Annotated in this window: 56 protein-coding genes, 3 tRNA genes and 1 pseudogene (2 of these 60 running past the window's edge); 36 read left to right on the forward strand and 24 right to left on the reverse strand. The window is 70.1% G+C overall.

The window, feature by feature from the left end:
- The 5 genes from K6T25_RS03485 to K6T25_RS03505 form a co-directional block, all read right to left on the reverse strand.
- Positions 1-544 carry the 5' portion of an NCS2 family permease gene (locus K6T25_RS03485; RefSeq protein WP_222916524.1) on the reverse strand. 863 nt of this gene lie to the left of the window's left edge, so 544 of the gene's 1,407 nt are visible here — the first part of the coding sequence; it begins with the start codon at positions 542-544; its stop codon lies off the left edge, out of view.
- Positions 545-717: 173 nt separating this feature from the next.
- Positions 718-1,431, reverse strand: a complete 714-nt coding sequence (locus tag K6T25_RS03490) for a phosphoribosyltransferase family protein (RefSeq protein WP_222916526.1) — start codon at positions 1,429-1,431, stop codon at positions 718-720.
- A 202-nt stretch (positions 1,432-1,633) separates the two neighbouring features.
- The gene (gene pyrE, locus K6T25_RS03495; RefSeq protein ID WP_222916528.1) at positions 1,634-2,179 is read right to left on the reverse strand and encodes an orotate phosphoribosyltransferase; all 546 of its coding nucleotides are present in this window, start codon (positions 2,177-2,179) and stop codon (positions 1,634-1,636) included.
- 114 nt (positions 2,180-2,293) lie between these two features.
- A complete protein-coding gene (locus K6T25_RS03500) occupies positions 2,294-2,806 on the reverse strand; it encodes a hypothetical protein (protein WP_222916530.1) in 513 nt (170 codons plus the stop codon).
- A 180-nt stretch (positions 2,807-2,986) separates the two neighbouring features.
- Positions 2,987-3,535 (reverse strand): CDP-2,3-bis-(O-geranylgeranyl)-sn-glycerol synthase, encoded by a 549-nt coding sequence (locus K6T25_RS03505; RefSeq protein ID WP_222916532.1) that lies wholly within the window; start codon positions 3,533-3,535, stop codon positions 2,987-2,989.
- Positions 3,536-3,692: 157 nt separating this feature from the next.
- Between K6T25_RS03505 and K6T25_RS03510 the strand changes: the two genes are divergently transcribed.
- The 4 genes from K6T25_RS03510 to K6T25_RS03525 all read left to right on the forward strand — a co-directional run bounded on the left by K6T25_RS03510 (position 3,693) and on the right by K6T25_RS03525 (position 7,208).
- Positions 3,693-4,532 carry a proline dehydrogenase family protein gene (locus K6T25_RS03510; RefSeq protein WP_222916534.1) on the forward strand — a complete coding sequence of 280 codons (840 nt, stop codon included), beginning with the start codon at positions 3,693-3,695 and terminating at the stop codon, positions 4,530-4,532.
- 108 nt (positions 4,533-4,640) lie between these two features.
- Positions 4,641-5,285 carry a DUF502 domain-containing protein gene (locus K6T25_RS03515; protein ID WP_222916536.1) on the forward strand — a complete coding sequence of 215 codons (645 nt, stop codon included), beginning with the start codon at positions 4,641-4,643 and terminating at the stop codon, positions 5,283-5,285.
- A 100-nt stretch (positions 5,286-5,385) separates the two neighbouring features.
- Positions 5,386-5,862, forward strand: a complete 477-nt coding sequence (locus tag K6T25_RS03520) for a PaaI family thioesterase (RefSeq protein WP_222916538.1) — start codon at positions 5,386-5,388, stop codon at positions 5,860-5,862.
- A gap of 50 nt (positions 5,863-5,912) precedes the next feature.
- Positions 5,913-7,208: a potassium channel family protein gene (locus K6T25_RS03525; protein ID WP_222916540.1), complete on the forward strand. Its 1,296-nt coding sequence runs from the start codon at positions 5,913-5,915 to the stop codon at positions 7,206-7,208.
- A gap of 7 nt (positions 7,209-7,215) precedes the next feature.
- Here K6T25_RS03525 and K6T25_RS03530 read toward each other — a convergent pair whose 3' ends face one another.
- The 3 genes from K6T25_RS03530 to K6T25_RS03540 all read right to left on the reverse strand — a co-directional run bounded on the left by K6T25_RS03530 (position 7,216) and on the right by K6T25_RS03540 (position 9,497).
- The gene (locus K6T25_RS03530; protein WP_222916542.1) at positions 7,216-7,638 is read right to left on the reverse strand and encodes a hypothetical protein; all 423 of its coding nucleotides are present in this window, start codon (positions 7,636-7,638) and stop codon (positions 7,216-7,218) included.
- 58 nt (positions 7,639-7,696) lie between these two features.
- Positions 7,697-8,035, reverse strand: a complete 339-nt coding sequence (locus K6T25_RS03535) for a DUF7536 family protein (RefSeq protein ID WP_222916544.1) — start codon at positions 8,033-8,035, stop codon at positions 7,697-7,699.
- A gap of 100 nt (positions 8,036-8,135) precedes the next feature.
- On the reverse strand, positions 8,136-9,497 hold the full coding sequence (locus K6T25_RS03540; protein ID WP_225917794.1) for an MFS transporter: 1,362 nt from the start codon (positions 9,495-9,497) through the stop codon (positions 8,136-8,138).
- A gap of 165 nt (positions 9,498-9,662) precedes the next feature.
- On the opposite strand from K6T25_RS03540, the gene K6T25_RS03545 reads away from it, so the two are divergent.
- Entirely contained in the window at positions 9,663-11,009 is a 1,347-nt protein-coding gene (locus K6T25_RS03545) for an alkaline phosphatase family protein (protein WP_222916546.1), read from the forward strand.
- A gap of 18 nt (positions 11,010-11,027) precedes the next feature.
- Here K6T25_RS03545 and K6T25_RS03550 read toward each other — a convergent pair whose 3' ends face one another.
- The gene (locus K6T25_RS03550) at positions 11,028-11,654 is read right to left on the reverse strand and encodes an FAD-dependent oxidoreductase (protein WP_222916548.1); all 627 of its coding nucleotides are present in this window, start codon (positions 11,652-11,654) and stop codon (positions 11,028-11,030) included.
- Positions 11,655-11,948: 294 nt separating this feature from the next.
- On the opposite strand from K6T25_RS03550, the gene K6T25_RS03555 reads away from it, so the two are divergent.
- Positions 11,949-13,715 (forward strand): 2-oxoacid:acceptor oxidoreductase subunit alpha, encoded by a 1,767-nt coding sequence (locus K6T25_RS03555; protein ID WP_222916550.1) that lies wholly within the window; start codon positions 11,949-11,951, stop codon positions 13,713-13,715.
- A complete protein-coding gene (locus K6T25_RS03560) occupies positions 13,712-14,578 on the forward strand; it encodes a 2-oxoacid:ferredoxin oxidoreductase subunit beta (RefSeq protein ID WP_222916552.1) in 867 nt (288 codons plus the stop codon). Before K6T25_RS03555 ends, K6T25_RS03560 begins: the two co-directional genes overlap by 4 nt.
- A 757-nt stretch (positions 14,579-15,335) precedes the next feature.
- Here K6T25_RS03560 and K6T25_RS03565 read toward each other — a convergent pair.
- The gene (locus tag K6T25_RS03565; protein WP_345778242.1) at positions 15,336-15,896 is read right to left on the reverse strand and encodes a helix-turn-helix domain-containing protein; all 561 of its coding nucleotides are present in this window, start codon (positions 15,894-15,896) and stop codon (positions 15,336-15,338) included.
- 313 nt (positions 15,897-16,209) lie between these two features.
- Between K6T25_RS03565 and K6T25_RS03570 the strand changes: the two genes are divergently transcribed.
- Positions 16,210-16,389: a hypothetical protein gene (locus tag K6T25_RS03570; protein WP_222916554.1), complete on the forward strand. Its 180-nt coding sequence runs from the start codon at positions 16,210-16,212 to the stop codon at positions 16,387-16,389.
- 454 nt (positions 16,390-16,843) lie between these two features.
- Here the strand turns inward: K6T25_RS03570 and K6T25_RS03575 are convergent.
- Positions 16,844-17,509: pseudogene (locus K6T25_RS03575) on the reverse strand (polyprenyl synthetase family protein); the annotation flags it as partial.
- A gap of 183 nt (positions 17,510-17,692) precedes the next feature.
- On the opposite strand from K6T25_RS03575, the gene K6T25_RS03580 reads away from it, so the two are divergent.
- Positions 17,693-18,067 (forward strand): CBS domain-containing protein, encoded by a 375-nt coding sequence (locus tag K6T25_RS03580; protein WP_222916557.1) that lies wholly within the window; start codon positions 17,693-17,695, stop codon positions 18,065-18,067.
- A 155-nt stretch (positions 18,068-18,222) separates the two neighbouring features.
- Here the strand turns inward: K6T25_RS03580 and K6T25_RS03585 are convergent, their stop codons facing one another.
- The 3 genes from K6T25_RS03585 to K6T25_RS03595 all read right to left on the reverse strand — a co-directional run bounded on the left by K6T25_RS03585 (position 18,223) and on the right by K6T25_RS03595 (position 21,363).
- Positions 18,223-19,176, reverse strand: coding sequence for an electron transfer flavoprotein subunit alpha/FixB family protein (locus K6T25_RS03585; RefSeq protein ID WP_222916559.1), 954 nt, complete (start codon positions 19,174-19,176; stop codon positions 18,223-18,225).
- Complete coding sequence (locus tag K6T25_RS03590; RefSeq protein ID WP_222916561.1) at positions 19,173-19,964, reverse strand: electron transfer flavoprotein subunit beta/FixA family protein; 792 nt, start codon at positions 19,962-19,964, stop codon at positions 19,173-19,175. Before K6T25_RS03590 ends, K6T25_RS03585 begins: the two co-directional genes overlap by 4 nt.
- A gap of 88 nt (positions 19,965-20,052) precedes the next feature.
- On the reverse strand, positions 20,053-21,363 hold the full coding sequence (locus K6T25_RS03595; protein ID WP_222916563.1) for a helix-turn-helix transcriptional regulator: 1,311 nt from the start codon (positions 21,361-21,363) through the stop codon (positions 20,053-20,055).
- A gap of 272 nt (positions 21,364-21,635) precedes the next feature.
- Here K6T25_RS03595 and K6T25_RS03600 point away from each other — a divergent pair, with 272 nt between their 5' ends.
- Complete coding sequence (locus K6T25_RS03600; protein ID WP_222916564.1) at positions 21,636-22,979, forward strand: DUF7094 domain-containing protein; 1,344 nt, start codon at positions 21,636-21,638, stop codon at positions 22,977-22,979.
- Between the two features lie 75 nt (positions 22,980-23,054).
- Positions 23,055-23,609: a type IV pilin gene (locus tag K6T25_RS03605; protein WP_225917796.1), complete on the forward strand. Its 555-nt coding sequence runs from the start codon at positions 23,055-23,057 to the stop codon at positions 23,607-23,609.
- 24 nt (positions 23,610-23,633) lie between these two features.
- Here K6T25_RS03605 and K6T25_RS03610 read toward each other — a convergent pair whose 3' ends face one another.
- Complete coding sequence (locus K6T25_RS03610) at positions 23,634-24,299, reverse strand: methyltransferase domain-containing protein (RefSeq protein ID WP_222916565.1); 666 nt, start codon at positions 24,297-24,299, stop codon at positions 23,634-23,636.
- Between the two features lie 120 nt (positions 24,300-24,419).
- Here K6T25_RS03610 and K6T25_RS03615 point away from each other — a divergent pair, with 120 nt between their 5' ends.
- A complete protein-coding gene (locus K6T25_RS03615) occupies positions 24,420-25,205 on the forward strand; it encodes a creatininase family protein (protein WP_222916566.1) in 786 nt (261 codons plus the stop codon).
- A 79-nt stretch (positions 25,206-25,284) separates the two neighbouring features.
- Here the strand turns inward: K6T25_RS03615 and K6T25_RS03620 are convergent, their stop codons facing one another.
- Together K6T25_RS03620 and K6T25_RS03625 are read right to left on the reverse strand one after the other, a co-directional pair.
- The gene (locus K6T25_RS03620; RefSeq protein ID WP_222916567.1) at positions 25,285-25,728 is read right to left on the reverse strand and encodes a DUF5790 family protein; all 444 of its coding nucleotides are present in this window, start codon (positions 25,726-25,728) and stop codon (positions 25,285-25,287) included.
- A gap of 131 nt (positions 25,729-25,859) precedes the next feature.
- Complete coding sequence (locus K6T25_RS03625; RefSeq protein WP_222916568.1) at positions 25,860-26,210, reverse strand: dihydroneopterin aldolase family protein; 351 nt, start codon at positions 26,208-26,210, stop codon at positions 25,860-25,862.
- 161 nt (positions 26,211-26,371) lie between these two features.
- Here K6T25_RS03625 and azf point away from each other — a divergent pair, with 161 nt between their 5' ends.
- Complete coding sequence (gene azf / locus K6T25_RS03630; protein WP_222916569.1) at positions 26,372-27,175, forward strand: NAD-dependent glucose-6-phosphate dehydrogenase Azf; 804 nt, start codon at positions 26,372-26,374, stop codon at positions 27,173-27,175.
- A 49-nt stretch (positions 27,176-27,224) separates the two neighbouring features.
- Here azf and K6T25_RS03635 read toward each other — a convergent pair whose 3' ends face one another.
- Both K6T25_RS03635 and K6T25_RS03640 read right to left on the reverse strand, forming a co-directional pair.
- Positions 27,225-27,902, reverse strand: a complete 678-nt coding sequence (locus K6T25_RS03635; RefSeq protein ID WP_222916570.1) for a DUF309 domain-containing protein — start codon at positions 27,900-27,902, stop codon at positions 27,225-27,227.
- 219 nt (positions 27,903-28,121) lie between these two features.
- A tRNA-Arg gene (locus K6T25_RS03640) sits at positions 28,122-28,194 on the reverse strand.
- Positions 28,195-28,324: 130 nt separating this feature from the next.
- Between K6T25_RS03640 and K6T25_RS03645 the strand changes: the two genes are divergently transcribed.
- From K6T25_RS03645 to K6T25_RS03660, 4 genes are all read left to right on the forward strand, one after another.
- Positions 28,325-28,828, forward strand: a complete 504-nt coding sequence (locus tag K6T25_RS03645; protein ID WP_222916572.1) for a hypothetical protein — start codon at positions 28,325-28,327, stop codon at positions 28,826-28,828.
- Positions 28,829-29,010: 182 nt separating this feature from the next.
- Positions 29,011-30,465 (forward strand): single-stranded DNA binding protein, encoded by a 1,455-nt coding sequence (locus K6T25_RS03650; protein WP_222916574.1) that lies wholly within the window; start codon positions 29,011-29,013, stop codon positions 30,463-30,465.
- A gap of 97 nt (positions 30,466-30,562) precedes the next feature.
- The gene (locus K6T25_RS03655; protein ID WP_222916576.1) at positions 30,563-30,997 is read left to right on the forward strand and encodes a histone; all 435 of its coding nucleotides are present in this window, start codon (positions 30,563-30,565) and stop codon (positions 30,995-30,997) included.
- A gap of 2 nt (positions 30,998-30,999) precedes the next feature.
- Positions 31,000-32,007 (forward strand): histone deacetylase family protein, encoded by a 1,008-nt coding sequence (locus K6T25_RS03660; protein ID WP_222916578.1) that lies wholly within the window; start codon positions 31,000-31,002, stop codon positions 32,005-32,007.
- Positions 32,008-32,049: 42 nt separating this feature from the next.
- On the opposite strand, the gene cca is transcribed toward K6T25_RS03660, so the two are convergent.
- Entirely contained in the window at positions 32,050-33,504 is a 1,455-nt protein-coding gene (gene cca, locus K6T25_RS03665) for a CCA tRNA nucleotidyltransferase (protein ID WP_222916580.1), read from the reverse strand.
- Positions 33,505-33,662: 158 nt separating this feature from the next.
- Here cca and K6T25_RS03670 point away from each other — a divergent pair.
- The 3 genes from K6T25_RS03670 (at position 33,663) to K6T25_RS03680 (ending at position 35,106) form a co-directional block, all read left to right on the forward strand.
- Positions 33,663-33,765 (forward strand) — tRNA-Asn (locus K6T25_RS03670).
- Positions 33,766-33,869: 104 nt separating this feature from the next.
- Positions 33,870-33,973: transfer RNA gene (locus K6T25_RS03675), tRNA-Ile, on the forward strand.
- Between the two features lie 164 nt (positions 33,974-34,137).
- Positions 34,138-35,106, forward strand: a complete 969-nt coding sequence (locus K6T25_RS03680) for a C-terminal binding protein (RefSeq protein WP_222916582.1) — start codon at positions 34,138-34,140, stop codon at positions 35,104-35,106.
- An 18-nt stretch (positions 35,107-35,124) separates the two neighbouring features.
- Here K6T25_RS03680 and K6T25_RS03685 read toward each other — a convergent pair whose 3' ends face one another.
- Positions 35,125-35,961: a DUF6663 family protein gene (locus K6T25_RS03685; RefSeq protein WP_225917797.1), complete on the reverse strand. Its 837-nt coding sequence runs from the start codon at positions 35,959-35,961 to the stop codon at positions 35,125-35,127.
- An 85-nt stretch (positions 35,962-36,046) separates the two neighbouring features.
- Between K6T25_RS03685 and K6T25_RS03690 the strand changes: the two genes are divergently transcribed.
- From K6T25_RS03690 to K6T25_RS03710, 5 genes are all read left to right on the forward strand, one after another.
- The gene (locus tag K6T25_RS03690) at positions 36,047-36,556 is read left to right on the forward strand and encodes a phosphate-starvation-inducible PsiE family protein (protein WP_225917798.1); all 510 of its coding nucleotides are present in this window, start codon (positions 36,047-36,049) and stop codon (positions 36,554-36,556) included.
- Between the two features lie 70 nt (positions 36,557-36,626).
- On the forward strand, positions 36,627-37,382 hold the full coding sequence (locus K6T25_RS03695; RefSeq protein ID WP_222916586.1) for a metallophosphoesterase: 756 nt from the start codon (positions 36,627-36,629) through the stop codon (positions 37,380-37,382).
- A gap of 126 nt (positions 37,383-37,508) precedes the next feature.
- Positions 37,509-38,711 carry a thiamine pyrophosphate-dependent enzyme gene (locus K6T25_RS03700; RefSeq protein ID WP_222916588.1) on the forward strand — a complete coding sequence of 401 codons (1,203 nt, stop codon included), beginning with the start codon at positions 37,509-37,511 and terminating at the stop codon, positions 38,709-38,711.
- A 100-nt stretch (positions 38,712-38,811) separates the two neighbouring features.
- Positions 38,812-40,359, forward strand: coding sequence for a TrkH family potassium uptake protein (locus K6T25_RS03705; RefSeq protein ID WP_222916590.1), 1,548 nt, complete (start codon positions 38,812-38,814; stop codon positions 40,357-40,359).
- A gap of 124 nt (positions 40,360-40,483) precedes the next feature.
- A complete protein-coding gene (locus tag K6T25_RS03710) occupies positions 40,484-42,172 on the forward strand; it encodes a potassium channel family protein (protein WP_222916592.1) in 1,689 nt (562 codons plus the stop codon).
- Between the two features lie 24 nt (positions 42,173-42,196).
- On the opposite strand, the gene K6T25_RS03715 is transcribed toward K6T25_RS03710, so the two are convergent.
- Complete coding sequence (locus K6T25_RS03715) at positions 42,197-43,519, reverse strand: NAD(P)/FAD-dependent oxidoreductase (RefSeq protein WP_222916594.1); 1,323 nt, start codon at positions 43,517-43,519, stop codon at positions 42,197-42,199.
- Positions 43,520-43,757: 238 nt separating this feature from the next.
- Between K6T25_RS03715 and K6T25_RS03720 the strand changes: the two genes are divergently transcribed.
- The 5 genes from K6T25_RS03720 to K6T25_RS03740 all read left to right on the forward strand — a co-directional run bounded on the left by K6T25_RS03720 (position 43,758) and on the right by K6T25_RS03740 (position 48,598).
- Positions 43,758-44,957, forward strand: a complete 1,200-nt coding sequence (locus tag K6T25_RS03720) for a threonine synthase (RefSeq protein ID WP_222916596.1) — start codon at positions 43,758-43,760, stop codon at positions 44,955-44,957.
- Positions 44,958-45,045: 88 nt separating this feature from the next.
- Entirely contained in the window at positions 45,046-45,807 is a 762-nt protein-coding gene (locus K6T25_RS03725; protein ID WP_222916598.1) for a metal-dependent transcriptional regulator, read from the forward strand.
- On the forward strand, positions 45,804-46,505 hold the full coding sequence (locus tag K6T25_RS03730; RefSeq protein WP_222916600.1) for a TMEM165/GDT1 family protein: 702 nt from the start codon (positions 45,804-45,806) through the stop codon (positions 46,503-46,505). Before K6T25_RS03725 ends, K6T25_RS03730 begins: the two co-directional genes overlap by 4 nt.
- A gap of 76 nt (positions 46,506-46,581) precedes the next feature.
- Positions 46,582-47,268, forward strand: a complete 687-nt coding sequence (locus K6T25_RS03735) for a LysE family transporter (RefSeq protein ID WP_222916602.1) — start codon at positions 46,582-46,584, stop codon at positions 47,266-47,268.
- A 283-nt stretch (positions 47,269-47,551) separates the two neighbouring features.
- Positions 47,552-48,598 (forward strand): NAD(P)-dependent glycerol-1-phosphate dehydrogenase, encoded by a 1,047-nt coding sequence (locus K6T25_RS03740; protein ID WP_222916604.1) that lies wholly within the window; start codon positions 47,552-47,554, stop codon positions 48,596-48,598.
- A 50-nt stretch (positions 48,599-48,648) separates the two neighbouring features.
- On the opposite strand, the gene K6T25_RS03745 is transcribed toward K6T25_RS03740, so the two are convergent.
- Together K6T25_RS03745 and K6T25_RS03750 are read right to left on the reverse strand one after the other, a co-directional pair.
- Complete coding sequence (locus K6T25_RS03745) at positions 48,649-49,428, reverse strand: M48 family metallopeptidase (RefSeq protein ID WP_222916606.1); 780 nt, start codon at positions 49,426-49,428, stop codon at positions 48,649-48,651.
- Positions 49,429-49,476: 48 nt separating this feature from the next.
- Positions 49,477-49,992, reverse strand: a complete 516-nt coding sequence (locus K6T25_RS03750; protein ID WP_222916608.1) for an NUDIX domain-containing protein — start codon at positions 49,990-49,992, stop codon at positions 49,477-49,479.
- A gap of 109 nt (positions 49,993-50,101) precedes the next feature.
- On the opposite strand from K6T25_RS03750, the gene K6T25_RS03755 reads away from it, so the two are divergent.
- The 6 genes from K6T25_RS03755 to K6T25_RS03780 form a co-directional block, all read left to right on the forward strand.
- The gene (locus tag K6T25_RS03755) at positions 50,102-50,743 is read left to right on the forward strand and encodes a DUF420 domain-containing protein (RefSeq protein WP_222916610.1); all 642 of its coding nucleotides are present in this window, start codon (positions 50,102-50,104) and stop codon (positions 50,741-50,743) included.
- 93 nt (positions 50,744-50,836) lie between these two features.
- Complete coding sequence (locus K6T25_RS03760; protein WP_225917799.1) at positions 50,837-52,183, forward strand: M28 family peptidase; 1,347 nt, start codon at positions 50,837-50,839, stop codon at positions 52,181-52,183.
- Positions 52,184-52,275: 92 nt separating this feature from the next.
- Positions 52,276-53,001, forward strand: coding sequence for an NAD(+)/NADH kinase (locus K6T25_RS03765; RefSeq protein ID WP_222916612.1), 726 nt, complete (start codon positions 52,276-52,278; stop codon positions 52,999-53,001).
- A gap of 139 nt (positions 53,002-53,140) precedes the next feature.
- Entirely contained in the window at positions 53,141-53,593 is a 453-nt protein-coding gene (locus K6T25_RS03770) for a DUF7313 family protein (protein ID WP_222916614.1), read from the forward strand.
- A gap of 100 nt (positions 53,594-53,693) precedes the next feature.
- Positions 53,694-54,707, forward strand: coding sequence for an NAD-dependent epimerase/dehydratase family protein (locus K6T25_RS03775; protein ID WP_222916616.1), 1,014 nt, complete (start codon positions 53,694-53,696; stop codon positions 54,705-54,707).
- 95 nt (positions 54,708-54,802) lie between these two features.
- Positions 54,803-55,176 carry the start of an NAD-dependent epimerase/dehydratase family protein gene (locus K6T25_RS03780; RefSeq protein ID WP_222916618.1) on the forward strand. 619 nt of this gene lie beyond the right edge of the window, so 374 of the gene's 993 nt are visible here — the first part of the coding sequence; its start codon is at positions 54,803-54,805; its stop codon lies off the right edge, out of view.

Consider the following 55,176-nt stretch of genomic DNA (forward strand, 5'->3'; position numbering starts at 1 on the left):
TCACGAGCGTCGCGGGGTCGTCCACGACGATGCGCATCGCGTCCAGTCCGATGATGGCGAGGAACAGGCCGATACCGGTGCCGACCGCGAGCTTCACCGGCGTCGGGAAGACGTTGATGACGTACTCGCGGGCGCCGACGGCGGTGAGGACGATGAAGAGGAGCCCCTCGACGACGACGGCCGCCAGCGCCGTCTCCCACGGAACGCCGAGCGCGCCGACGACGGTGAACGCGAAGAAGGCGTTGAGCCCGAGACCGGGCGCCTGCCCGAAGGGACGTTTCGCGTACAGCGCCATGATCAGTGTCGCCACCGCGGCGGCGATGAGCGTCACCACCGCGACCATCTGCAGCGTCTGTGCGTACGAGACGCCGTCGAGGATGATTCCCGGCTTCTCGCCCTCGATTCCGACGAGGATGCTCGGGTTCACGAAGACGATGTAACTCATCGTCAGGAACGTGGATATTCCGGCCACGACCTCGGTCCGGAGATCCGTCCCGAGCTCGTCGAACTCGAAGTACTCCGCCAACTGCTGTTGCAGCCCCATGTCGCCACACTTGTGCATACTTCACTTAACGATTCGGCTTTAAGTCGCCAATATATGCACAAATATGGATATTCTCTGACGAGAACGCGTCACACTGTCGAGGGGTTGGCCGCGACGACGATTCGGCTGTGATCTACTCCTGAGGGCGAGACGACGCTCGCGAACGGTCCGCCCTACTCGAACCGCGTCAAGGCCCCGACCGGGGCGTCGGTGATCTCGGCGGCCCGTTCGGTTCCCTCGTCGCCGACGGCGATGAGCGTGAACACGCCCGTCACCTCGGCGTCGGCCTGCAGGGCGATGTCGAGCAGGAGCTCCTGCGTCTCGCCCGACCGAATGAGGTCGTCGACGACGAGCACGGACTCGCCGGCGTCGATGGCGCCCGCCGGGAGGTAGTACGTCAGCTCGATGCCGCTTGCGAGGCGCTGGCGCGACTCGATGAACTCCTCGACGGCCGTCTCTTTCGACTTCTTCGCGTAGGCGACGCGGGCGTCGAAGTGACTCGCCATGGCGGCACCCAGTGTGATCCCGTCGGTCGCGGCCGTGAGCACCACGTCGGGCGTCTCGAAGTCGAACGACTCGGCGGCGACGGGCGCCACCAGATCGAGGAACGGCTGGTCGAAGACGACCCCCGAGTTGTCGACGTATCCCTCGTCGTCGAAGCCGATGCGGGCCTCCAGTTCGGCGGCGAGCGTCTCGCGACCGATGCCGCCGACGACCTCCTGAGCGCGCTCGGAACCGGGGAGGACGTGTCCGTTGACGTACCGGTTCAGATCGCCCGCGGGCAGGCCGGTCACCTCCGCGAGCTCGTCGTACGTTCGCGTCTCCTTCAGCGTCCGCAACACGGCGACCGCCTGCAACTGCAGGGCGGCCTTCTCGGCCCTGTTCATAGATCTATGCTCGTTCGTGCAAGTATGAACACTTCGGATTCGATCACGAATCGATTCCGCAGAGTTGCGTATGTATGGTCACTCATTTCGCGTTCGAGGACGCCAGCCGGTTACCGAGATAGGAAGGTGCGATTCCAGGGGGAGGCAGTCAGCAGAACCGACACGACAGGACCGGATCCGGAGAAACGGGGTCGACGAGCCGCTACTCGTCCTCGAGGAGCCGGGTCGCCGTCAGCAACGACTCCAGCTCCACGTCGTGTTCGGCGAGGAGTTCCGCAGCCCCCTCCTCGCGGTCGACGACGACGAGCACCTTGTTCACCGTAGCACCCGCCTCGCGCAGCGCCTCGACGGCGTCGAGCGCGGACTGGCCGGTCGTGGCGATGTCCTCCAGGACGACGACCTCCTCGCCCTCGTCGAAGGTGCCCTCGATACGGTTTCCGGTGCCGTACTCCTTGGCGGCCTTCCGGACGATGACGTACGGCGAGCCGGTCTCGACCGCGGTCGCGGCCACGAGCGGGACGGCGCCGAGAGCGACGCCCGCGAGTGTCGCCTCGCCGACGCGCTCGGCGTACGCCTCGGCGACGAGTCCCAAGCACGTGGGGTCGGTCTCGAAGCGGTACTTGTCGACGTAGTAGTCGCTCGTCCCGCCGTGGGAGAGTTCGAACTCGCCGAACAGGACGGCCTCCGCGTCACGAAGCGCGGCGATCAGCTCCGCGTCGGTGACGGTGTCGTCGGTGGTGTCGCTCATGCCCGAGGGAGGCGCGCGACGCCGCGAAAGGCTATCGGTCCGCGGTCGAAGCGAGTGTCGTCCCGGAGGAGGGCAGGTTTGCAGATCCCGGTGTCGCGTTCGCGGCCGTGTTCGTCAGTTGGCGGCCTCACACCGCTCGACGACGCTGGCGGGGATCGGCGCGTCGACCTCGTAGGCGCCGACGGTGTGGTCGGCCGCACGGCCCTCGAAGACCACGCGGTACGTCGCCCCCTGCGTCGGACACGCGAGCGCGCTGCGTCCGGTGATCCGGGCCTCGCCCACGTCGGTCCGGAGGTCCGTCCACGGCACCTTCGTTCCCGCCTCGTCGACGACGACGACCCGCTCCACGGAGGGGACGACGCCGTCGCGGTGAGAGACCACGATGGCCGTGTCGTCCCCCTCGCCGTCGACGGAGAAAGAGAAGCCCTCGGGCCGGTCGATCGGCTCGCCGCCGAGTCCGGTCGCGACGACGCCGCCGATCCCGGCGACGCTGGCGGCCGCAAGCAGCATGAACGCCATCGCGATAGTCGGAAACATGACCCGGACGTGCTCGCGTGGCGACAGCTCGTCCTCCTCCTCGACACCCTCGGGAGGACCGTCTAACTCGTCAGCGTCCGGTTCGCTCACGTTCGGACCGCCGCGTGGATCCCTCAAAACCACATCGCCCCGATTCTCACACGTGAGTTCGGAGACGGCGTCGCGTGTCGTCGCCCGCTGCGGCGGCGTCGACCACATCGCTGCTCACCCGTCGTCACTCGCCCGCCGTCACTCACCCCTCATCGGTCACCCGTTGTCGCTCACCCGTCGTCACCACGGCTCGTTCTTCACGCCGATCACGTAGGCGATGACGTTCGTGACGACGTGCAACAGCGGGGTCGCGACGAGGACGACCGCGAGGCGTTCGAGGGTAAACGTCTCGAACGTCCACGCGGGGGCGAGCACGAGCGCGAGCGCGAGCGCGCCGAGGACGAAGTCGAGCTGGTCGAGCCCGGGGAAGGAAGCCCCTCGCTCGCGACCCGACCGGCGCTTGAGGAAGGAGGCGCCGATGTCGCCGAGCATGGCGCCCAGCGCGAGTCCGAGCGCCGCACGCGGCGGGAACGTCGGCAGGTCGACGCCGGCGGCGGCGCCGACGGGACCGGCCGCCGCATTGAGCGCGAGCGCGAGCGCGACGCCCACGAGCGTGCCGACGGCGGTGCCGCGCCACGTCTTCCCGTCGCCGAGCACGCGTCGGCCCTCCCACGTCCGTCCGCCGTCGATCGGCGCGCCGCCGCCCGCGAGCACGGCGGCGTTGTTCGGGACGTACGCCGGCAGCATCGCCCACAGCGCGCCCGCGACGAGTGCGACCAGTGCGACCATCGGGTACCGCTGGTTCGCGTTCGGTGTTAAGTTGGCGGGGTTTTGAGGCGCCTGCGTGTGGCGAACGGCGGCGACCCGACGCGATCGACGCGGCGGATGCCGTGAAACTCGAGACCGCGAAACTCAAGACACGCGGCCGGCAAGCGTTGGCATCGACATGATCCCGCCCATCGCCAGTCGCTTCGTCGCGGGCGAGACGCCGGCGGCGGCGTTCGACCACGTCCGCCGCGCCAACGAGGACGGCGTGCAGGTGATACTCAACCTCCTCGGCGAGCACTACCGTGACCGTTCGGCCGCGGACGCCGACGCCGACGCGTACGCCTCCCTGATCCGAGACCTCGGCGGAACGAACCTCGACGCCTGTGTCTCGGTGAAGCCCTCACAGCTCGGCATCGACGTCGGCGACGAGGTGTTCCGCGAGAACTTCCGGCGGGTCGTCGAGGTCGCCGACGAACACGACGTGTTCGTCTGGTGTGACATGGAGGACGCCGACACGACGGACACGACGCTCGACGCGTTTGAGACGCTGGCCCGCGAGTTCGACGGCGGCGTCGGGCAGTGCGTGCAGGCGAACCTCCGTCGCACCCGTTCGGATCTCGACAGGCTGGCGGACGTGCCCGGGAAGATCCGGCTCGTGAAGGGTGCGTACGACGAGCCCGAGTCGATCGCGTACACCGACAAAGCCGACGTGAACGAGGCGTACCGAGAGGATCTGGAGTTCCTGTTCAAGGAGCGCGACGACGGCGTCGCCGTCGGCAGCCACGATCCGGCGATGATCGCGCTCGCGGCGGAGCTGTCGGCCGAGCACGGCGCCGACTACGAGGTCCAGATGCTGATGGGCGTCCGCGAGGACGAACAGCGCCGGCTCGCGAGCGAGGGCGTCGAGACGTGGCAGTACGCACCCTACGGGGACAAGTGGCTCTCGTACTTCTACCGTCGCGTGCGCGAACGCAAGGGGAACGCCCTGTTCGCCCTCCGGGCGGTCCTCGGCGTGTGAGCGGCCGCGGTCGACGCCGGAGCAGCGACCGCCGACCCCCAGCACGTGCACCGACGCCGTGTAGAAGGGCTGATATGGCCCCGTCCCGGAAAGGGAATCGAACGTCGAATGTCCACGTGGAAGCGCGATTTCGCGAGCGGGCTGGTCGTTGTCACGCCGCTTCTCGTTATCCTCTTCGTCGCGAACTGGTTGTACACCCTCCTGTCGGCGCTCCCCTTCGTCCCGACGATCACCCCGGAGAACCCGGATCCGCAGTACCTCGCCCTGTACGAGTTCGCCGAGGTGATCACCGCGCTCGTGGTGTTCGTTCTGTTGGTGTTCTCCGCGGGGTACCTCATGCGGACGACCGCCGGACGGCTCGCCGAGGGGGTCCTCGACGACACGATCAACCGCGTTCCGGGGCTTCGCGTCATCTACAACGCCTCGAAGTTGGCCGTCGAAACGGCCCTCACGGGAACCGAGGACCTCCAGACGCCCGTGAAACTGGAGCCGTGGAACGGGATGCGGATGACGGCGTTCAAGACCGGAAAGACGACCGACGACGGTCGCGAGGTCGTGTTCCTGCCGACGGCGCCGAACATCACCACGGGTTACGTCATCGAGGTCGATCCCGACGACCTCCAGGAGACCGACGAGAAAGTCGAGGAGGCGCTCACCCGTATCCTCTCGGCCGGCTTCGGCGAGGCCGCCACCGGAGCGACCGCTCCCGACGAAACCGCCGTCGACGACATCGACGGCGCCACCGAGGACTGAACGCCTGGAGCGCCGCGCAGTCGGCGTTCCGCGTGGGCCGATCGCCTCTCCGCGTGGGTCGAACCGAACCGTGAAGTACGCCGCCGGCGGTGCTCGGGACATGCACGACGGCCCGACCGACGGATCCGACCCGATCGACGCCGCCCACGTCGACTTGCTGCAGGCGTTCATCGAGAGCCACGGCTTCCTCTCGTGGCTCGATCTGACCGTCGAGGAGCTCGACCGCGGCCGGATCGTCATGTCCGTTCCGTACGACGAGAAGCTGGTCAACCCCGGGTCGCCGGTCGGCTCCATCCACGGCGGTATCGCGGCGACGCTGGTGGACACCGCTTCCGGGTTCGCCCTGCGGTCGACGTTCGACGACCCGACGACCGGGTCGCTGGCGACGACCGACCTCAACGTCACGTACCTCCGTCCAGCCACCAACGACCTCCTGGTCGAGGCGGAGGTGTTGCGCACCGGCGGCTCGATGGGGTTCACCGATACGCTGGTTTCCAGCGTCGCTCCCGACGGCGATCAGAAGGACGTCGCCGTCGGCCGCACCTCCTACCGTCTGTTCCGGGACGGCGGGGAGTAGTCGCCCGAGCAATCCTTTTCCGCCGGCCCGTCGAACCAGCATACGATCGGATGCACCGAGACGAGCCCGTCGAGTACGAGCCGGTGAGCGTGAAGGCCGTGTTGGCCGAGATGAAAGACACCGCGGAGCTGCTCATCGACCTGTCGTACTCGGCGGTGCTCCACGGGAGTCCCGAGCTCGCCGCGGAGGTGCTGACGCTCGAATCGCGGATGGACGTCCTCCAGTTGCAGGCGCGCATGAGCGTGATGATGGCCGCGCGCTCGCCGGAGGACGTCGAGGACCTGGCGCCCGTGTTGGGCGTCATCGGCGCCGCGGAGAAGATCAGCGACGCCGCGGGCGACATCGCGAAGGTCGTGCTCGAGGAGGTGGGGCTTCCCGACGCGATGCGCGCCGCGCTGCCGGAGGCCGTCGAGACGCTCGTGCGCGTTCCCGTAGCCGACGACTCCCCGTACCTCGGGCGGACGCTCGAGCACATCAACATGGAGACCGAGACGGGCGTCCGCGTCATCGCCGTCCGCCGCGAGCAGGCGACCGGCAAGGCCGGCTGGATCACCAACCCCGGCCGCGACACGGATCTCCGGGCGGACGATACGCTGATCCTCCGAGGGTTCGAGGAGGGGCTTCGGGAGGTGTACGAGGCGGCCTCCGGGGAGCCGTACGAACCGCTCGAGGCGCCGGACCCCGCAGTCGAGGACCTCGAACGCGCCGTCGACTCCATCGTCCTGATGAAGAACATGAGCGAGCTCGCGGTCGATCTGGCCTACGGCGCCGTGCTGTTCGACAGCCGCGGCGTCGCCGAGGAGGTCGCCGAGCTGGAGGCGGAGGTGGACGCGCTCAAGTCGCGCTTCGAGGCGTGGACGCTCCGGGCGGCCGCCCGCGTCGACGACCCGGTGTCGCTGCGGGGACTGGTGCACCTCGCGTCGGCGACCGAGGTGATCAGCGACGCCGCCCTCGAGATCAGCGAGGGCGTCCTTCGCGGGCTGAAAGCGCACCCGGTCGTCGCGGAGGCCGTCGAGGAGTCCGACGAGATCATCGTCCGCGCGGTCGTCGCTCGGGGCTCGGAGCTCGCGGACGCGACGCTCGGCGACCGGGAAGTGAAGACGGAGACGGGCATGCGCGTCATCGCCGTCCGTCGCGGTCGCGGGGACGCCGACGCGGGCGGAGACGGACCCGACGGCGAGTCGGCCGCCGCCGGCGACGGCGACGACGGCGGCGAGTGGATCGTCTCGCCGGGCGCGGGGACGCAGCTCCGTGCCGGCGACGTGCTCATCGCGAAAGGCACCCGCGCGGGCGCCGAGCGGTTCACGGCGATGGCCGGCTCCCCGCAGGAGTTCGACGGCGACTGACCCCGGATCACGAGTCGCGGAGGCCGCCGTCCGCGACGGAGCGATCGGCGGCCTCGTCGAGCGACGCTCCGCACATCGGACACGCCCCCGGGCGAGACGAGCGAAGCGTCGCGCAGGCGGAACACAGCACGAGGCCGGGAGCCCGGCGCGGGCCGTCCCCGTCGCGCTCCTCCGCCGCGGGTGTGCGCGCCGGCGAGGCGCTCGCTCGCGATCGGGCATCGTCGACCGCAGCCGTCGGGTCCATCCGCAGCACCGCGTCCTCCGCGGTCGCGCCGTCCTCCGCGGCCATCCGCATCGTGTGCTCGATGAGCACGTCGTTTCGGAGCCGGTCGAGGAGGCGGAGCAGCCCGAGAAACGCGAGCGTCGGCACGAGACACGCCACTCCCGTGAGGAGGAGCCGGACGACCGGGTCGGCCGCGATCCCAGCCATGCGGGTCGATCACGTTCCACACGGGCTTGGCGGTTTCGGCCCGGGACCGACGCGCCCCTCAGGAGGAATCGCCGGCGCGGAGCGCGCGAACCGCCGCGATGACAGTCAACACGGCGGCGACGAACAGCGTCGTCGCCGACGCGAGCACGAACGCGAGCAGCAGGAAGTAGCCGTCCGGACCGAGCACGGGGTACTCGCGGGTGCCCCCGGCCGGACCGAGCAGTTCGAGCGCCCGCACCGCGTACACGACGACTGCGAGCGCGACGCCGACGACCGCCCCGACCGCCGCGTTGCGTTTCACCGACAGCGTCTCCAGCAACCCCGCGATCGGGGGACGGTCCGGACGCGACTCGGCGGGGTCGGACCGGTCACCGGCCTCGCGTGACTCCTCGCTCACAGTCGGCGTTGGGGCCCCCACCTCAAATCCCCGTCGCCCCGCGACGCGAGCGGCGAGCGCCGTGCACCGGTCCGGGCACCGAACGCCGACCCCTGGGGTCTCACGCGTTCGCGTACGCGGCGAACTCCCGGCCGCGCAGGAGGAAGAACGCGACCCCGACGAGGCCGACGACCGTCGCGAGCGTGAACGCCACCTCCGGCGAGCGACCGTAGATCCACCCGCCGACGAGGGCGCTCGGAACCGTGACCACGTTGCGGACGAGGTAGTACGTCCCCGTGACGCGGCCGCCGGCGTCGGCCTCGGCCGGGCCGACGATGAGCGCCTTGTGCGCGGGAAGCCCCGCGAACCGGAGCCCGGAGAACGCGAACAGCGCCGCCAGCACCGTCGCGTCCGGGGGCGCGAAGATCAACGTCACGGGGAACACCGCGTAGACGGCGAAGCCGAGCGCGACCACCGGCTTGAGGCCGACCGACCGCGCGAGGCGCGCGACGGGCACCATCGTCAGGAGAGCGACGGCCATCTCGATCCCCAACAGGACGCCGAAGTACGCCTCCGGCGAGAGATCGCCGACGACGGGGAGCCTCGCGCCCACGGCGAGCACGTCGACGACGACGCGCACGAAGAACACGTACACCATCCCGTTGGCGAAGCGGACCAGCGTGTCGCCGACGAGCAGCGGGCGCAGGGTGTCGGGGAGCGATCGGAGGTCGTCAACGACCATGCCGACGCCCTCGAACGACTTCCCGATGGAGTCGTTGGACGCGTCGTACAGCGCGAACTGCGCGACGGTGGCGATCCCCCCGACGAGCGCCGCCCCGAGCAACACGAGCCGGAAGCCCTCGGTGAACGCGGACACTGAGAGCACGCCGGCGACGAGCAGCGGACCGAGCAGGAACGCCGTCCGCCGGACCGTCTCGGTGGCTGCAAAGCCCGAGGCGAGCCGGTTCGGCGGCACCGACTGCTTCACGATCGCGAAGGTCGCGCCGAGACCGAACGACTTCCACGCCTGCGAGAGAAACAGCCCCACAAACACCAGGACGACCGCGAGGTTCGTCGGCCCGACGGCGACGGTCCGGAACGGGTCCGCCGCCCACCACACGAGGAATCCGAGCGTCGAGGCGAGTCCGAACAGCGTGAGCGAGGTGCGCGATCCGAGCCGGTCCGACAGCGCGCCCCCGGGGTACGGGAACGCCGCCGAGACGAGGTTGCCGACGGAGCCGTACGCCCCGAGCGCGAGGCTGGACGCGCCCAGCACCGCGAGATACTGCGGGAGGTAGCGGCCGGTCGCCTGAAAGCCGAGGCTGAACGCGAACATCGCCAGCGACAACACGAGCACGTCGCCGGGGAGCGCTCGAAGCTGTCGGAACGCGTCGAACGGGTCGGGATCGCCGTCGTCGCCGGGGCTATCGGCGTTTCCGCCGGCGCGACCGGTGTCGGCTCCCTCGCGGCCGTCGTCCGACATCCACGCTGTGTGCGAGCGGCGCCGGCAAAACGATACCGACGGGCGGACGCCGCCCCCGACCACCCGTCACGCCACCCGATCGGCGACCGCTGCCGCCGTCGCGGACGGTCGACATCGGCCGGCAGAACCTGAATTACTTTACCCGCCCCCGAGGAAGGGATGTCCATGGGACTATTCGATCGGCTCCGCGGGGACGACGATCCCCGAGTCGCGTTCATCGGTATCGACGGGGTGCCGCACTCGCTGCTTGCGGATCATCCCGACCGGTTCCCGAACTTCGCCGCGCTCGCCGACGAGGGGACGGCCGCCGCCATCGACTCGATCGTTCCGCCGGAGTCGTCCGCCTGCTGGCCGGCGCTCACGACGGGCGTGAATCCGGGGGAGACGGGAGTGTACGGCTTCCAGGACCGAGAGATCGGGAGCTACGACACGTACGTTCCGATGGGCCGTGACGTGCAGGCGACGCGCATCTGGGACCGGATCGCCGACGACGGTCGCGACGCGACCGTCCTGAACGTCCCGGTGACGTTCCCGCCCCAGCGCAACGTCCAGCGGATGGTCTCCGGGTTCCTCTCGCCGGGCGTCGACAAGGCCGCCTACCCCGACGACCTGCGCGACTACCTGGACTCGATCGACTACCGCATCGACACGAACGCCAAGCTCGGGCACAACGAGGACAAATCGGAGTTCCTCGACGTCTCCCACGAGACCCTCGACAAGCGGTTCGAGGCGTTCAGCCACTACCTCGAGCAGGACGACTGGGACCTGTTCTTCGGCGTCTTCATGACGACCGACCGGGTGAACCACTTCCTGTTCGAGGACTACGCCCGCGACGGCGAGTACTACGAGGAGTTCATGGAGTTCTACGAGAAGGTCGACGACTACGTCGGCGAGATCCGCAACATGCTCCCCGAGGACGTGACGCTCGTCGTCGCCTCCGACCACGGGTTCACCGTCCAGGACTACGAGGTCGAGATCAACCAGTGGCTTCAAGACGAGGGGTGGCTCTCCTTCGAGGACGACGACCACGAGGAACTGAGCGACATCGACGACGACACGCGGGCGTACTCGCTCATCCCCGGCCGACTCTACATCAACCTCGAGGGGCGCGAACCTCGCGGGTCGGTGCCGGAGCAGGACTACGACGCCGTCCGGGACGAGCTGAAAGCCGAGATCGAGGCGCTCGAAGGCCCCGACGGCACGCCGGTGGCCAAGCGCGTCGTCGAGAAGGAGGAGGCGTTCCGCGGCGACCACGACGACATCGCGCCGGACCTGACGATCATCCCGAACCACGGGTTCGACCTGAAGGCGAAGTTCAAGCCGCACGACGACGGCGTTTTCTCGACTGGCCCGCGCAACGGGATGCACAGCTTCGAGAACGCGACCCTGTTCGTCGACGAGCCCGACGCGTCGATCGCCGACGCGGACCTGTTCGACATCGCGCCGACGATCCTCGAGCTGATGGACGTGGATCACGCCCGCGCCGACTTCGACGGCGCCAGTCTCGTCTAGCGCGGCCGTACGACCGCCTCACCCGAAGTTCTCGATCTTCGCGTCGCTGGCATATCCGGCCGCCTCCAGCGCCGCGGTCGCCTCGTCGACGAAGTCGGCGAAGCCGTAGACGAACACCTGCTCGCCGTCACGGTCCGTCACCGCCGCCGCGACCGCGTCGTCGACGGCGCCGTCGGTGACGACGACGCTCGCGCCTCGCTCGCGCAGGTCGTCGAGGCGCTCCGTGTGGGCCGGCTCGTCGTCGCGGTAGACGACGGCGGCCTCGTTGCCCGCCGCGAGCGTGGCCTCCGCGATGGCGACCGCGGGACCCACGCCGGGACCCCCCGCGAGAACGACCGCGCGCGCCTCCCCCTCGTAGTAGTCGTCGCCGAACGGGCCGGTCATCTCGACCTCGTCACCCTCGGACAGCGCCGCGAGGTGCGCGGAGAAGTCGCCGCCGTCGAGGCCGACGGTCGTCTCGTAGGTGTTGTCGGTGTCCGGCGAGGAGATCGTGTAAAACCGGGACTCCTCCTCGCCGTCGACGACGGCGGTGAGTCGCACGAACTGCCCGGGCTTCCCGTCGAATCCGGCGGGCGAGTCGAGCGTCACCGCGACCGTGTCGGGACCGACCTCCGTGACGGACCGCACCGCGACTGTGGCGTCCATGGAGGCGGTTCCCGCGCCGGGTACCCGAAGCTGTCGCTTCGCGGCGCCGATAGTCGTCGCTCGTCGAACTCCGCTCGTACGCCTGTCGTCACGGACCCACGCGGCGACGCCGGTCGGTGCAATTCCTGCCGTGAGGGAGACAGAACCGATCGATCGTCGGTCGAGTGGCCGAGAGACGGTCGTTCGATTCAACGTTTATATAATTATACACCGTTTCGGAAATCAAAACGCCAAAAATTCGCACTCACCCCATTCAGAAGGCTTTTCCACCGACCGTGGGAAGGAGTTACCAGTATGCCAGCGGACTTCAACTGGGCCATCGGCGGAGAGGCCGGCGATGGCATCGACTCCACCGGGAAGGTCTTCGCGCAGGCGCTCTCCCGTGCGGGTCGACACGTCTTCACGTCGAAGGACTTCGCCTCCCGGATCCGGGGCGGCTACACCGCGTACAAGGTACGTACGTCAACCGAGAAGGTCCGGTCGGTCGTGGATCGACTGGACGTCCTCGTCGCGCTCACGCCCCGAACGATCGAGGAGAACCTCGACGAGCTCCACGAGGGCTCGGTCATCATCTACGACGGCGAGCGGACCACGATGGCCGACGTCGAGATCCCCGAGGGGATGGTCGGACTCGACGTCCCGCTCAAGCGTCTCGCGGAGGACGCCGGCGGCGCCGTCATGCGCAACGTCGTCGCGCTGGGCGCCGCCTGTGAGGCGACGAGCTTCGACATCGAGCACCTCGACTCCTCGCTGAAGAAGCACTTCGGCGACAAGGGACAGTCCATCGTCGACAACAACAAGCAGGCGGCCCGGCTCGGTCAGGAGCACGTCCGGGACAACTACCCCGACGCCGACCTCGACTACGACCTGGATACGACCGACAACGACTACATCCTGCTCAACGGCGACGAGGCGATCGGCATGGGCGCCATCGCGGCCGGCTGTAAGTACTACGCGGGGTACCCGATCACGCCCGCGACGGACGTGATGACGTACCTGAAGGGCCGCATCGAGCACTTCGGCGGCCACGTCGTCCAGGCGGAAGACGAGCTCGCGGCGATCAACCTCGCGCTCGGCGCCGCGCGCGCCGGCGCCCGCTCGATGACCGCCACCTCCGGCCCCGGCATCGACCTGATGGCCGAGACGTTCGGCCTGGTGGCGACCTCCGAGACGCCGCTCGTCGTCGTCGACGTGATGCGCTCGGGTCCCTCCACGGGGATGCCGACCAAGCAGGAGCAGGGCGACCTCAACATGATGCTGTACGGCGGGCACGGCGAGATCCCGCGGTTCGTCCTCGCGCCCACCACCGTCAACGAGTGCTTCTGGAAGACCGTCGAGGCGTTCAACCTCGCCGAGAAGTACCAGACACCGGTGTACCTCGCGGCCGACCTCGCGATGGCGGTCACCGAGCAGACGTTCGAGCCGGACGCGTTCGACATGGACGCCGTCGAGATCGACCGCGGCAAGGTCGTCGACGAGGAGTCCATCGCCGACCACCAGACCGAGTCGGGCGGGTTCAAGCCCCACGAGATCACCGAGGACGGCGTCTCCCCGCGCGCGATACCCGGAACCGAGGGCGGCGCCCACATGTCCACCGGGCTGGAACACGACGAGCAGGGCCGCCGGACCGAGGACACCGAGATGCGCGTCGAGCAGGTCGACAAGCGCAACCGGAAGATCGAGACCGCCCGCGAGCGCGAGGACCTCTCCCCGCGCGAGTTCGGCGACCCGGACTCCGACAACCTCGTCGTCACGTGGGGGTCCAACGAGGGAACCCTCGTGGAGGCGCTCGAGTTCCTCGAGGAGGCGGACATCGACGTACGGATCCTCTCGGTGCCGTACCTGTTCCCGCGGCCGGACCTCACGGAGGAGTTCGAGGCGGCCGACGAGGTCGTCGTCGTCGAGTGTAACGCGACGGGGCAGTTCGCGGACGTCGTCGAGCACGACACGCTCCAGCGCGTGAAGCGGGTCAACAAGTACAACGGCGTGCAATTCAAGGCGGACGAGCTCGCAGAAGACATCAAGGAGACCCTGGCGGCGAGCCAGGAGGTGGAAGCATGAGTTCCCAGGTAAGGTTCACCGACTTCAAATCCGACAAGCAGCCCACGTGGTGTCCCGGGTGCGGCGACTTCGGGACGATGAACGGCATGATGAAGGCGCTCGCGGAGACGGGCAACGACCCCGACAACACGTTCGTCGTCGCCGGCATCGGCTGTTCGGGCAAGATCGGCACGTACATGCACAGCTACGCCATCCACGGCGTCCACGGCCGCGCGCTTCCGGTCGGCGCGGGCGTGAAGATGGCCAACCCCGACCTGGAAGTGATGGTCGCGGGCGGCGACGGCGACGGCTACTCCATCGGCGCGGGGCACTTCGTCCACGCCGTCCGCCGCAACGTCGACATGAGCTACATCGTGATGGACAACCGCATCTACGGGCTGACGAAGGGGCAGGCCTCCCCGACCAGCCGGGAGGACTTCGAAACCTCCACGACGCCGGACGGGCCCCAGCAGCCCCCCGTCAACCCGCTCGCGCTCGCGCTCGCCTCGGGCGCGACGTTCATCGCGCAGTCGTTCTCCAGCGACGCCCTGCGTCACCAGGAGATCGTCCAGCAGGCCATCGAGCACGACGGCTTCGGCTTCGTGAACGTGTTCTCGCCGTGCGTGACGTTCAACGACGTGGACACGTACGACTACTTCCGCGACTCGCTGGTCGACCTCGCCGAGACGGACTACGACCCGACCGACCGCGACGCGGCCAAGGAGAAGGTCCTCGACGCCGACAAGGAGTACATGGGCGTGCTCTATCAGGACGAGGACAGTCAGTCGTACGAGCAGACCCACGGCCTCGACTCCGACATGAGCGAGATCGACCACGAGGGCGCGCCCGAGGACGCGACGGACCTCGTGAGAGAGTTCTACTAACGGACCGCCGTTCACGGGGCCTTGCGCCTCCGAACGACTCGCTTCGCTCGTCTCCCGTGATCTCGTTCGTGCGTCGAGAGGGCTTCGCTCTCTCGCCGGTACCGGACGCCGGAGGGGTCCGGTCGGCAGTCGGGGCCGCCGGCGTATCCGCGAGGTGTTGGACGGCGAGTACGGCAGCTCGGTGCGGGAGGCCTCCGGATCGACCAACAGGCGCGAGGTCGGGAGCCCGGTCACAACTGATCCCCCGCTTCGTCACTCCGTCCAGTACCCCGGAACCCGGCGGTTCCCGTGCGGCCCGCAGCTCGATAGCGGGATCCGAGGGACGGCTGTCGGATCCACGCAACTGGCATACGATCGTTCATTGCGTGCCAAGCGACAAGGCGATCCCCCGGGCCCCCACTTCCGATCACAGGAGCTCTCCGAACGGATTCACCGGTGTGAGGGAACGCAACGAACACGGACCGATCGGGGTACGCGAACCACATTCCAACGCGACGATATCCGTGATGGATGCTCCGATCGCGACGTGTGTGCTCAAACGCGTCGAGCCCGGGGCCGACGTCGAGGCGCGTTGAAGCGTGTCGGCCAACGCGGCAACGCGTGGCGCGCGACGGAAGCACGGTGCGTGGAGGCCGACAGGTGCGAGTCGAAGGCGAACAACAACCGCGGAACGGGGCGCAGGTCTGCTACGGGTCGTCCTCGAGACGTCGATTCAACGGATCCGGCGGCTGGGTCGGGGGTCGGGTCCGGCCCGTCGTCAGGCGGCCTCGGCTTCAACCAACAGCGTGTTCGACACCAGCGCGGAGATCCCACGGCGGAGCCGCTCGGTGACAGCCTGATCCGAGATATCGAACGCGTCCGCAAGCTCCTGTGTCGATACGTCACGCGGCAGCGAGTAGTATCCCGATTCGACCGCGTACGTGAGCGTTTCACGCTGCTGTGGCGTCAGTCCGTACCACGGGCCAGCATCGGGTCTCGTCGGATTGTAGATGTGCTTGATCGACACCTGAATGTCTCGTTCGATGTAGTACTCTTGAAACGCCGAGAGCGCCTCGTGGGTCGGAAACCTGAGTTCAAAGCTCCACACCTCGGCCGTGCCGGTCGCGCTCAACATGGCCCCTCCCAGATCGAGGATCGCCTGCAACAGCGTCCCCTCAGACGGCTCCCAATCCAGCGCGTACAGCATCTCCCCGTCGTGTGAGTTGACGAGTTCGAGTTTTTCGACCGACGGGTGCGCTCGAGTCGCACGTTCGAACTCATCCCGAGCCCCGTTGTGAATGCGAACGAACGGTATCGCTTTCCCTCCCAATGGCACCATCGTCTCCACCGTGAGCTCTGTTACCCCTTCTACGTGGAGGATCTGCCCCAACTCGAACCCGTCAGCCGGAACAGTCAGATCGACGATAACAGCCATCGGTACCTTTCTATTCAGACGTAACCCGAATAAAACCCTAGTAGGGATACTATACCGAACGAAGTCGAACATGGTGTATCATGCTATTCGGTGCTACTTTCCCTCCAGCGGACATATCAGAATATGTAGAAACTCACGACTGTGGGCGACCGACCGTGTGTGCGATCCGATCGCACGCTACGTCGCCGTTGTTCCACAGGCGGAGTGTGGTTCCCATATGACAGCCAACTTCACAGCCGACGACAAAGTATCAAGTATAGAGGAGTTCGAGGCGGCGCTCGACGAGGTAATGCTCACCGCCCTCGAGAGCGGTATCGATCTGCGGGGAACGTGGGAGTACCGCACCGACGAGGAGGCGTCCGACGTGGAGGTCATGATCGTCGAACTCGCCGCGTGATACTCGAGCCCTCGCCTGAAAGCGAACGTTGAGGTGTACTCCGTGGTGGGCCATCCGGATTTGGGTTCGTACACCGGCGGTGCCTAACACACGTTGATATCCCGGACGGAGTGAACAGGTACGGAAACCCCCACCACACCCCCAGGTAGTGCCGCTCGTCTCTCGGTGCAGGCGCTCGGACGGCCCGAGCTCGTACTCCGGGCGGATAGCATCGAGGAGCCGGGGACGGCTCTTCGACGGCCGACGAAACCCCGGGAACGTTGGGACCGATCGCGGGCTACCGTTCCCGCACGACCACGAACTCCGCCAGATCGCGGAGGTAGCCTCGGGCGTCGGACTCCCCGATCCCGGCGGTCTCCAGCGCCTCCAGCGCGGCGTCGGCCTGGTCCCGGGCGCGCTGGTCGGCCTCCTCGGGCGTGAGATCGGTTACCTGCAGGAGCGACGGGCGGTCGACGGCCTCGTCGACGCCGGTCGGCTTGCCGAGATCGTCGGCGTCGGCGGTCGCGTCGAGCACGTCGTCGCGGATCTGGAAGGCGACGCCGACGCGCTCGGCGTAGTCGCCGAACGCCTCGATCGTGAACCCGTCGGCGCCGGCCGCGACGGCGCCGAGCTCGGCGGCGGCGCGGAACAGCGCACCCGTCTTGCGGCGGGCGAGCGTCATGTACTCCTCTTCGTTGGTCGGCTTCGCGACCAACTCGGTGGCCTCGCCCTCGCCCAACTCGACCATCGCCTCGGCGACGACCTGCATCGCCTGCTCGTCCGCCGAGAACAGGGCGAACGCCTCGCCGAGCATGCCGTCCGAGCCGACGATCGCGGCGCCGTAGCCGAACTCCGCCCACGCGGAGGGGGTGCCGCGGCGCACGTCCGAGCGGTCGATGATGTCGTCGACGACCAGCGAGGCGTTGTGGACGAGTTCCACGCCGACCGCGAAGTCGACGGCGTCCTCGGGGGCGCCGCCGGCGGCCTCGCACGCGAGGAGCGTCACGGTGGGGCGGACCCGCTTGCCGCCCGCCAGCACGACGTGTTCGATCTCCTCGGAGAGCTGCGGCGGGTCGACCGCCCCCGTCACCTCGGCGAGGCGCTCGTTCGCCATCGCGACCCGACGCTCCAGATACTCCATTGACGCGTGTTCGGGCCCGGGCGGAAAAGAGGGTACCGGATGGCGGTTGCCGTCACGACCCGGAGTCGCCACTGAACCGTCCGGGTCGTCCGGAGCATCCGGGCCGTCCGGCCGTGGCGAGTCCCCTCCTCGATGGTCCGTGGAGGGGAAACACCCATACCTCCCGTTTCCGTTCGTATCGGTATGAGTTCCAACGGGAGAACGACCGTCAGAGAGGTAATGTCGTCGCCGCTGGAGACGATCGGGAGCGACGCGACGGTACGGGAGGCGGCCCGGAAGATGCGGGAGAAAGAGGTCAGCGCGCTGGTCGTTTTGACCTCCCCGCGGGCGATCGTCAGCAGCACCGACGTGATCGAGGCCGTCGCCGACGGCCGGAACGTCGCCGAGCTGCAGGTGGCGGACGTGATGACGACCGACGTCGAGACCGTCACCCCCGACCTCTACATGGAGGAGGTCGCCGAGATGATGACGACGTACGGCATCAAACACCTCCCCGTCGTCGACGACGACTACGTCGGGATGGTCTCCTCGACCGACGTCACCGCCTCCCGCTCCTGATCGCACGGCGAGCGGCGGACCGCAAACGGGGCGGATACCGCGTCCCGAGCGAGGCGGCTATCGTGGCCGAGCGGAGCAGGAGGCCGATAGCGCCAGCTCCGGGCGTGAGCGACGTGACCGCCGAGAACGGACGCGAGGAGGCAGCGATCGGGGAGCTACTCGAACTGGTCGATCAGCGCGGGCACCACGTCGAACAGGTCGCCGACGATCCCGTAGTCGGCGATGTCGAAGATCGGGGCGTTCGGGTCGGTGTTGATCGCGATGATCGTCTCGGCGCCCTTCATCCCGGCGACGTGCTGGACGGCTCCGGAGATTCCGATCGCGAGATACACGTCCGGCGTCACCTGCTTGCCCGACTGGCCGACCTGGCGGTTCTTCGGGAGCCAGCCGCTGTCGACGATGGGTCGCGAGGAGGACATCGTCGCGCCGGTGACCTCGGCGAGCTCCTCGATGAGTTCGAGGTTCTCCTCCTCCTCGATGCCGCGACCGATCGAGACGAGGAACTCCGCGTCGGCGATGTCCACGTCGCCGGCGCCGACCTCCTGGAAGCCCTGAACGCGGGCGCCGGACGCCGACTCGTCGAAGTCGTACTCGAACGCATCGACGGGCACGTCGGCGGTCTCCTCGACGGCGGGCCACTCGCCGCCGCGCACGGTGACGGCGACGGGCTCCTCGCTCACCTCGAGGGTCGTCTCGACCTTCGAGCCGTACATCTCGCGGGTCGCCTCCAGCCCGTCGTCGTACGCGAGGTCGACCGCGTCGGCGACCAGCGGCACGTCGAGGCGGTTCGCCACCGCCGGCGCGTAGTCGAGCCCGTTGACCGAGTTCGGCATGAGCACGGCCGTCGGACCGAGTTCCTCGAACAGCGCGACGGTCGCGCCGGCGTACAGGTCGTGGTTGAACTCCTCGCCCGCCTCGACCGTGTGGATCGCGTCGACGCCCGCAAGCGAGAGCCGGTCGGCGAACTCGTCCACGTCGCCGGCGATCACCGCGAGGTGGAGCTCCCCGCCGAGGTCGTCGGCCAGTTCGCGCCCGGCGCGGACCAGCTCGAAGCTCACGTCGCGCACGGCGCCGCGGCGGTGGTCGGCGACCGCGAGCACGTCGCTCATTCCGAGACCACCCCCTTCTCTCGGAGCACGGCAGCCAACTCCGCGGCCTGCTCGTCTGCCGCCCCGTCGAAGTACGTCGCGTCCGACTCCGTCTCCGGCTCGTACATCCCGGTGCGCGAGATGGGCGAGGCGACCGCGTCGGCGTCGAGCCCTAAGTCGGCGAGCCCGAACTCGGCTATCTCCTTGCTCTGTGCCTGGCGGATACCGCGGAGGCTGGCGTACCGCGGCTCGTTCAGCCCCGTCTGGATGGTGAGGACCGCGGGAAGGTCCACGTCGGTCAGTTCCTCGATGCCGCCCTCCAGCTCGCGGTGGACGTGGGCCAGCGAGAGATCGTCCTCGGTCTCCAGGTGGTTGACGACCGCCGCCCAGTCGAAGCCGATCTCGTCGGCCAGCGAGACGCCGGTGGCGCCGAAGCCGTCGTCGGCCGCCTGCACGCCCGAGAGCACGAGGTCGGGCTCCTCCTCCTCGACGACGGCCGCGAACAGGCGCGTCTTGGCCGCCACATCGAGGTCGGCGGCGGCGACGTCGTCGTCCCACACGCGGATCGCGCGGTCGACGCCCTTCGCGAGCGCCATCCGGATCGTCTCCTCGGAGCGCTCGGGACCGATCGTCGCGGAGACGACCTCCACGTCGTCGTACGTCTCAGAGAGCTGGACGGCCGCCTCGACGGCGTAGTCGTCCCACTCGTTGAGGTCGTATTCGAGGAACTGCTCCCCGATGTCTGTCCCCTCGATCTCGAAGTCGTCGGCCGCTTCCGCGACCTCCTTGACCGTGACGAGGATCTTCATCGCGCAAGCGTTGCCACGGTCGGAGGTAAACAGTTTCGGAACCGTCGGCAACGGGTGACGCCTCGGTTCCGAGCGGCGGGTCCGCCCGCTACGGCTCGCTATCCCGTCCGGCGTTGCCGCCGGCCGTATCGGAGCCCGCCTCGTCGTCGGCCGCGTCGCCGTCGGCCAGCGAGATGAGGTTCTCGCGGCCGAGCCGCAGTTTCTCGACGCGTCCGTGGTCCGCCATCGCCGACAGCAGTTGCGACACCTTCGCGTCGGACCACCCGGTCTCCTCGACGATGCTTCCCTGTCGCATCCGGCCGTCGTGACGCTCGAGGAGGCGCTCGACGCGCTCCTCGTCCGAGAGCAGTTCCAGGTCTTCCTCGGGCTCGGAAGCGGTGTCCGCCGCCGCGACCGCGTCGGCCGCGGCGGCGGTGCCGGCGGCATCGCTCGCCGACCCACCGTTGGCTCCGGTTCGATCGGACGTCGTCGCTGTCGGTGTGCCGTCGCGTGCATCGCCGTCGTGGCCACCGCGGGCAGCCGATTCCGCATCCGAGTCGCCGGCCCCGGCCCCGTCGGTCCCCGAGTCGGCACCGCCGCCGCGGCGGTATACCAACACCGCGACGACGAACAGCAGCACGACGCCGGCGCCGGCGATCAGTTCGAGCAGGTACGACGAGTCGGGGGGCGGCGAGTCGCCGGGCTCGTATCGGACCGTGATGTCGCCGGCCTCGAACTCCTGTGGGCCCGCGGCGACGATCCGGCGGTCGCTGATCGAGTAGTCGAACCCCTGCGACACGTCGCTCACCTCGTAGTCAGCGGGCGGCTCGATGACGAGTCGCTGGGTGTCCGACAGCGATCCGAACCACGTTCCGTTGTTCGGGGCCCTGAACGCGTCGCCGAGCGCGAGAACGCCGTCGTCACCCGGCTCGAGGAACCCCGTCCAGGTGAACCGAAGCCGGAGGACGCCCGAGCCGTTCGTCAGCGTCGCCGTGCGGTTCACCCGCCCGATCGACATCTCGCGTCCGGTCGCGTTCGAGGCGGCGGCCGCGGCGTTTCTGAACGGCTCGGCCGTCGGTCCGCCGTCCGCGTCGCCCGCCTCGTACGAGCGGGCGTACTCTCGGAAGGCGTCGCGGGCGGCGGCGTCCTCGAGCTGGATCCGCGTTTCGACGGTCCACCGTGCGGAGCCGTCCTCGCGGAGAGAGACGGTGAAGTTCGTCCGCGGCGTGCCGACCGACGACGCGACCTGCTGGGACACACCGCCTGACGGGGACCCGATCGCCCGCGGAGCGGTGTCGACCGCGCCGGTCGACGGACCCGCGGTGGCGAGTGCGGCGGCGGGCTGTACGGCCGCCGCCGTCGCGCCCGTGGCGACTGAGACGAGAACGACGAGCGCGGCGAGGAGGGCGACGTACCGCATGCTGTGTATGCGACTCTTGGCGTTTCGGCAAAACCCTTTCCATCGGGGGTCGCGATCGCGGCGCGGCACCGACTTCCGGAGCCCGTCCGTGTGTCCGCCGCCGGCCTCCGCGATCCGTCGGGGGGTCCGCCTTCGACCCGTCCAGTCCGCCGGTCCGACGACGGCCGGTCCGCCGGTCCGACGACGGGAGGTCCGCGCGCTCGGCGGCCACCGACACGCGTCTCCCTCCGTGTGGACCGGTTTTTTATCCGATGACTCAGTACTCACCTCCCATGCGAGCTCTCCCCGTCCTCGTTGCAGTCCTCCTCGTGGCCACCGCCGTCGGCGGCGCGCTCGCGGTCCCCGATCGGAATGAACCGACGGTCGGGGCAGGCAGCGGCCCCTCCACGCCGGCGGCGATCGGTCCGACCGCAGCCCACGACTCGGCCTCCGCGACCACCGTGGCCACGGTCAACGAGACCACGCCGATCCGTGTCCTCTCGCCGGAGGAGAACGTGAGCGTCGCCTCCGGTATCGACGTGGTGACCGTCGACGCCGGCACGGCGACCGGCTTCGGCGCGAGAGCGTCCGCCACACGCATCGAAACGATCGCGCTCCGCGAGCGCATCACGAACGCGAGCACCAGCGACGAGCGTCAGATCCGGATCCTCGACGGGCTGAACGAGGTCGACAAGGACGTCATCACGCTCCACAGCCGGCACCGCGAGGCGGTCGCCGCCTACCACGCGGGCGACATCTCCGCGAAGGAGTTCCTCGTCGAACTGGCGCGGATCCGCGCGAGCGCGGCGGTGCTCGAGGAGCGAGTCCTCATGCTCGAGCGGCTCGCCGAGGAGACGGAGGAGTTCACGCTGGACGACGGCCGTGTGTACCCCGTGGTGTACGACCTCCGCACGTTCGACGGGCCGGTCAGATCGCGGGCCGCCGCCGCGCTCGACGGCGACGCCGGGGCGTCGACGCGGGTGTACGTCGCGACGACGGAGTCGGGGATCGTCCTCTCGACGGTCGCGGACGGCCAGTTCGTCCGCGAGGCGTTCCGCGGCGACCTCCGCGAGCGCGACGGCACGACCATCGACGAGGAGACCGCCCAGAACGTCACGGCACGGAGCTACCCCGAAGTGTGGGCCGCCACCGGCGGATCGGTCGCGGGACAGGGCTCGGGCGGAACGTTCCTGTTCGACCTCACGTACCCGAACGGGACGCTGACCGCGTTCATCGACGGCGGGACCGAGCGCGTGTTCATGGAACATCAGCGCGTCGACCTCGACGCCGTCTCCGTGGGCGAGGCCACCACGAGGACGCTCGATCTCACCCTGACGGTGAACCGAACGTTCCCCGGCGGCCCGCTGCGCGTCGTCGTCACCGACCCGCGGACGGGCGACCCCGTCGACGCGGTCGTGAAGATCGGCCGCGAGGGCGGCGAGAGCGTGGACATCGGGACGACGGGGGACGACGGCACCCTCTGGACCGTCTCTCCGCGCGGCGGGTTCGTCGTCACCGTCGTCGAGGTCGACTCGACGGAGGTCTCCACGGTCAGCGTCACGCCGACGGATCCGGTGACCGTCGAGGAGGCGTTCACCTCCGCGGACGGGACCGGCTCACCGAACGCCAGCGAGTGAGATCCGACGCCGGACGGCTCGGTCCTCCCCGCGGCGAGCGTTTATCACCGATGACGGGACCACCTCCCGTCGTCGATGGGGCGAGACACGTCGAGGAGTCCGACCGCACACCGGCCGGTAAGCGGTCGTGAGCAACGAGCGGTCGCCGGTCCGGTCGGCATCGCCCTGTTGGTGCTCGCGACGGTCGCGCTCTCCGCGGCGGTCGGAGCGGCGACGCTGTCGGCGACGGGCGTGACGCACTCCGAGAGCGGGGCACAGTCGGTCGCATCGGGACAGCGTTCGGGACCGACCGCGGCCGTCGTCGACCTCGTCGTCACGGACGGGACGATCACCCTCACGCACCGCGGCGGCGACACGCTCGACGTTCGCCGACTGCGCGTCGTGATCCGCGTCGACGGGTCGCGCCTCCGCCATCAGCCGCCGGTCCCGTTCTTCGCCGCACGGGGGTTCGACAGCGGACCGACGGGACCGTTCAACCTCGCGAGCGACCACGCGTGGTCGGCCGGCGAGTCGACGAGCGTGACGCCCGCCGGAACGAACCATCCGGAGCTCCGACCGGGGTCCAGGGTCGAGGTGTCGCTGTTCGTCGGCTCGCAGCGACTGGCTGCACCGAGCGCGGTCGCCGGGTGACGGTGGGGAGGACGCTCCGTCGCGTCAGTCGTCGCCCGGCTCGCGGTCCGCGTCGTCGACCGACCCGTCCGATTCGGGCACCGTCGCGACGCTCGTGATCGCCCGCGGCGAGCCGCGGTGACGCTGCTGGATGAAGTGGCGCGTCTCCTCGAAGCCCGCCTCGCGGAACATCTCCTCGGCCTCCTCGGCGTCGTAGAACAGCATGATCGCGTCCGCGAGCTTCTGGAACACGCGGAGCTTCGGGTAGTCCGGCCCGACGACGAGCACGGTGCCGCCGGGCTTGACGACGCGCCGGAACTCCCGGAGCGCGGCGACGGGGTCGGGCCAGTACTCGATGGAGCCCGACGACCAGAGCTTGTCGAAGGAGTCGTCCGTGAACGGGAGCCGCTCGGCGTCGCCCATGTGGAATCGGACCTTGCCGTGCTTGCCGAACTTGCGGAACGCCTGCTCGAACTGGCCACGCGACTGGTCGAGCGCGTACACCTCGTCGACGTGGTTGAGCAGCCCCTCGGTTGCGAAGCCGGTGCCGGCCCCCACGTCGAGCACGCGGTCGTCGCGGTCGGCGTCGAACCACTCCAGCGCCTGGTTTCGCATCCGGTCGTCCCAGATGTAGGGGTTGATCGTGTCGTAGACGCGCGAGAAGTACCGGTAAAACAGCCGCGCGTTGTCCTTGTCCTCGAGGATACCCATTGCACTCACGTTGGGGAGGGCCGGTCATAACCCCCACGGAACCCCGGTCGCCCCTTCCGCAGGCGACTCCGCGGCGTCGGCATAGCCGACTACAAGTCCACCCGGGACGGACCGGCCCGCATGAACCTCTCGGAGGCGACGTGGACGGAGGTCCGCGACGCCGATATCGACGCCGCGCTGCTCCCCGTCGGGAGCACCGAACAGCACGGCCCGCACGCACCCCTGGGGACCGACGCGATGACGGCCGAAGCCGTCGCCGAGGCAGCCGTCGAGCAGTGGGGCGACGGCGACGCGAGCGATGTGGACGCCGACGCACGCGATACCGACGACTCCGTCGCCGCTGGCGACCTCCTCGTGGCGCCGCCCGTCCACGTCGGCGTCGCCGAGGAGCACCGCGCGTTCGACGGCACGCTGTGGGTGTCGCCGGACACGTTCCGCGCGTACGTTCGCGAGACCGTCGAGAGTCTCGCACACCACGGCATCGACCGCGTCGTCCTCGTCAACGGCCACGGCGGCAACGTCGAGGCGCTCGCTGAGGTCGCCCGGCGCGTCTCGCGCGACGACCGGATCGACGCGTACGCGGTCTCGTTCACCTGGTTCGAGGCGGTCGGCGAGCACGCGAGCAGGATGGGTCACGGCGGCCCGCTGGAGACCGCAATGGTGCGCCACGTCGCGCCCGACCTCGTCCGCGAGGACCGCATCGAGGAGGGTCGCGACGGCGGGAGCCCGCGCTGGGGAGAGTGGGTTCGCGGGGTGAACCTCGCGCACGACAGCGACGAGTTCACCGGGAACGGCGTCGTCGGCGACCCCACCGAGGGGACCGCCGAACTCGGGGGAGCGCTGCTCGACCGGGCGAGCGAGGCGCTGCGTGACGTGGCTCGCGCGGTCGTCGAGCGCGAGCGGTGAGGCCGCCGCCGAACGCGAACGGCTCGAGAGGACCCGTCGGGGACGGGCAGCCGGAGCCGGGCGGCCGGGGGACGGCCGACTACGCCTCCGCTTCTTCAGCGTCGTCCGCGTCGGCGTCGGCGTCGACGCCCTCGGCGTGGGCGTCCTCGAGGTCGCTTTTGATCTGCGGCACGACGCTCGTGAGATCGCCGACCTGCTCGTGGGTCTCCTCCAGCGTCTCGACCAGTTCCTGCAGGTCCTCGATCTCCGCGGCGAGCTCCTCGTCGTCCTCGAACGCGCCGGCGCGCTCGCCCAACACGTACTGTTTCTTCGCCTGCCGGAGTTCCTCGACGGCGTCGCCGGTGTCCAGCGCCGAGCGGAGGCCGTTGAGCGCGCCGAGAACGTTGTCGGCGTCCGTCTCCCAGACCGCGTCCGCATCCGGAAGCGTCGCCTTCGCGGCGCGGAGGTGGGCTTCCACGTCCGTGCGCATCTCGTCGGCCGCTTCCCCGAACAGGTCGTCGTCGTCGAAGGTAGACTGCGCCATGGTCGCGCGTTCGCCGGGGACCTTCTTAAGCGGTCGCCCGAACGTGAAAGTGAAATCGGCGGCGGCGGCGACCGAACCGGTCGAATCCGGTCGTCGCCGTCGGCACCGAGACTGAGAACCGATCTCGTGGGTCACTCGTTTCGTTCGACGACCTCCATGAGCTTCATCAACGGGTAGCCGTCCTCCATCTCCATGCGCGTGCGGACGGTGGCCCCCTCGTACGCGACGCGCATGTCGACGTCCATCAGGTGTCCCGACAGCTCGGTGTAGCCGTTCTCGTGGTCGATGTCGGCGGCGACGGCCTCGTCGTCGATCTCGACGGTCACCGACTCGCAGTACGGTTGGTTCTCGATCGACTCGGCGATCGCCGCCTCCAGCGAGCGCGTGCTCCGCGGGGAGACGGGCGTTCCAGCGAACTGATGGTACAGCGACCCGAACTTGATGCCGGCCTCGAAACACGCCTGCTGGGCGTCGGTGGTCATGGTCGACCGTCGGCGCCGTCGGGCAAAGGCGTACCGAGTGTCGGCGTGGGGCGGGGGCAGTGCGGACGTGCGAGTGACTCGCCCGAGCGACCTGTCAGCGCCGGTGAGAACGCCGGTCGAACCGCACCTTACTTACCCGCGCTCGTCGGATATCGCACCGAATGGACGAACCGGTACTGCTCACTGGAGCGGGCGGGCGCGTCGGCCGCGCCGTCCTGACCGGCATCGGCGGGGCGTACGACTGGCGCCTCCTCGACCGCGAGCCGGTCGCCGACGACGAACTGCCCGACGGCGTCACCGACGACGACGTGGTCGTCGCCGACGTGACCGACGACGACGCCGTCCGCGAGGCCGTCGAGGGCGTCGGCGCGGTCGTCCACCTCGCCGGCGACCCGCGCCCGAACGCGCCGTGGGACTCGGTCCTCTCGAACAACATCGACGGCACGCGGACGATGTTGGAGGCCGCCGTCGGCGCCGGCATCGACCGGTTCGTCTTCGCCTCCTCCAACCACGCGGTCGGGGCCTACGAGACCGACGACCGCACCCCCCACATGTACCGCAAGGACGACGAGTTCCGCCTGAACGGCTCGGAACTCCCGCGCCCGTCGAACCTCTACGGCGTCTCCAAGGCGGCCGGCGAGACGCTCGGGCGCTACTACCACGACCACCACGACCTCTCGGTCGCGTGCGTCCGCATCGGCAACCTCACCAAGGATCACCCGCCCAAGGAGTACGAGCGCGGGCAGGCGATGTGGCTCTCCCACCGCGACTGCGCACACCTGTTCGACCGCTGTCTCCTCGCCGACTACGACTACGAGATCGTCTACGGCATCTCGGACAACGACCGGAAGTACTACTCAATCGAGCGCGCCCGCGAGGTGCTCGGCTACGACCCGCAGGACAACTCCGCGGAGTACACCTTCGGCGGCGAGCCCAAGGCGGAAGTCGAACCGGATTCCGCCTAGGATCCCGTCCGTGTCCCGATTTCGTCCGCCGACCCTCCCGCATTCACGTTCAGAACAGTCCCTTCACGTCCTCCTCCTTCCGTCGCTCCTGTTCGACCAGTCCCGATAGCCGGTCGTACACCAGTCGCCGTTCCTGCGGCGTGTCCACGCGCAGGAGGTCGAACAGCAGGGCCGCGAACCGCGAGCGCCCCGCACGCTCCTCCTCGCGGGCGAACCGCGCCGCGTCCGCGACCGCGTCGGCGTCGAGGCCGTGCTCCGCCGCGAGCGCCTCGGCCGCCAGCCCCGCGGCCGCCAGCGACAGCGACTCGGGCGCGATACGGCCGCCCTCGTATCGCAGCGACGGCGCCGGCCCGCGTTCGACGCGCTCGGGGTCCGCGGCCAGACGCGCGAGCGCGTCGCGCGCTCCGGTAACGTCGACACCGCGGTACTCCTCCGGGATATCGGCGAGGTACTCCCGGGCGCTCTCGGCGAGGCCGACCGCGCCCGACCAGTTGCGGTCGCGGGCGTGGTGCCGTGCGGCGGTGAACTGGATCAGCCCGTGGAACAGCGCCTCGTCGCGGACGACAGACTCGGGGGCGTCGCCGGCGGCGACTGCGTCCTTCAGGTCGAGCCAGACGGCCTCCCACGGGTCGTGGGCGGCGTGGAACTCACCGGCCGTGTAGAGAGCGGTGCCGGCGCGAAGCGCCGCGACGCGTGCGGACTCGTCCGGGGCGTCGCTGGTGGTCACAGCGGGACTCGGGCGGGCGAGCGTTTCAGTCTGTCCGTGGCGGCGGCTCGTTCGCTGCTGAAATCTCCGTATATAGAGCGACAACCGCGCCGCACCGTGCGAGCGACAGAAGTCGCTCGCGGTGTGGCGGCGCGGTAAGAACGTCCGGACGGAGTCCACGCGAACGTAGTGAGCGTGGGCACGTCGGACGTGACTGAACGAACGAAGTGAGTGAAGGAACGTCCGGACGGAGATTTGAACTCCGGTCCCTGGCTCCGCAAGCCAAGAGGATAGTCCACTACCCTACCCGGACTCGATTCGAACGACGCCGGGCCCACGTAAATGGATTCCGATCCGATCGACCCGTGCGACCGACCACCGTGACACAAACGCCGCCTTGTGCCTACATCGAGCTTTTGCACGCGGCCGGCGTCCCGTGAACCATGGACAGACGAACCGTCCTCTCGCTCGCGGTCGGCGTCGGATCCGCTGCGCTGGCGGGTTACACCGGCGGCGACGGCGGCGGATCGGGTGGCGGCGGCGAGCCCGGCGAGTCGCCGGAGCCGACGGCGACGGAGACACCGAGCGAGGAGGGGGAGTTTCCGTGGATCACCGACCGCTCGTTCGAGCGGACCGGTGACGCGGCGGAGTCTGCCGAGTCCGCGTTCGTCTCCTTCGACACCGACCCCGTGACCGTCACGGGCGTCGTCCGAGGGAAGAACGGCTGCATGCGGGCGTCGCTCGCGGCCGCCGAGTACGACCCCGACACCGACGAACTCCGCGTCCGCGTGGAGACCGTCCGGGAGGGCGGCGACAGCTGTACCCAACAGATCGTCTACCGCGGCTACGAGGCGGCCGTCGAGTTCGCCGGAGGCCTCCCGACGTCCGTCGTCGTCGAACACGAGTCGATGGACGGGCTCCGAACCGTCACCGACGTGACGCGGTGAGCGCGTAGCCTCAAATACGATCCCGACACAGCCCGCGTATGACGAGCGACACGCCCGCGGCGGGCGACGAAGTGGCCGCGAAGACACGCGAGGGGACGGACGGGAACGGGGACGACCCGCGATCGGGATCCGGACGAACGAGAACCCTTATGCGCGGGAGTTGCCTGGATTCCGATACGACTATGGGCGCTATCGAGGACGTCTACGACGACCTGGACGCCGACGTCCCCTTCGAGGAGTTCGAGGCCGCCGTCGAGCAGAAGGTCGAGGACATGGGCGGGCTGGCCGACGAGGAGACCGCGGCGATGCTCATCGCCCACGAGCTGCGCGACGAGGAGGTCAACAGCGTCGCCGACATCGAGCCCGGGATGGACGACGTGAAGTTCCTCGCGAAGGTGATGACCGTCGGCGAGGTGCGCACCTTCGAGCGCGACGGCGAGGACGAGGACGGCCACGTCCTCAACGTCGAGGTGGCCGACGAGTCCGGCCGCGTCACGATCTCGCTGTGGGATCAGGTCGCCGTCGACGCGAAGGAGAACCTCCAAACGGGCGACGTGCTCCGAATCATGGGTCGCCCGAAGGAGGGGTACAGCGGGCTGGAGGTCGCCGTCGACAAGGTGGAGCCCGACCCGGACGCCGAAGTGGACGTGGAGGCCGTCGAGGAGTACCGCGTCGAGGACCTCACCATGGGTGCCTCCGACGTGGACCTGCTCGGCGTGATCCTCGACACCGACACCGTCCGCACGTTCGACCGCGACGACGGCTCCGAGGGGAAGGTGTCGAACCTGACCGTCGGCGACGAGACCGGCCGCGTGCGCGTCACCATGTGGGACGACACGGCCGACCGCGTCGAGGAGCTGGAGGCGGGCGAGACCGTCGAGATCGTGGACGGCTACGTCCGCGAGCGCGACGGCGATCTCGAACTCCACGTCGGCTCCCGGGGCGCCATCGAGGAGGTCGACGCCGACGTGGAGTACGTCCCCGAAACGACCGACATCGCGGACCTGGAGCTCGACGACGTGGTCGACATCGCCGGCGGCGTCATCGAGACGAGCGAGACGCGGACGTTCGACCGCGACGACGGCTCCCAAGGGCAGGTTCGCAACGTCCGCATCAAAGACGAGACCGGCGAGATCCGCGTCGCGCTGTGGGGCGACAAGGCCGACCGCGACATCGACCTCGCCGACCGGGTCGCGTTCACCGACGTGGAGATCCAGGACGGCTGGCAAGACGATCTGGAAGCCTCCGCCGGCTGGCGGTCCTCCGTCTCCGTGCTCGAACGGGCGAACGGGAGCGGGGGCGGCAGTCGCCCCGCCGGATCGGCCGATCGCGACGCCGGCCAGGGTGGGCTCGACTCCTTCGATTCCGACGCGTCGGGCGGCGCGAGCGACGACGGCGGGCCCGCCGCCGCGGCGACCACCGCCGGCGACGTGACCGGCAGCGACGACGGCGACACGGACGAGGGCGGCGTCGTGGAGTTCACCGGGACGGTCGTGCAGGCCGGGGATCCGGTGGTCCTCGACGACGGCACGCAAACCCGGTCGATCGAGACCTCGGCGAAGCTCCGCCTCGGGGAGGAGGTCACCGTCCGCGGCGTCGAGCGAAACGGCACTATCGACGCCGACGACGTGTTCTGAGGGGGATCCGTCGCTCACCGCGCGGCCCGCGGACCGCGTGCGGTCGCGGACCACGCCAACGGAAAGCGTTATACACGACACACACCGGCGTATGTGTATGACTGTCGAGTTGCCGTTCGCGCCCGTCGACGACGTCATCCGACGGAACGCGAGCGACCTCCGGGTCAGCGCCGGTGCGGCCGAGGAGTTGGCCGGACGCGTGCAACGGCACGGAGCGTCGCTGGCGACCGACGCGGCCGAGCGGGCGGCCGCGGACGGGCGAAAGACGCTGATGCCGGCTGACTTCGGGGTCGAGCAGGTGGTCGAACGCTCGACGCTGACGCTCCCCGTCGCGCCCGTCGACCGGATCGCGCGCCTCGACATCGACGACTCCTACCGCGTCTCGATGGACGCCCGCGTTGCGCTCGCGGACATCCTCGAGGACTACGCCGATAACGTCGCTCGCGCGGCCGCGTTGCTCGCGCGCCACGCCGACCGACGGACCGTCCAGGCCGACGACATCGAGACGTACTTCGCGCTCTTCGAGGGATAGCGATGCGGTTCGGCTACAGCGAGGCGTGTCTCGACCACGATACCGGCGATCGACACCCCGAGAACCCGGACCGCCTCCGCGCGATCAAGGAGGGACTCAAGCGCAAACACGGCGTCGAGTACGTCGAGTCGGATCCCGCCCCCCGCGCCGCGATCGACGCGGTCCACGACTCCGGCTACGTCGACGAGATCGTCGACTTCTGTGCGTCCGGCGGCGGCAACTGGGACCCCGACACCGTGGCGTCCGACGGCACCTGGGACGCCGCGCGCGCGGCCGCCGGTCAGGCGCAGTGGGCCGCCGAGGAGGCGCTCGCGGGCAGCCCCGGCCGCGACACCCCGTTCGCGCTCGGCCGCCCCCCGGGGCACCACGCCGTGTACGACGACGCGATGGGCTTTTGCTTCGTCAACAACGTCGCAGTCGCCGCCCAGTCGGCGCTCGACGACGGCGACGCCGATCGCGTCGCGATCTTCGACTGGGACGTCCATCACGGTAACGGGACGCAGGACATCTTCCTGGACCGCGGCGACGTGCTCTACGCGTCGATCCACGAGGACGGCCTCTACCCCGGCACCGGCGACGAGACCGAGATCGGCGAGGGGGACGGCGAGGGGGCGACGCTGAACGTCCCGCTGCCGGCGGGCGCGGGGGACGCCGACTTCCTGCTGGCCATCGACGACCTGCTCGCCCCCGTGCTCGACCGCTTCGACCCCGACCTCCTGCTCATCTCGGCGGGATTCGACGCTCACCGCCACGACCCCATCTCGCGGATGCGAGTCTCCTCGGAGGGGTACGCGCTGCTGGCCGACCGCGTGCGCACGCTCGCCGGAGAGATCGACGCCGGGCTCGGCTTCGTGCTGGAGGGGGGATACGGGCTCGACACGCTCGCCGAGGGCGTCGCGATGGTCCACGAGACGTTCGACGGGCGGCCGCCGATCGAACCCGAAAAAGAGCCAGAGGAGAAGAGCGTCCCGCTGGTGGAGGACCTCCGCGAGCGGTTCGATCTGGACTGACGGGCGGTCGCCACGCTCGCGGGAGGGGCCCTCCGGCGGGGACTACACCGACGGCTCGAAGTACTCGCGGAGGTCGGCGCCGAACTCCTCCGTCAGCGTCGCGATCTCCTCGCCCGCGAGGACGTCGTACCCGCGTTCGAGCGCCGATTCCACGCGCGCGCCGAGCGCGGCGTCGAGGATCCGGTCCGATTCGAGGACGGCGACCGCGTCGCGTTCGGCGGGATCGCGCTCGCGCTCGACGACGTAGCGGCCGTCGGCGACGAACGGGCCGTACGTGTCGGGGTCGGCGGCGTACTTCCCGTAGAAGCCGGCCGCGTGATCGCGGACGTGAATCGGCGGTCCCTCGTGGCGCTGTATCGCGGGGAGTTCGCGGTCGGCGAGTTCGACGAGTAACACCGCGCGCCGGCGGCGTGCTCCCCCGTCATCCTCCTCCGCCTCGTTTCGCTCGACCGCGAACGTCGCGGCGCGGAGCGCGTCGAACCCCATCCCGTCGAGTTCGCGTTCGACGCCCGCCAGCGAGCGCCGGAGCTGCGGGTACAGCTGGTCGTCGACGATGTCGGGCGCGTCGAAGACGACCGCCAGCGGGTCGGTCCCGCGGCGGTCGACGTGCTCGCGGACCTCAGCTGCATCGAGCGGTGTCGGGTCCGCCGGAAAGAACGGCTCCGTCCGCGGATCCGCGAGCAGGTCGCGCGCGTGATGCTGGAGTCGCGCGAGGTTGTCGCCCGAGAGCACGGCCGCGACGTTGCGCTCGGGGTCGGTCGGGTCGACGACGACGAGCGGGTCGTCGAACTCCGCGGTCCCGTGGTCCTCGGGGTCGAGCCGGACCGGCGGGTGCCAGTCGGCGACCGCCGCCAGCGTCTCGCGGGCGCCGCCGTGTTCGACCACGAGCAGTTCGGTGAGATACCCCGAGAACCCCCGCGTCCGGAGGTCGCTACCGTAGACGCCGACCCCCTTCAGGAACGCCTTGAGGACGCGAACGTCGCCCGCGAGGTCGGCGGTCAGCCGGTCGAGGAGGTACTCGTTGTGAAACGGGGTTCGGTCGACGGCCGAGCGGATCTCGGTCGCGGCGTCGACGCCGTAGCAGGGGACCAGATCCACGTCGAACCCGTCGGCGGTGCCGACGACGTACGGGTGCTCGGCGTACTCCTCTTCGCCGTCGGGGAGCACGGCGTGGCCGACGCGCAGCCCGAATCGCTCCAGTTCCTCCCGGGACAGGTCCGTCGGGAACCGGACGAACAGGTCGATGTCGCGGTCGCCAGCGAGCCACGTGCCGCGGGCCGTCGATCCGACGGTGAGCACGTCGGCCCCGTCGGCGGGCGACGGGAGGGCCGCGACGGCGTCGCGGGCGCGGTCGGCGAGGTCGGCGGCGGCCGCATCCAGTCGCGCGCGCTCGTCGGTGTCGGGGGTGACCCGCTCGCGCACCGCCGCGAGCACCGCGTCGAGGTCGTCGCCGGCGACGGCTGTGTCATCGCGGTCGTCGGCGTCCGGGTCGGTCATACGTCGGGGTTCCCTCGGGCGGGTAACGAGCGTGTCGGTCCCGAACGAGGGCGGCGACGGCGGACGGGTCCGGGCGGTGATCCGGTGTGCGAACCACCCGCTTGCGCCGGGGCGAAACGAAAGCACTTTCAAATTCACTCCAGTAGTTGTAGGTGCGAGCCGAAGTAGCTCAGCTGGTAGAGCGCCTCGCTGTTACGGGATTCAGGTCCCCTGTCTCCCGCAGAAACGAGGTGGTCCCAGGTTCGAGTCCTGGCTTCGGCGCTTCTTCGGTCTCGCTTCGCCCCGTAGCTTCGGGTCTCTCAGAGGGCAGCATCCGTCACCGGAAAGGAAACTACTTGACCGCGGCCCGACAACGACGGCCACGAGGGCCCGTAGCTTAGTCCGGTATAGCACCCGGCTCATACTCCGGCCGGTTTCGGCCGCCGGATGAGACACCGGGCGGTCGAGGGTTCGAATCCCTCCGGGCCCAGTTCCGCGACACGACGAGGAGCGCGCGGCCGCGAGGCCGCGATGCGAACGGGGGGTGGAGCGAGCCGTGAGCGAGGCGACCGGTCGGTCGTCGTCCGACCGGGAATCGGGCTCACCGTTTTTCCCGCCGCCGTCCGTGGATCCGCACATGACGGAGGGACATCCGTGAGCGCCGCCGACCTGATCGTGGTCGCCGACGACCCGAAGTACGACCCGGATCGCATCCGTGAGGTGGTGGACTGCCGCGTCCGGACGGCCGATCTCTCGACGCCGACGGCGGTGCGTGAGCACGCCGCCGACGCGGACGCCGTGGTCGTGAACGTCGGCGTCTCCGTCAGCGCGGACGTGCTGGCGGACCTGGACCTGCGCGTGCTCGCCCGCGGGGCGGTGGGACTCGACGGGATCGACGTGCGGGCGGCCGCCGACCACGGCGTACAGGTGGTCCACGTGCCCGAGTACTGCCTCGAGGAGGTGGCCGACCACGCGGTCGGTCTGTTCACGTCGCTCGCGCGCGGCATCCCGGCGTACGCCGACCGTGCGGAGGCGGGCACGTGGGACTGGGACCCGCCGTACCCGATCGAGCGGCTCGCGGACTGCACGGTCGGCCTCGTCTCCTTCGGGCCGATCGCCCGTCGATTCGCCGACCGAGTCGCGCCGCTGGTCGACGAGGTGGTCGCGGCCGACCCGTACGTCGACGAGGACGTCCTCCGCGAGCACGGGGTGGAACGCGTCGACTTCGAGACGCTGTGCCGACGTGCGGACCACCTCTCGGTCCACGCGCCGCTGACCGAGGAGACGCGCGGGATGGTCGACGCGGACGTCCTGGACGCGCTCCCGCCACACGCGGTCGTCGTCAACACCGGCCGCGGGGGCGTCGTCGACGAGGTCGCTCTGGAGTCCGCGCTCGACGCCGGCGACGTCGCCGCCGCCGGCCTCGACGTGCTGGAGACGGAGCCGCCGGGCGAGGACCACCCGCTGTTCGGGCGCGAGGACGTCGTGGTCACGTCGCACGTCGGCTGGTACTCGGAGCAGGCGAAACGCGACCTGAACGAGTCGCTGGCGCGGGACATCCGCCGGGCGTTCCGCGACGAGGAGCCGCGTGGGCTCGTCGACCCCGACGCCGACTGGCTGTAACGGCGGGCCCCCGTCCGCTCAGCGATAGGTGTCGCGGACGGTCCGCGCGAGCAGGCCGTCCCGCTCGAAGGCGATGTAGACGGCGACGAACGCGCCGTCGGGTGGCCGGAGGACGAACACCTCGCGGGGGTCGTCGTCCAGGTCGTCGTTCACACGCTCGACCAGCGGCTCCAGCGGCGTCGTCCCCGACCGGAACTCCCCGAACAGGTCGCGCGCGCCGGCCTCGCTGAACACGTACAGCGCGCCGTTCGCCTCGCCGTCGGTGTCGCGCGTGACGCGCGAGCCCATGCCGTCGCCGGCGGCGCTGGCGTCGCGCCACGCGTCGCGGGCGGCCTCGAACATCGGCTCGGCGTCGTCGATGAAGCGGTAGCGGCTCTCGCGCTCGACCGTCAGCGACTCGACGCGCGCGAGCGGGGTGTCGTCGCCGCCCCCATCGCCCCCGGCCGCCGTGTCGGGCCACCGCAGCGTCGCGGTGACGACGTACCCGGGCTCCAGCGCCGCGACCGCGTCGGCGACGGCGTCGGCGGAGTCGTCGGCCGCGACCCGAACCGGCTCGAACCCCTCGTCGGGTTCCGGTCCGGGGCCGGGATCGGGGGTATCGAGGTCGACGAACACCAGCGTCCCCTCGGTTCGGTCGAGCACGCGGTAGCGACGGGGACCGAGGCTGTCGGTATCCGTCGCCGTGGAGCGCGCGTCGGAGTCGGGGTCGCCGCCGGCGCCGTGGTCAGTCGCGTCACTCGACGCGTCGCCGGGGTTCGATTCCGCGGCGCCGGTCGCGTCGTCGGCGGCCTCGGCCCAGTCGTCGTCGCCGGCCCACGGGTCGACGGCGTCGCGGTCGTCGTCGCGCTCGGTCATGGTCGGGGTAACCGGCCGGAGGGGCAAGCGCATGTCGCTTCGCAGTTCCCCCAGCGTTTACGCGGATGGACGCCCAGGAACCGATGTGCGAATCGAGGACGCGGTCGAGCCGTCCGAGCAGGGGATGAAGCTGCTGGAGGTCGGCACGGCGTACTTCCTGATGGTGCTGTTCGCCATCGGGTTCGTCGACCTCCTACTCGTTCTGGTGGAGTTGCTATTGAGCGGCGAGTTCACGGACCCGAACCAGGTGATCGACATCATCGACACCGTGCTCGTGTTGCTGATCATCGTCGAGATCCACCAGACGGTGGTCGCGTTCTCGCGCAACGAGCCGGTCGTCCGGATCGTCATCAGCGCGGCGCTGATCGCGATCACCCGGAAGGTCATCTCCTTCCGCCCCGGCGAGTACGCCAGCATCGACGACGCGTTCGTCGCGGCGTCCGCGTTCTCCCTCCTGCTCGCGGTGCTGGTCGCCGCGTACTTCGTCGTCCGGCGGGTGAACACCGGGGCGACGGTGCCGGACCCGTTGGCCGACGGAAACGACGCGGCGGGCCCCGGACGGGAGTCCGTCGGGGATTCGAACGAGGGCGGGTGAGCGGGGTCCGACCCCGTCGCCGGCGACGGGAGCCGCCAACGCTACCTCCGAGCGCGCCGGAGGAAGAGCCGTGTTGAACGCCGAGTTCCGCGACCGCGGGGTGTACCTTCGGGACGCGGACGCGCTCGTCGTCGCGGACCTCCACGTCGGCCGCGCGGCGGCCTCCGACGTGGCCTACCCGCTGGGCGAGGCGTCGGACCTGTCCGAGCGCCTCCGGTCGCTGCTCGATCGGTTCGGTCCGACGGAGGTCGTGATCGCCGGCGACGCGGTCCACCGGTTCGACCGCGTCCCGGTCGCCGACGAGCGGACGCTCTCAGAGCTCCTCGACGCCTGCCGGGACGCCGGCGCGCGACCCGTGTTCGTTCGTGGGAACCACGATACCGCTCTCGGCGACGTGGTCAGCGGCGATACGCCTCTCGGCGACACGACGCGCTCGGATACGTGGGACGGCCGTATCCACGACGCCTACGAACTCGACGCGAGCGTCCGGGACGCGCCGGTCGTCGTCCGGCACGGCCACGACGCGCCGCCGACCGAGGAGCCGGCCGGGCTGTACGTCGTCGGCCACGACCACCCGACGATCGACATCGAGGGCAAGCGTCGGCCCTGCTGGCTGTACGCAGAGCGCGCGTTCCGCGGCGCCGACGTGCTCGTGCTGCCGGCGTTCACCCGCCTCGCCGCCGGCGTCGAGGTGAACGACATGTCCGCCCGGGAGTTCCAGTCGCCGTTCGTCACCGACGCCGACGCGCTCCGCCCGATCGTCGCCCGTGCGGACGGCGACGCCGTGGAGTTCCCGCCGCTGGGCGAGTTCCGTCGGCTGCTGTGAGGGTCCGGTCGGAACCGTTGCGACTCGGGTCCCTCCGGTGCCGGATCGCTCCCGCCCCGCTCCGTCCCCGAGCGGCGTCGCTGCCGCTGCCGAAACGGCTACCCTGTTGCACCCAGACACGCCCGTATGAGCGACGCCGACGCCGGACACGACGCGGGCGAGGGGACAGACGCCGACGCGCCGGCGGACCCGATGGACGACGTGTACCGCGTGCTCGGCCCCAACGGCGAGGTCGTCGGAACGGTCCCGGATATCCCCGACGAGACGCTGGTCGACATCTACCGCGACATGGTGACGGCCCGTCGCTTCGATGAGCGGGCGATCAGCCTCCAGCGACAGGGACGGATCGGCACCTACGCCGCCATCGAGGGGCAGGAGGCGAGCTCCGTCGCCGCCACCCACGCCCTCCGGGACGACGACCCGGTCTTCTATCAGTACCGCGAGCACGGCGCAGTCATCGCTCGCGGGTTCCCCGCAGAGTACCTCGCCTACTGGATGGGCCACGAGGCGGGTACCGCCGGCCTCGCGGATATCGACGTGTTCCCGCTCAACATCGGCATCGGCGCGCACCTCCCGCACGCCGTCGGCGCGGCGATGGCGTTCGACTACCGCGGCGACGACCGCGTCGCGTGTGCCCACTTCGGCGACGGCGCCACCTCGGAGGGCGACTTCCACGAGGCGATGAACTTCGCGGGCGTGTTCGACGCGCCCGGCGTGTTCGTCTGTCACAACAACCAGTGGGCCATCTCGATCCCCCGCGAGGACCAGACCGCGAGCCCGACGCTGGCGGCGAAAGCCGAGGCGTACGGCTTCGAGGGCGTCCGCGTCGACGGGATGGATCCGCTCGCGGTGTATGCGGTCGTCGCGGAGGCGGCCCGGAAGGCGCGAGCCGACGGGGAAGCCGGCGGCGACCGTGGGAGTGACGCGGCCGCCGAGGACGCGAACGACGGTTCGGGCTACGACCATCGCCCCACGCTGATCGAGACCCTCGAGTACCGGTTCGGTGCCCACACCACCGCCGACGACCCGAGCCAGTACCGCGACGACGAGGAGGGTGACGCCTGGCGTGCGTGGGACCCGATCCCCCGAATGGAGGGGTTCCTCCGGCGGGAGGGCATCGCCGACGACGACCTGATCGAATCGGTGCGCGAGGAGGCCGACGACCGGGTCGCCGAGGTCATCGACGCCGCCGAGCGCTTCGAGGCCGACCCCGCCGACATGTTCGGGGACGTGTACGCCGAGACGACCCCCGAACTGAAGCGTCAGAAGGAGGGGTTGCTGGCGGCGATCGAACGCCACGGCGCCGAGGCGTTCCTGCGCGAGGAGTAGGCGGAAGCGGGGAACCGTCCCGACGGGGAGGCAACCGTCCGCCGCTGTCGGGCCGTCCCGAAACGACCATCCGTCGCCCGTCGTTCAGTGCAGGTAGTCGATGGTCACTCTGCCGAGCACCCACGTCAACTACCGGGTGAGCGTCGCGTACGTCGGGACGGTCCTCAAGTACATCGGCGTCACCCCGCTGTTTCCGCTCCTCCTCGCCCTCTATTACGGCGAAGACCCGCTGCCGTTCGTGGCGACGAGCGTCGTCATGGTCGGGGCGGGAACCCTCATGGAGCAAGTTCGCGATAACGGCGAACTCGGGAACCGGGAGGGCTTTCTTCTGGTCAGCCTCGCGTGGCTGCTCGTGCCGGTCGCCGGGACTGTGCCGTATCTCGTCGCCGGGACGGGAACCGTCGCGGGCCCGGTCAACGCCCTCTTCGAGAGCATGAGCGGGTTCACGACGACCGGCGCGACCGTCCTCGGGGAGATCTCGGTCGAGCGCCACGGGCGCGCGATGCTCATGTGGCGCCAGCTCACGCAGTGGCTGGGCGGGATGGGGATCCTCGTGTTGATGATCGCCATCCTCCCGCAGCTGTCGGTCGGGGGGGCACAGGTCATGCGTCAGGAGGCACCGGGGTTATCGCTGGAGAAGCTGACGCCGCGGATCCAGGAGACTGCGCGCGCGCTGTGGGGGATCTACGCCGGTTTCACGCTCTTGGCGGCCCTCGTCTACTACGTCCTGCACCTGACCGGAGTGGCGCCGAACATGGATCTGTACAACGCGGTCGCGCACGCGCTCACGACGCTGCCGACCGGGGGGTTCTCGCCGGAGGCCCGCAGCGCCGAGGCGTTCGCGCCGGCGATCCAGTGGGCGATGATGCCGTTCATGGTCGTCGCGGGGACGAACTTCGCGCTGTTCTGGTACGTGCTTCGGGGAGAGCCACGGCGGCTGATCGACAACGCGGAGTTCCGTGGGTATCTGCTCGCGATGGTCGTCGTCGGGGCGGTCGTCTCGGCGGTGCTGTTTCTCGGTGTCGGCCTCGCCGAGACGCCGACCGCGATCGACGCGATCCCGGGGAACCTCGAGAACGCGCTCCGACAGGGCCTGTTCCAGGCGATCGCGATCGTCACGACCACCGGATACGCGAGCATGGACTTCAACACGTGGGACGCCTCCGCACAGACGATCCTCCTGTTCGCGTACTTCCTCGGCGGCTCGGCGGGGTCGGCCGCGGGCTCGATCAAGATCGTCCGCTGGGTGCTGGTTCGGAAGGACATCGGACGGGCGCTGTTCACCTCCGTTCACCCCGAGGCCGTCAGGCCGATCCGACTCGGCGAGGAGGTCGTCGACGACGACACGATCCGTGACGTGTTCGTGTTCGTCGTGCTGTTCCTCGCGCTGTTCGCGCTCTCGACGGCGCTGCTGTTCCTCGACAGCCTCCGGACGCCCGACGTCTCGCTGACCGGGCTGGAGGCGATGAGCGTCGCGATCGCGACGCTGGGGAACGTCGGGCCGGGCTTCGGCCCGGTCGGACCGATGAACAGCTTCCTGTCGTTCTCCCTCCCGGCGAAGCTCTACATGGTGTTCCTGATGTGGATCGGCCGGCTCGAGGTGCTCTCGGTGCTGGTCGTGTTCACGCCGGCGTTCTGGAGCCGGTGAGAGCCGTCGACAACCCGCGGCGCCCTCGGCAACGAATCCGCGGTCGACGATCCGACTCTCGGTCTCTCGGTGGGTTCGGCAGAAACTGATTCGTAGGAGCCCCCGCAAGCGGCGGACAGTACTCATGCCCGATATCCCGTGGTCGTCTCGGACCGACGATCTCTCGCGCCGGAGTCGGCTCATCATCTACTACGTCGCCGGCTTGGCTGCGCTCGTGTTGCTGTACACCCTTCTCTACAACACCGGGATGCGGGCGTTGGAGGGGCGGCCACAGTCGATCTTCCGGTCGTTCCAGACCGTCACGGAGACGATGACGACCACCGGCTACGGCGCCGACTCGCCGTGGGAGTCACCCTGGATGAACCTCTTCATGGTGTTCATGCAGTTGAGCGGCATCGGCGTCGGCTTCTTCACCCTCCGGGTGATCGTCATCCCGCTGTTCACCGGCGCGGAGGTCGACCTCGACAGCCGGCTGTCGCGGAAGAACGACCACGTCGTCATCTGCGAGTACGACCGCGACTCCGCCGTTCTGCTCGACGAACTCGAGGGGCTCGGGATCGACTACGTGCTCATCTCCTCGGACGAGGAGGAGGCGATCGACCTCTCCGACGAGGGGTACTCGTCGATCCACGGCTCCCCGCAGGAGGCGAGCGCGTTCGAGCGAGCGAGCATCGGGAACGCCCGGGCGGTGATCACCGACGCCGACGAGGCGAACGTGGACACGATCCTCACGGTTCGGTCGCTCCGCCCAGACGTGGAGGTCATCGCGTTGACCGACGACAGCTCCCTGCGGGACGTGCTGCTGGCGACCGGCGCCGACAGCGTCCTCTCCCCGCGTGCCGTCCTCGGCCGGCGTCTCGCGCAGAAGGCCATGTCGCTGTACACCTCGGAACTCCACGACACGGTCGGCCTCGCCGAGGGACTGGAGGTGACGGAGATCTCCGTCAGCCACGGCAGCCCGCTCGAGGGCGTCAGTATCCGGAACTCGCGCATCCGCGAGCGGACCGGCGCCAACGTCGTGGGCGCGTGGATCGACGGCGAGCTCCAGCTCCCGCCGGACCCCGACGCGGTCATCGGCGCGAACACGGTCCTGCTCGTGTCCGGCGACCACGAGGCGCTGGAGGAGCTCGGGGAGACGGCGCGGCCGGTCGGACGGCGCCGCCGCGACGAGGGGGTCGTCATCGCGGGGCTCGGCGAGGTCGGCGGGGCGGCCCTATCGGTCGTCGAGGAGGAGGACGGGGACGTGCTGACGACGACCGTCGACGTGACCGACGACCCGGGCGTCGACGTCGTCGGCGACGTGAGCTCCCGCGAGACGCTCCGGGAGGCGGGCGTCGAGGACGCCGGGGTGATCCTCGTGTGCGTCCCGGACGACTCGACGGCGCTACTGACGACCGTGCTCGCGCGGTCGCTGAACCCCGACATCGAGATCCTCGTGCGGATGAGCGACGCGAAGGCGACGACGAAGGCGCTGCGCGCCGGCGCCGACTACGTGCTCTCGGTCCCGCGGATCAGCGCCCGGATGGTCGCCCGGGAGCTCCGCGGCGAGGAGGTGTTGGGCGCCGGCAGCCAGATCCGGATCGACCGGGTGTCCGCCGAGCCGTTCGCGGGGAAGACGCTGGCGGAAAGCGGGATCTCCGAGCGGACCGGCTGCCGCGTCATCGGTATCGAGCACGAGGGGGAACTCACCGTGACTCTCGACCCGGAGCGAACGATCGCGGCCGGCGACCGACTGGTGATCGTCGGAACCGACGAGTCGGTCCAGCGCTTCCTCACGGAGTTCGACGTGTCGCCGAAGCCGCTCGAAGAGTAGCCCCGGTCGACCGCGAGTGCTCGCTCACCGCAGGTCGTCGAAAACGGCGTCGGCGGCGACCCGTCCGCTCTTCATGGCGCCCTGGATCGACGACCACTCGGTGTAGTCGCCGGCGAGGTACACCGGTCCCTCGGGGTCGCTCGCGTCCGGTAACTCCCCGTGGACGCCCGGCGGCTGTACGAACTGCGCGAACTCGAGACGGTCGGTGTGGATCGCCTCCAGCCCGTCGAAGCTGCGCTCGGGGTACCACGCCGACAGCGCCGCGCGCGTGTCCGCCGCGAGGTCGTCGCCGTCGCGGAAGCGCGCGTCGTCGCCGAGGAACGTGGCACACAGCAGCTGCTCGCCGTCGGGGGCATACTCGGGCGCCACGTCGGTGAGCGGAACGACGACGTTCGGCGACGGGTGGTCGCTGTTCAGGAGGATCTTCCTCCCCGTCGAGACAGGCGTCGCGTCCGACAGCCGGTAGTACTGGGTCGTCGACGGGACGCCCTCCGTCGGCACAGCTTCGACATCCGTCAGATCGCGTGCCGTCTTCGGGTCGGTGGCGACGACGACCGCGTCGGCGTCGACGGCCCGGTCCGTCGTCTCGACGGTGGCGCCACCGTTCGCGCCGGCAGCGGCGTCGGCCCCGCCGGTGACCCTGTCGCGGTCGATCGCCTCGACGCCCTCGCCGGTGACGATCGTCGCGCCGGCCGCCTCCGCGGACGCGCGGAGTTGCTCCGGGATCGCGCCCATCCCCGACGCGGGCACGCCGATCCGGCCGTCCGAGAGCGCACGGAAGGTGTACGCGAACACGTGCTTGGAGGTCGACAGCGAGCGATCGAGCGTGATCCCGCCGTAGAAGGGCGCCACGAAGTTCTCGACGTACTTCTCGGAGAAGCCCCACTCGCGGAGGTACTCGCGGATGCTCGCGTCCGCCCCGTCGAAGAACCACGACTCGTCGCGCTTCGAGAGGTCCTGCCGGAGCGCGAGGGTCCGAAGCTTGTCTGTCGTCGTCACCCGGCGGTTGAACGCGGACTCGACCAGCGACCGCGGGTCGCGAAGCGGATCCGAGAGCACGCTTCGGGTACCCTCCTCCGTCGAGCAGATGACGGCGCCGGGACGGAACCCCCGCAGGTCGAGCGCGGCCACGTCGAGTTCCCGCTGGACCGCGGGGTAGCCGGTGAACAGCACCTGAAACCCGCGATCGAGGGTGAACCCGTCCTCGTGGCGCGTGCGAACGCGGCCGCCGACCTCGGGGCGGCGCTCGTAGACGGTGACCTCGGCGCCCGCGTCCGCGAGATGCCGCGCGGCGACCAGCCCCGCGAGCCCCGCGCCCGCGACGACGACGTTCGGGGAATCCGACATACCGGCGCTTGGATCGCGCGACACAAAGGCGTATTCGGTCGCGTCGCCGGATCATCCGTGGTTGCGTCGCCGGATCGTCCGTGGTTGCGTCACCGGATCGTCCGTGGTTGCGTCGCCGGATCGTCCGTGGTTGCGTCACCGGATCGTCCGTAGTTGCGTCTGCGCCCCGTCACCGATCGTACCCGGAGCCGGTCTCGAACCAGCACATCCATGCGGCGGCGGCCCCAATCGCGGACGAATGCAGACGACGGACGCGTTCGACGGCCTGTCGTGCACCGACTGCGGGGAGTCGTTCGGCGTCGACGAGCACGGCCGCTGTCCCGACTGCGGGGCGCCGCTGTCGCCGACGTACGACCTCGACGCGGTCGAGGCCGGTTCCTTCGGCGACCGCGGGGACCGCGGACCGGGACAGTACCGCTTCGACGACCTCCTGCCGTTCCCGGCGGAGACCGCGATCACCGCCGGCGAGGGCGACACGCCCCTCGTGCGGACGGACCGCCTCGCCGACGAGCTCGGCGTCGCCGCCGCGTACGTGAAAGACGAGAGTCGCAATCCGACCGGAACCGTCCTCGACCGCGGGATGAGCCTCGCGGTGACTGCGGCCGGCGAGCGGGGGCTGGAACCGCTCGCGCTCGCGGCCGCCGGCAACGCCGGCCAGTCGGCGGCCGCCTACGCCGGGCGCACCGACCTGCGCTCGTACGCGTTCGTCCCTTCCAGAACCGCGTTCTCCAACAAGGCGATGGTGAACGTCCACGGCGGCGAGATGCGCGTCGTCGGCGGGCGCTACGGCGACGCCGCCGACGCGGTCGACGACCAGTTGGCCGCGGAGTACCACTCGCTGCAGGAGTTCACGACGCCGTACCGTCACGACGGGGCGAAGACGATCGCCTACGAGTTGCTTGACGCGGTCGCCGGCGGGGACGCCGCCGCCTCCCTCCCCGACGCGGTCGTCCTCCCCGCGAGCACGGGCGAACTCGTTGTCGGCGTCGTTCGGGGGTTCGAGGACCTCGTCGACCTCGGGCTCGCTCAGGAGGTCCCGGACGTGTACGCCGTGCAGCCCGCCGGCTGCGCGCCGATCGCGACCGCGTTCGAGTCCGGCGCCGACGCGGTCGAGGCGTGGGCCGGTCCCGACACCATCGTCGGCGAGCTGGAGATCGAGGACCCGGCTGGCGGCGACCTCGCGCTCGCGGCGCTGCGCGACGTGGACGGCGACGCGCTCGCCGTCGAGGACGACGACGCGCTGGAGAGCGCCGTCACCGTCGCGCAGACGGAGGTCATCGAAGTCGGCGGCGCCGGCGGCGTCGCCCTCGCGGGGGCGTGGCGACTCGCCGAATCCGGCACCTTCGGGGGCGACGACGAGGTCGTCGTCGTCAACCCGGACGCTGGCGTGAAGACGCCCGACGTGCTCCGGAGTCACCTGATGGGCAAGGGGATCTGACTGGGCGGCGGGTCCCCACCCGACGCCGCTCTGGTAGTGTTCGAGCCGGGAAGTATTTCCGTTAGACCCGTCTAATTCTCCCCAACCGATGCTGAGCGACGTGATGGAGGACTACCTGAAGGCCATCTACGTGCTCCAAACCGAGAACGGGCCGCCGGTGTCGACCTCGGCCATCGCCGAGCGCGTCGGGAAGACGCCCCCGACGGTGACGAGCATGCTGGAGACGCTCGAGGAACGCGGACTCGTCGAGCGCGAGAAGTACAAGGGGACGGAGCTGACCGAGGAGGGACGAACCGTCGCACTGGAGGTGATCCGGCATCACCGCCTGCTGGAGGCGTACCTCGCCGAACACCTCGACTACTCGTGGAGCGAGGTCCACGACGAGGCCGACGCGCTCGAACACCACATCAGCGAGGAGTTCGAGCGCCGCGTGGCCGCGACGCTGGGCGACCCCGCCGTCGATCCGCACGGCGACCCGATTCCGGGGGAAGATCTCGAACCACCGGGCGACGACGACGCCCGCCCGCTCACCGACGTCGCCGTCGGCGACCGGGTCGTCATCGCGCGCGTCAGCGACCGCGACGGCGAGGAACTGGAGTACCTCGACCGCGCGGGCATCACGCCCGAGACGACTATCGAAGTGCGAGACATCGCGCCGTTCGGAATGGTGACCGTCGAGATACTGCCGGATAGCGAGGGAGCAGACGCAGCCACTACTGACGACGCTGTCGACGACGACTCCGGCCGCGAACAGAGCCTTCCGGAGGCGATCGCCGCATCCGTTCGGGTCCGGTCGGTCGACGGCGCGGCCGACGCCGTGGCGACTGACGCCGGGGTGGGAGGTGCGTGAGCTTCTGGGAGATCGTCGTCGTCGCGGCGGTCGCACAGCTGGCGGTGCTACCCGGCGAGAAGGTCCAGTTCATCATCGCCGGGCTGTCGACGCGGTATCGCCCGGCGGTCGTCGTCGCCGCGGCGGGAACGGCGTTCGCCGGGTGGACGGCGCTGGAGATCTGGTTCGGCGCCGCGCTGCAGTCGGTGGTATCGCCGACGCTCCTGGACGGGTTCACCGCCGTGATGTTCCTCGCGTTCGCCGTGCTGCTCCTCCGGTCGGCGCCCGACAGCGGCGAGGGACTGCCCTCCACGGAGCCGGACGGTGGGCAGGTGCTCCCCGGGATCGACGGGACGGTGAACGTCTTCGGCCACGAGATCTCCGGCCGGCTCGGGAGCTTCCTCTCCATCTTCTCGATGATGGCAGCCGGGGAGTTCGGCGACAAGACCCAACTGGTGACGATCAGCCTCGCCGCGCAGTACGGGGCGACCTCCGCCATCTGGTTCGGCGAGATGGCGGTCATCCTCCCGGTGAGCCTCGCGAACGCCTATCTCTTCCACCGGTTCAGCCACCGCTTCGACGTCCGGAAGGCGCACCTCGCCGGCGCGGCGCTGTTCGCGTTCTTCGGGCTCGACACGGTGTTGGCGCTGGCGACCGGGTTCTCGATCTGGGAGACGGTCGTCGGTGCCGTGTCGGCGGCCGTGCTGGCACTGGTGTGACAGCGGCGGCGACGGTGCGGGATGGGCTGAACGCGAACCGGGGCGTTATTCACGGCAGCGTGCCTCGGCACCGAACGTGTCAGTCGTCGCCTCACTGGTCGCCGGCGTCGTGTTCGGCCTCGCGCTGGCCGCGCCGCCGGGACCGATGAACGCCGTCATCGCCGAGGAGAGCGTTCTCCGCGGGTGGACCGCCGGCTTCCGGGCCGGCCTCGGCGCGGCGACCGCCGACGCGATCTTCTTCGTGCTGTCGCTCGTCGGCATCGTCGGGTTCCTGAACGACGCGCCGCTCGTCAAGGGCCTCATGGTCGGCGTCGGCGGCGTGCTCATGCTGTACTACGCGTACGGCGCGGCCCGGGAGATCCGCGGCTCCTTCCTCGATGTCGACGCCGATCTGGTCGACGAGGAGTCGGCGGGGTTCCGGAAGGCGCTGGCGCTGGCGCTGGCGAACCCCTACCAGGTGCTGTTCTGGCTCACCGTCGGCGTCGGACTGCTCGAACCCGGGGAGATCGACGTGTTCGGCGCCGCCGACGTGACGGAGCTCGCGGGAACGCTCGTCGTCGAGACCGGAAGCCCCGCACTGTTGATCGGCTTCTTCGGCGGTATCGGGCTGTGGATAGCCGGCTTTCCGGGCGCGCTCGTCGCCGCCAAGCGGCGCGTCGAGGCGCTCGCACCGGTCGTCGCCGCGCTGTCTGCGCTGTTGCTCGGCGGCTTCGGCGTCGCCTTCCTGTTCGACGCGGCTCGGACCCTCGGTCCGCTGGTGTGACCCGTCGGAACCGGTTTCGACGCCGGAGCCGACACCGGTGCCGGTGCTGGGCGGAGTTCGGGGCGAACAGGCGACCGATCCGGTCCCGACGCGCGTGGTCGCACACCCGCTGACGCGCCGGGTCAGTTGTCACCGCATCGGCGACGATGGTCCCGTTTCCGCACATAAACGCTCGCCTCGGCAGTCGTTCGCCCCGGCCGTTCGTGCTGGCCGTTCGCGCAGTCGGTCCGGACGGCTCGGCGACACGGCAACCCCTTTACATCCCCACGCGGAACCAGCGGCTATGTTCGAGAAGTCGACGTGGATCAAGCTCCCGCGGAACGTCCTCGTCGGGCACGGCGTGCTCGACGACGTGGGGACGGCCGTCGCGGAGCTGTCGCTCGCCGGCACGCCCCTGCTCGTCACCTCGCCGACGCCGAACGACCTCGCCGGCGACCGACTGCGCGCGCAGTTCGACGGCGTCGAGACCGTCACGGTCGACTCCGCGAGTTTCGGCGCCGTCGCGGAGATCGTCGAAGCTGCCGAGGCCGCCGGCGCGACGTTCCTCGTCGCGCTGGGCGGCGGCAAGCCGATCGACCTCGCGAAGATGGCCGCCGACGAACTGGGCGTCGGGTTCGTCTCGGTTCCCACCGCCGCGAGCCACGACGGGATCGTCTCCGGCCGATCGTCGATCCCCGAGGGCGACACGCGCCACTCCGTCGCCGCGGATCCGCCGCTCGCGGTCATCGCGGACACGGAGATCATGGCGAACGCGCCGTGGGAGCTCACCACCGCCGGCTGCGCCGACATCATCTCGAACTACACCGCCGTCAAGGACTGGCGGCTGGCGCGCCGGCTGAAGAACGTCGAGTACAGCGAGTACGCGGGCGCGCTCTCGGAGATGACCGCCGAGATGCTCGTCGACAGCGCCGACTCGATCAAACAGGGCCTCGAGGAGTCCTCGTGGATCGTCTCGAAGGCGCTCGTCTCCTCGGGCGTCGCCATGTCGATCGCCGGCTCCTCGCGGCCGGCCTCCGGCGCCGAGCATCTGTTCTCCCACCAGCTCGACCGGATCGCCGAGTCCCCCGGGCTCCACGGCCACCAGGTCGGCGTCGGGTCCATCCTCACGGAGTTCCTCCACACCGGCGAGAACGGCCAGTGGCGCGCCATTCGCGACGCGCTGGAGGCGATCGGCGCCCCGACGACCGCGACCGAACTCGGCATCGACGACGAGACCGTGATCGAGGCGCTCACGACCGCACACACGATCCGCGACCGCTACACCATCCTCGGCGACGGCGTCAACGAGGACGCGGCGGTCGAAGTCGCCACGTTCACCGGCGTTATCTAAGGTCTGCGATCGATCGCGAGGAACGGCGGTTCTCGCGACTCGGTCGTCTCTCAGTCGTCTCCGCGAGCCGCGCGCGTCGGCGGCCCGTCGGACGGGTGAGCGCTCCTCGCACCGTCCGGTCGCTCGTCGAGGCGCCGCAGCCGCTCGCCGAGCGGCGGGTGCATCGACAGCGACGCGAGCAGCCGACGGAGGCGACCCCCTGCCGGGGCCGTCCGACCGAGGTGACCACCGGCGGCGAGCCTGGCGAGCGCGTCGCGAAAGTCGTCGCCCGCGCCGCCGGCGGCGACCGCGTCGGCGTCGTACTCGGTCCAGCGCGCGACCCGCACCGAGAGGTACGCAAGCGGGACCGCGAGGACCGCGCCAGCGACCAGTCCCGCGCGTCCGAACAGCGTCGCATCGACGGCCCACGCGACGGCGTACGCGCAGGGGATCCCGACCCTGAGGGGAACGTGCCCTCTGGCGAGGTGTGCGTACTCGTGTCGTACGACCGCCGCGACGCCCTCGGAGTCGAGTTCGCGCAACAGCCCGGTCGAGACGAACACCCGACCGTGACCGGCCGTCAGCCCCGCGGCGTACGCGACAACCCGTCCGTCGCGTCCGAGGACGCCGACGCGGTCGGCCGGGACGCCGGCGCGCTCGACCGCGCGGGCGGCCTCCTCGGGAAGCGCCGCCGGGCGCTCTGCCCGGAAGACGAGCGCCGGGGCGAGGCGAACCCCGAGGAAGCCGACCGCGATGAGCGCCCACAGTTCCCACCAGTCGCCCGCCCACGACAGCGCGGTCGACAGCACGGAGGGAACCGCCGGCGACGACACCGGTGGGAGGGAAAACACACCAGTCGAGTCCGCGTCCGCGAGTGTAGGCTTTTCCCCGGGGTCGGATCACAGCGGGTACTCCGCCACCTCCGGGTACATGAGGTCGTCCGGACGGTCGTGGACCCAGCGGACCGCCGCGATCTCGCCCTCCCGGGGTTCTGGATCGCCGGCGACGTAGTCGGCGTCGAAGGTGGCGATCAGCCGGAACAGGGTCGGCCTGTCGGGGGCGTCGACGGCGACGCGATGGAGCATCACCAGCCCGCGGAGGTCGACCTCGACGCCCGCCTCCTCGCGCGTCTCCCGAACGGCTGCCTCCGCGATCGACTCCCCCGGTTCGTCCTTCCCGCCGGGTTCCGACCACGCCGACTCGCCCTCGTGCCTGACCATCAGTGCGGCGCCGTCGTCGCGGCGGACCCATGCACCGGCTCCGCCGAGGGTGTCGGCGGCGAAGCGTTCCCGGTCCCGCTCCCACTCGGCGGGCGTCACCTCCCAGTGGGGCTCCGCGAGCGGGCAATCGCCCCACTCCTCGCGCAGGCGAGCGATCGCGTCGTCGACGACGGCGCGAGAGGCGTCAGTGACCATGGGCGCCGGTGACGGTCGGGGCCACAAAAGCCCGCCCGTGTCGATCGACGAGGTCGACGCCGGCGCCCGAACCCGAAGACGCAAGTCGGCGCCGCCCCAAACGCGCCCAATGGCAACAGCGGACGCGAGCGGCCCGCTCGGCACCGTGAAAGAGTACCCGCGCGCCACGGTCGCCGTGGTGTCGGCCGTCGGCTACGCGCTCGTCATCGGAACGTTCGCGGGCGTCGTCCCCGACTCGGTGTTCCCGTCGCTCACGCAAGGCGAGGTGAACCTCCTGAGCCACGCCATCGCCGCGGTCAACACCGTGACGACCGCGCTGCTCGTGCTCGGGTGGCGCTGGATCCGCGCGGGCGAGGTGCGAAAGCACGCCGCCGCGATGAGCGCCTCGTTCGGCCTGATCATGGTGTTCCTCGTCATGTACCTCGCGAAGGTCGGCGGCGGCCCGGGCGAGAAACACATCATCATCCGGGAGACCGCGTTCCTCGGCGCGTACGCCGGCGCCGTCGAGGTCGCGTACCTCGCGATGCTCGCGATCCACATCCTCCTGTCGGTGGTGACGGTGCCGGTCGTCCTGTACGCGCTCGTCCTCGGGGCGACCCACACGCCCGAGGAACTCCGCACCGAGACCCCCCACAAGCGCGTCGGCCGGATCGCCGCGGGCACGTGGATCGTCTCGCTCTCGCTGGGCGTCGTCACGTACGTGCTGCTCAACTGGGTGTACGCCTACGAGTTCGTCCGCGTCGCCCGATAGCACGTCGCGGAAGTACTGCCGCACCGTCGATGAGTTCCGGTCCCCGCGGCCGCGTCCCGAACCTCTTTGGTCGAACCCGCGAACCGGACGAGCGTGACGGATCTCTCCGAGCGAACCGACTGGATCGGCGACGTGTTCACGAGCGACGCGGGGTGGGCCCTCCTGGAGAGCCTCGTGGACGTTGGCAACCGCATGGCGGGCCAGCCCGGCGAGCGCGAGGGGCTCGAACTCGTCCGCGACGCCCTCGCCGAGGCGGGCTGTCGCGACGCACGGATCGACGAGTTCGGGCTACAGGGGTGGGTTCGGGGCGAGGCTGCCATCGATGCCGACGGCCGGCCCGAACACTGCATCGCGCTGCCGCGCTCGCCCGCCGGCGAGGTGTCGGGCGAGTTCGTCGACCTGGGCCACGGACTTCCCTCGGACTTCGAGGATGGCGACGTCGAGGGCAACGTCGTGATGGTGTCCTCGGACACGCCCGACGACTTCGACCGCTTCGTCCACCGTACGGAGAAGTACTACTACGCCGTCGACCACGGCGCCGCCGCGTTCGTCTTCCGCAACCACGTGGAGGGGTGTCTCCCGCCGACCGGCTCGGTCGGCACCGACGACGAGCCGATCGGCGATATCCCCGCCGTCGGCGTGAGCGCGGAGGTCGGCGCCAGGCTCGCCCGGCGCGCGGCGGGCGACGCCGTCACCGTCGACGTCGACTGCGAGACGCCCGAGGCCACCAGCGGGAACGCGATGGCCGAGCTCGGTCCCGACACCGACGAAGAGGTCCTCGTCTCCTCGCACGTCGACGCCCACGACATCGCGGAGGGCGCGATGGACAACGGCGCCGGAACCGCCACGATCGTCGAGGTCGCGAACGCGCTCGCGGGGATAGAGGACGAACTGGACACCCGGGTCCGGTTCGTCGCCTACGGCGCCGAGGAGGTCGGTCTCGTCGGCTCCGGCGTCGAGGCCGAGCGCGCCGACCGCGACGCGATCGAGGCGATCGTCAACGTCGACTCCAACGTCTTCGGCCGGACGCTGTCGCTGTCGACGCACGGCTTCGACGACCTGACCGCCGCCGCCGAGCGCCTCTCGGACCGCTTCGACCACCCGGTATCGACCAGCGAGAAGCAGGTCCCCCACAGCGATCACTGGCCGTTCGTGATCCACGGGGTCCCGGGCTACATGGTCTCCGGCGAGACCGAGGGGCGCGGGCGCGGCTGGGGACACACCGAGGCCGACACCCTGGAGAAGCTGGAGCCGCGCAACCTCCGCGAGCAGGCGATCCTCCTGACCGCGCTCGTCGCGGATCTGGCCGACGCCGACACCGACGTGGCCCGCCGCGAGCCGAGCGAGATCGCCGCCGCGCTGGAGGCGGAGGACAAGGCGACCGGGATGAAGGTGATCGGCGACTGGCCGTACGACGACGACGGAATCGTTGTCGAATAGGGACACGCGATCGGGGGAGCGATAGCCGGGAACGCCGTTCCCGCGGGCGATACCCCGTTCGTTAAGTCGGCCCCCGGTCAACCTCCGGCACCATGACCGAGTTCCGCGCGGCGCTGGCGGGCGACGACGGCAGCCTCCGCGAGGCGGTCGAGGCCGCCGGCGGCGCGGTCGTCGCCGGCGACGCCGACCCGGACGCGGTCGTCACCCTGGGCGAGCGCGCGCTCGTCGAGACCGCTCTCGGAGAGCCGTCCGCGCCGGTCCTCCCGGTCGACGCCGGCGACGGGCGACACGCCGTTCGCCGGGTCGACGCGGAGGCCGCGCTGGCCGCGCTGGCCGACGGGCGCGGGCGGACGGAGTCGCGGGCGACGCTCTCGGTGACCGTCGACGGCGACCGTCGAGCTCGGGCGGCGTTGGACGCGACGCTGATGACGGCCGAACCGGCGCGAATCTCGGAGTACGCCGTCAGCGAGGGCGACGACGGCGAACCGATCGCTCGGGTCCGGTCGGACGGCGTCGTCGTCGCGACGCCCGCCGGGTCGAGCGGCTACGCGCGCGCCGCCGGCGGCTCCGTGCTCGCGCCGGGAACCGGCCTGTCGGTTGTCCCCGTCTCGCCGTTCGCGACGACCGCCGACACGTGGGTGCTCGACGACGAGGCGGTGGTGCGCGTCGAGCGCGACGACTGCGACGTGGAGTTGATCCTCGACGGCGAGGCCGCCGGCGTCGTCGCCCCCGAGGTCGACATCCGGATCGCGGTCGACGGCCGCGTTCCGTTCGTTCGAGTGCCGCCGTCGGCCGTCTCGTCACGGGCGCGACGCTGACCCAGTCTGGGGGTTCGGCCTTCGGGGCGGCTCTCGGATCGACCTCTCCCCCATCCCGTTCCCGTCGCCTCGGTTCGCCCCGGCTCACCCCCGCACGGGATTGGAAAGCTTCTAATGAGTCGTGGACCGATTTCCCCCTATGTTACCGTCACCGCTGGAGTTCCTCGTCCCCCTCGGGGCGCTGGAGTCCGTGGCGGGGGTGTTGCCGTACGTCATCCTCGTTGTCGTGCTCGTGAACGTGGTCACCCGGCTGCTCGCACAGCGGAGCTTCGAGCGCGCGGCCGCCGAGGGAGACGACGACGAAGCTCTGAGCCGGTATCTCCCCCACGAGACCGTGAACGTCCTGCTCATCGTGCTGTCGTTCGCGTTCATGATCGTCGAGCCGCACGGCGGGATGGTGCTGTCCGTGCTCGTCCTCGGGATGGTCATCTCGGACTTCTTCGAGTACGAGTCCCGCCGCGTCGAGGCCCGGAACGACCTGGAGATGGACAAGCCCAACAGCGCGATCGTCGCCTCGGTGCTGGTGATCGCGTACGCCGGCTACCAGGCGCTGTTCTTCGTCATCGAGCCGATCTGGAACTCGATCATCTGAGGGGTCGACTCGGCCGTCCGGGACGCCCCCGCGGCTGACCCGCTCGCTCCCCAACCGCCGGGAGGCGAACGACTTTCACTGTTCTCGCGCACGCGAGCACATGCCCAGCTACGACACCGCGCTGTTCGTCGGCGGCACCCGGTTCATCGGCCGGCACACCGTCGAGGCGTTCCTCGACGCCGGATACGACGTCACGACCGTCACACGCGGCGAACACGCCGACCCGTTCGCGGATCGGGAGGGCGTGAGTAACCGGACAGGCGACCGGACCGTCCGCGAGGACCTCGAAGCCGCCCGCGATGCGGTCGACCCCGACGTCGTCGTCGACTTCGTCGCCCTCCACCCCGGCGAGGTACGCGAGGCGACCGACGTGTTCGCCGACGCACGGTACGTGTACGTCTCCTCCGGGTCGGCGTACGTCCCGGGGGACGTGCCGATGCGCGAGGATAAGACAGAACTGCACCCCTGCGAGCCCGAGCAGGAGGAGGACGACGACGCCGGAACCTACGGCCCGCGCAAGGCCGAGGGCGACCGCGTCGTCTTCGCCGCCGCCGAGGCGGGCGTCGAGGCGATGGCCGTCCGGCCGATGCTCGTTCAGGGGCCCCACGACTACACCGAGCGCTTCGGCTATTGGGTGGACCGTGTCGCCGAACACGACGAGGTGCTCGTCCCCGGTGATGGCGGATCGTTGCTCCACCGCGTGTACGTGGAGGACCTCGCCCGGGCGCTCCTGCTCGTCGCCGAGGAGGGCGAGCCCGGCGAGGCGTACAACGCCGCCGACCGGTCGGCGTACTCCCTCGATCGTTCGCTGGAGCTGATCGCCGACGCCCTCGACACGGACGTGACGCCGGTGCACGCGAGCGAACGGGAGCTCGCCGCCCACGACGTGGACCCGGGCGGGTTCCCGCTGTACACGCCCGAGCCGATGCTGGTGTCGACCGGGAAGCTCGCGGCGCTGGGATGGGAGTCGACGCCGCCGGCGGCGTACGTCGCCGAGACGGCGCGGGCGCACGTCGATGCGGGCGTCAGCGGTCCCGAGGAATCGCTCGACCGGGCAACCGAGGAGGCGGTGATCGCGGCCCTGCGCGACGGGAGCGGCGAGGACGACGAATAGCGTCGCGCGTTCACCCGCACCCACCGACCGCGACGAACCGGCGATCCCGCCGGGGGACCGCGAGGTTTTCGGCCGCCGCCCGCGAGGCCCCGCGTATGGCAGACACCGCGCTCGTCGTCGGCGGCACCCGGTTCATCGGGCGACACGTCGTCGAGGACCTGCTCGACAACGGCTACGAGGTCACGATCGTCAACCGCGGGAACCACGAGAACCCGTTCTCGGACGTCGAGGGCGTCGATCACGTCGAGGGCGACCGCCGGAACGACACCGACCTGAAGGCGGCGGCGCTCTCCGTCACGCCGGACATCGTGATCGACTGCGTCGCCTACTACCCCGAGGACGTGCGCGTCGCCACCGACGTGTTCGCCGACGTGGACGGCTACGTGTACATCTCCTCGGGGTCGGCCTACGGCGTCGAGGAGATCCCCAAACGCGAGGGCGAGACCGAACTGTGTGCGTGCACCGACGA

Origin of the sequence: Halobaculum rubrum, assembly GCF_019880225.1 — an archaeon.
Taxonomy (GTDB): Archaea; Halobacteriota; Halobacteria; order Halobacteriales; family Haloferacaceae; genus Halobaculum; species Halobaculum rubrum.

Bases quoted from the DNA above. Each gene is read 5' to 3' on its own strand.
- K6T25_RS03490 (WP_222916526.1), bottom strand. From the start codon at position 1,431: ATGAACAGGGCCGAGAAGGCCGCCCTGCAGTTGCAGGCGGTCGCCGTG.
- pyrE (WP_222916528.1), bottom strand. From the start codon at position 2,179: ATGAGCGACACCACCGACGACACCGTCACCGACGCGGAGCTGATCGCC.
- K6T25_RS03505 (WP_222916532.1), bottom strand. From the start codon at position 3,535: ATGGTCGCACTGGTCGCACTCGTCGCGGGCGCGCTGTGGGCGATGCTG.
- K6T25_RS03510 (WP_222916534.1), top strand. From the start codon at position 3,693: ATGATCCCGCCCATCGCCAGTCGCTTCGTCGCGGGCGAGACGCCGGCG.
- K6T25_RS03515 (WP_222916536.1), top strand. From the start codon at position 4,641: ATGTCCACGTGGAAGCGCGATTTCGCGAGCGGGCTGGTCGTTGTCACG.
- K6T25_RS03520 (WP_222916538.1), top strand. From the start codon at position 5,386: ATGCACGACGGCCCGACCGACGGATCCGACCCGATCGACGCCGCCCAC.
- K6T25_RS03525 (WP_222916540.1), top strand. From the start codon at position 5,913: ATGCACCGAGACGAGCCCGTCGAGTACGAGCCGGTGAGCGTGAAGGCC.
- K6T25_RS03530 (WP_222916542.1), bottom strand. From the start codon at position 7,638: ATGGCTGGGATCGCGGCCGACCCGGTCGTCCGGCTCCTCCTCACGGGA.
- K6T25_RS03540 (WP_225917794.1), bottom strand. From the start codon at position 9,497: ATGTCGGACGACGGCCGCGAGGGAGCCGACACCGGTCGCGCCGGCGGA.
- K6T25_RS03545 (WP_222916546.1), top strand. From the start codon at position 9,663: ATGGGACTATTCGATCGGCTCCGCGGGGACGACGATCCCCGAGTCGCG.
- K6T25_RS03550 (WP_222916548.1), bottom strand. From the start codon at position 11,654: ATGGACGCCACAGTCGCGGTGCGGTCCGTCACGGAGGTCGGTCCCGAC.
- K6T25_RS03555 (WP_222916550.1), top strand. From the start codon at position 11,949: ATGCCAGCGGACTTCAACTGGGCCATCGGCGGAGAGGCCGGCGATGGC.
- K6T25_RS03560 (WP_222916552.1), top strand. From the start codon at position 13,712: ATGAGTTCCCAGGTAAGGTTCACCGACTTCAAATCCGACAAGCAGCCC.
- K6T25_RS03565 (WP_345778242.1), bottom strand. From the start codon at position 15,896: ATGGTGCCATTGGGAGGGAAAGCGATACCGTTCGTTCGCATTCACAAC.
- K6T25_RS03570 (WP_222916554.1), top strand. From the start codon at position 16,210: ATGACAGCCAACTTCACAGCCGACGACAAAGTATCAAGTATAGAGGAG.
- K6T25_RS03580 (WP_222916557.1), top strand. From the start codon at position 17,693: ATGAGTTCCAACGGGAGAACGACCGTCAGAGAGGTAATGTCGTCGCCG.
- K6T25_RS03585 (WP_222916559.1), bottom strand. From the start codon at position 19,176: ATGAGCGACGTGCTCGCGGTCGCCGACCACCGCCGCGGCGCCGTGCGC.
- K6T25_RS03590 (WP_222916561.1), bottom strand. From the start codon at position 19,964: ATGAAGATCCTCGTCACGGTCAAGGAGGTCGCGGAAGCGGCCGACGAC.
- K6T25_RS03595 (WP_222916563.1), bottom strand. From the start codon at position 21,363: ATGCGGTACGTCGCCCTCCTCGCCGCGCTCGTCGTTCTCGTCTCAGTC.
- K6T25_RS03600 (WP_222916564.1), top strand. From the start codon at position 21,636: ATGCGAGCTCTCCCCGTCCTCGTTGCAGTCCTCCTCGTGGCCACCGCC.
- K6T25_RS03605 (WP_225917796.1), top strand. From the start codon at position 23,055: ATGGGGCGAGACACGTCGAGGAGTCCGACCGCACACCGGCCGGTAAGC.
- K6T25_RS03610 (WP_222916565.1), bottom strand. From the start codon at position 24,299: ATGGGTATCCTCGAGGACAAGGACAACGCGCGGCTGTTTTACCGGTAC.
- K6T25_RS03615 (WP_222916566.1), top strand. From the start codon at position 24,420: ATGAACCTCTCGGAGGCGACGTGGACGGAGGTCCGCGACGCCGATATC.
- K6T25_RS03620 (WP_222916567.1), bottom strand. From the start codon at position 25,728: ATGGCGCAGTCTACCTTCGACGACGACGACCTGTTCGGGGAAGCGGCC.
- K6T25_RS03625 (WP_222916568.1), bottom strand. From the start codon at position 26,210: ATGACCACCGACGCCCAGCAGGCGTGTTTCGAGGCCGGCATCAAGTTC.
- azf (WP_222916569.1), top strand. From the start codon at position 26,372: ATGGACGAACCGGTACTGCTCACTGGAGCGGGCGGGCGCGTCGGCCGC.
- K6T25_RS03645 (WP_222916572.1), top strand. From the start codon at position 28,325: ATGGACAGACGAACCGTCCTCTCGCTCGCGGTCGGCGTCGGATCCGCT.
- K6T25_RS03650 (WP_222916574.1), top strand. From the start codon at position 29,011: ATGGGCGCTATCGAGGACGTCTACGACGACCTGGACGCCGACGTCCCC.
- K6T25_RS03655 (WP_222916576.1), top strand. From the start codon at position 30,563: ATGACTGTCGAGTTGCCGTTCGCGCCCGTCGACGACGTCATCCGACGG.
- K6T25_RS03660 (WP_222916578.1), top strand. From the start codon at position 31,000: ATGCGGTTCGGCTACAGCGAGGCGTGTCTCGACCACGATACCGGCGAT.
- cca (WP_222916580.1), bottom strand. From the start codon at position 33,504: ATGACCGACCCGGACGCCGACGACCGCGATGACACAGCCGTCGCCGGC.
- K6T25_RS03685 (WP_225917797.1), bottom strand. From the start codon at position 35,961: ATGACCGAGCGCGACGACGACCGCGACGCCGTCGACCCGTGGGCCGGC.
- K6T25_RS03700 (WP_222916588.1), top strand. From the start codon at position 37,509: ATGAGCGACGCCGACGCCGGACACGACGCGGGCGAGGGGACAGACGCC.
- K6T25_RS03705 (WP_222916590.1), top strand. From the start codon at position 38,812: ATGGTCACTCTGCCGAGCACCCACGTCAACTACCGGGTGAGCGTCGCG.
- K6T25_RS03710 (WP_222916592.1), top strand. From the start codon at position 40,484: ATGCCCGATATCCCGTGGTCGTCTCGGACCGACGATCTCTCGCGCCGG.
- K6T25_RS03715 (WP_222916594.1), bottom strand. From the start codon at position 43,519: ATGTCGGATTCCCCGAACGTCGTCGTCGCGGGCGCGGGGCTCGCGGGG.
- K6T25_RS03720 (WP_222916596.1), top strand. From the start codon at position 43,758: ATGCAGACGACGGACGCGTTCGACGGCCTGTCGTGCACCGACTGCGGG.
- K6T25_RS03725 (WP_222916598.1), top strand. From the start codon at position 45,046: ATGCTGAGCGACGTGATGGAGGACTACCTGAAGGCCATCTACGTGCTC.
- K6T25_RS03740 (WP_222916604.1), top strand. From the start codon at position 47,552: ATGTTCGAGAAGTCGACGTGGATCAAGCTCCCGCGGAACGTCCTCGTC.
- K6T25_RS03750 (WP_222916608.1), bottom strand. From the start codon at position 49,992: ATGGTCACTGACGCCTCTCGCGCCGTCGTCGACGACGCGATCGCTCGC.
- K6T25_RS03755 (WP_222916610.1), top strand. From the start codon at position 50,102: ATGGCAACAGCGGACGCGAGCGGCCCGCTCGGCACCGTGAAAGAGTAC.
- K6T25_RS03765 (WP_222916612.1), top strand. From the start codon at position 52,276: ATGACCGAGTTCCGCGCGGCGCTGGCGGGCGACGACGGCAGCCTCCGC.
- K6T25_RS03770 (WP_222916614.1), top strand. From the start codon at position 53,141: ATGTTACCGTCACCGCTGGAGTTCCTCGTCCCCCTCGGGGCGCTGGAG.
- K6T25_RS03775 (WP_222916616.1), top strand. From the start codon at position 53,694: ATGCCCAGCTACGACACCGCGCTGTTCGTCGGCGGCACCCGGTTCATC.